The organism is Mesorhizobium tianshanense, assembly GCF_007830515.1.
Taxonomy (GTDB): Bacteria; Pseudomonadota; Alphaproteobacteria; order Rhizobiales; family Rhizobiaceae; genus Mesorhizobium; species Mesorhizobium tianshanense.
In genome coordinates this window covers 55,012-109,166 of record NZ_VLKT01000010.1, presented here as the reverse complement: position 1 = coordinate 109,166, position 54,155 = coordinate 55,012, and the positions used below count along the sequence as shown (strand labels likewise).

Genomic DNA, 54,155 nt, shown 5'->3' with positions numbered 1-54,155 from the left:
TGCAAGAGCGGCGCCCGCCGGTGCTCCGGCGGCCGCACCAAAGGCGATGTCGGACGAGCAGGTGCTGAAACTGTTTGCCGAAGACTCCTACGAGCTTGTCCCGCACGACAACATGCGCAAGACCATCGCGCGCCGGCTGGTCGAGGCCACGACCACCATTCCGCATTTCTACCTGACGCTCGACTGCGACCTCGACGCGCTTCTGGCGCTGCGCACGCAGATCAATGCGGCTGCACCCATGAAGAAGACCGAAAAGGGCGAGGCGCCCGCCTACAAGCTGTCGGTCAACGACATGGTGATCAAGGCGATGGCGATGGCACTGATGGCGGTACCCGATGCCAATGCGTCGTGGACCGAAAGCGCCATGGTCAAGCACAAGCATGCGGATGTCGGCGTCGCGGTATCGATCCCCGGCGGGCTGATCACGCCGATCATCCGGCGTGCCGACGAAAAGACGCTGTCGGTCATCTCCAACGAGATGAAGGATCTCGCCAGCCGTGCCCGCAGCCGCAAGCTGAAGCCGGAAGAGTATCAGGGCGGCACGACGGCCGTGTCCAATCTCGGCATGTTCGGCATCAAGGACTTTGCCGCCGTCATCAACCCGCCGCATGCGACGATACTGGCGGTCGGCGCCGGCGAGGAGCGCGCGGTGGTCAAGAACGGCGAGATCAAGATCGCCACCATCATGTCGGTGACGCTGTCGACCGATCACCGCGCCGTCGACGGTGCACTCGGCGCCGAACTGCTCGTTGCCTTCAAGCGCATGATCGAAAACCCGATGGGCATGCTGGTCTAGAAAGGAAGAAGGCGGTGCGGAAATTCGTCACCAGCCTTTTTTCCTTCATCCTTCCCGGCATCGTGGCGATTGTCATTCGATGGCTGTTCGTGCGCTGGCAGGTAAGACGTTCGCAGACAGGCTTTGGCGGGGGAGAGGCAAGCGCATGAAGACAATTCTTTGCTACGGCGACTCGCTGACCTGGGGCTACGATGCGGCAAGTCTGGATCGCCACCCGCTCAAGGACCGCTGGCCGAGTGTGCTGCAGGCAACGCTGGGCAATGGCGTGGAAGTTATTGCCGAAGGCCTGAACGGTCGCACCACGGCCTTCGACGACCACCTGGCCGGTGCCGACCGCAACGGCGCGAGAGTGCTGCCGACGGTTCTGATGACGCATGCGCCGATCGACCTGATCATCATCATGCTCGGCGCCAACGACATGAAGCCGTGGATCCACGGCAATCCGGTCGCCGCCAAGCAAGGCATCCAGCGCCTGATCGATATCGTGCGTGGTCACGACTATCCGTTCAATTGGCCGGCGCCGCAGATCCTGATCGTCGCACCGCCCGCTGTCAGCCGCACGGAGAATGCCGAATTCAAGGAAATGTTCGCCGGCGGCGATGACGCCTCGCTGCGATTGGCGGCGCAATATTCCGCCCTTGCCGACGAAGCCGGCTGCGGCTTCTTCGATGCCGGCACGGTGGCTGAGACCACGCCGCTCGACGGTGTCCATCTCGATGCGGAGAACACACGGAAAATCGGTCAGGCATTGGCGCCAATCGTGCGCGTCATGCTGGAACTCTAGGGAATCAGGGAGAAAATCCGTGGCTGAGAATTATGACGTCATCATCATCGGCTCTGGCCCCGGCGGCTACGTCGCGGCAGTGCGTTCGGCCCAGCTCGGCTTCAAGACGGCGATCGTCGAGCGCGAGCATCTCGGCGGCATCTGCCTCAACTGGGGCTGCATCCCGACCAAAGCGCTGCTGCGTTCGGCCGAGATCATGCATTATTCGGATCATCTAAAGGACTACGGGCTGAAAATCGACGGCAAGGTCAGCGTCGACACATCAGCCGTGGTCGACCGCTCGCGAAAGGTCTCGCTGCGGTTGAATGGCGGCGTTGCCTTCCTGATGAAGAAGAACAAGGTCGATGTGATCTGGGGCGAAGCCAAGCTCTCCAAGCCCGGTGAAGTTGTTGTTTCGAAATCCTCCAAGAAGCCGATGGAGCCGCAGCCGCCGGCGCCCAAGGGCGTCAAGGGCGAGGGTACCTACACCGCAAAACACATCATCCTGGCGACTGGCGCCAGGCCGCGGGCGTTGCCCGGCATCGAGCCCGACGGCAAACTGATCTGGACCTATTTCGAGGCGATGGTGCCGAAGGAGATGCCGAAATCGCTGCTGGTGATGGGCTCGGGCGCAATCGGCATCGAGTTCGCCTCATTCTACCGCACCATGGGCGCGGAGGTGACGGTCGTCGAGCTGTTGCCGGCCGTCATGCCGGTCGAGGATGCCGAGGTCTCGAAATTCGCGCAGAAGCAGTTTGAGAAGCAAGGCATGAGGATCATCCTCGAAGCCAAGGTGACCAAGGTCGAGAAGGGCGCGAACTCGGTTACCGCGCATGTCGAGATGAAGGATGGCAAGGTCGAGAAGATCACCGCCGACCGGATGATCTCGGCCGTCGGCGTGCAGGGCAACATCGAGAATCTCGGCCTCGAAGCGCTCGGCGTGAAGACCGATCGCGGCTGCGTCGTCGTCGACGGCTACGGCAAGACCAACGTGCCCGGCATCTATGCCATCGGCGATGTCGCCGGCCCGCCCATGCTTGCCCACAAGGCCGAGCATGAGGGCGTGGTGTGCGTGGAAAAGATCGCCAATTTCCCCGGCGTGCACGCCACCGACAAGCTGAAGATTCCGGGCTGCACCTATTGCAACCCGCAGGTCGCCTCCGTCGGGCTGACCGAAGCGAAAGCAAAAGCCGAGGGCAAGGACATCCGCGTCGGCCGCTTCCAGTTCGCCGCCAACGGCAAGGCCATCGCGCTCGGCGAAGACCAGGGCTTCATCAAGACCATCTTCGACAGGAAGACCGGCCAGCTGCTCGGCGCGCATATGGTCGGCGCCGAGGTGACCGAACTGATCCAGGGCTTTGTCGTCGCGATGAACCTGGAAACCACCGAGGAAGAGCTGATGCACACGATCTTCCCGCATCCGACGCTGTCGGAGATGATGAAGGAAAGCGTGCTCGACGCCTATGGCCGCGCGCTGAACGCATGATAGGCTTTCGCGCGAGACTCACACGCAAGACAAGAATCGCACGCAAGACCTTGGGGAACTCAACGGCAAGGTAACTCGTTTCCGGATGCATTCATCACACGAGGAGAGGGCATATGGACGTGAACGGCGTGGGCTGGATAGCAGCCATCATCGTCGGCGGTCTGGCGGGGTGGCTCGCCGAGATGGTCATGAAGAGCAACACCGGCATCTTGACGAACATCATCCTTGGCATCGTCGGCGCCATCGTGCTGAATGCCATCCTGCAGGCGCTCAACATCGGTGTCTTCGGCGTCGGCTGGGTCGCCTATCTGATCACCGGCTTCATCGGCGCCTGCCTGCTGATCTGGGTAGGACGCCTGGTGCGCCGTTAACCTTGTAGGCATTTGCTATGCGAAAAAGCCTGTGGCGGCATGCGCCGCCTCGGCCTTTTTCTTTGCGCCGAAAAGTCCTAGATGACTTGTGAAAAGCGAACGCCGCAAAGGCGATCGCAGATGAACCGGGTTTCAGATGGTCACCGTTCTCGACACGATCGCCAACGCGCCGCGCCTGCGGCATCCCGAAAAGGCGCACAAGCCTGACCAGGACGTGCTGCGCAAGCCGGACTGGATCCGCGTCAGGGCGCCGGTATCGAAGGGCTACGCAGAGACGCGCGAGATCGTGAAGTCGCACAAGCTCGTGACGGTGTGCGAAGAAGCCGGCTGTCCCAATATCGGCGAGTGCTGGGACAAGAAGCACGCCACCTTCATGATCATGGGCGAGATCTGCACGCGCGCCTGCGCCTTCTGCAACGTGGCTACCGGTATACCGACCGCGCTCGATCCCGATGAGCCGGCGCGCGTCGCGCACGCCGTCAAGCAGATGGGCCTGACCCACGTCGTCATCACCTCCGTCGACCGCGACGATCTCGCCGATGGTGGGGCTCAGCACTTTGCCGACGTCATTCGCGCCATAAGGGCGGCAACGCCTTTGACGACGATCGAAATCCTGACGCCCGACTTCCTGCGCAAGGAAGGCGCGCTGGAGATCGTGGTGGCGGCCAAGCCCGACGTTTTCAACCACAATCTCGAGACGGTGCCGTCGAACTATCTGACGGTCCGGCCGGGTGCCCGCTATTTCCATTCGATCAGGCTCTTGCAGCGGGTCAAGGAACTCGATCCGTCGATCTTCACCAAATCCGGCATCATGGTTGGCCTGGGCGAGGAGCGGAACGAAATCCTGCAGTTGATGGACGATTTGCGCTCGGCCAATGTCGACTTCATGACCATCGGCCAGTATCTGCAGCCGTCGAAGAAGCACCATCCGGTGATCCGCTTCGTAACGCCGGAGGAATTCAAGTCCTTCGAGACGATCGGCAAGACCAAGGGCTTCCTGCTGGTGGCGTCGAGCCCGCTGACGCGTTCGTCGCATCACGCCGGCGACGATTTCGCAAGGCTGCGCGCGGCGCGGGAAGCGTTCCTCAGGAAATCCGCCTAACAATCTGGTTTCATGCCACAATTCGAAGCCCATCGCCGCGTCGCGCATACGCCGGAACAGATGTTCGCTCTGGTCGCCGATGTCGAATCCTATCCGCAATTCCTTCCGCTTTGCGAGGCCCTGACGGTTCGTTCGCGCAAGGAACGTGACGGACGCACCCTGCTCATCGCCGACATGAGCATTGGCTACAAGGCGATCCGAGAGACTTTCACCACGCAGGTGTTTTTGAAGCCTGACGAGAACGCCATCGACGTCAAATATATCGACGGACCGTTTAAATATCTGAGCAATGTTTGGCGCTTCGAGCCGGCCGACGGCGGTTGCAACGTCTGCTTCTTCATCGATTACGAATTCAAGAGCCGCATTCTGGGCGCGGTGATGGGAACGATGTTCGATCGCGCCTTCCGCATGTTCTCCGAGGCGTTCGAGAAGCGCGCCGACGCCATCTACGGGGCGGCGCCGGCGGCCTGATCCGCAGCGAGTGCGCGCAGGCCCAGTTCGAGCGCATGCCTGACCGTCTCCCGGCGGATGAAATCGCGGCCCTTGTCGGCGAACAACTGGCATTCGCTGACCACCGGCCGGCCGGTCAGGGCGACACCGAACCAGACCAGGCCGACGGGTTTTTCCGTCGAGCCGCCGCTCGGGCCGGCAACGCCGGTGACTGCAAGGGTGAGTCCGGCACGCGAACGTTTCAAGGCGCCCTGCGCCATCTCGATCGCCGTTTCCCGCGAGACCGCGCCGTGCGCATCAAGCGCCGCAGCGGAAACGCCGAGCATCTCCATCTTTGCTTCGTTGGAATAGGTGACGAAACCCCGGTCAACCACGGCCGAGGAGCCGGCGATATCGGTCAGGGCGGCGATGATCATGCCGCCGGTGCAGCTCTCGGCCGTCGCCAGCATGATGTCGCGCTGCTGGCAGGCCTGAAGCAGGGCACCTGCGAGAGCGCTGTTGCTCATTCGGGAACATCCCCTGGAAACACGACACTGGCGGTCGCGATGGCCGCTATGCCTTCCTCTCGGCCGACAAAGCCGAGTTTTTCATTCGTTGTCGCCTTGATCGAGATGCGGTCCCGGGAAATTCCCAGCACCGCCGAAAGGGTTTCGGTCATTGCTTCGCGATGCGGGCCGACGCGTGGCGCCTCGCAGATCAGCGTGATGTCGGCATTGGCGATGCGCCCGCCGCGCGCGCGCACCAGCTTGGCCGCATGCTCGACGAAGATCCGCGAGGCCACGCCTTTCCACTGCGGATCCGACGGTGGGAAATGTGTGCCGATGTCGCCGGCGCCGCAGGTGGCGAGCAGCGCGTCGGTCAGGGCGTGCAGGCCGACATCCGCGTCCGAATGGCCGGACAGTTTTTTGTCGTGCGGGATGGAGACGCCGCACAAGGTCACATGATTACCGGGCTCGAAGGCGTGGACGTCATAGCCATTGCCGGTGCGGACGTCTGGAAAACGCGGCCGCTCGCCGGAAAGCCGCTGATCCGCCATCGAAATATCCCTTGCCCAGGTCAGCTTGACATTGTCCGGCGAGCCCGGGACGATCTTCACCGGAATATGCGCCCATTCGGCAATCGCGGCATCGTCGGTGAAGTCCGCCTTGCCCAGATGATGGGCCTTTTCATGGGCGGCCAGGATCGGCCAAAACGGAAAGCCTTGCGGCGTTTGGGCGGCATGAAGCCCGTTTCTGGAAACCGTCTCGCCGATTATGCCGGCCGCCGACTCGCGTTTCAGCGTGTCGGCGACGGGGAGCGCTGGCAGCGCTCCCTGGCGCTCGCTGATGGCGGCGATCGTACGGTCTATCAAGTCCGCGTCGACGAATGGACGAACGGCATCATGGATCAGAACCTGGCCCGGCGCATGGCTTCTTAGCGCAAGCAGCCCGAGCCGAACTGAGTCCTGCCTGGACGCGCCACCGGTCACCGCGACGACCCGATCAGCGTTGCCTCCGGCCGCGCTGCGAAAAAGTGCGCTGTCATCGGCATGGATGGCGACGACGACAGGACCGATTCTCGGATGCGCCAAAAACATGTCCAGTGTGCGCGCGATGACCGCACGGCCACCGATCCTTTGGTATTGCTTCGGCCCGTCGGCCTGCCCGGCGCGCGCGCCGCGTCCGGCGGCGACGATAACCACGGCAACCCTGTCCGCAGCCAAAGCTTGCTTTTCGCTTGCATCTGTCATGCCGAGACGCTTAGCGCATGATCCCGAAAAGTGGAATCGCTTTTCGGAAGAGATCATGCGCAGATGCAAGGTGCCAAAGCGTCCTTTGTGCGTCCCAAAAGGACGCACGGCGCTTTGGGCGTGGCATGGGCCGAACGCCGGCATTTTTCCCAAATGCGCCTTAATGTGACGTCATTGCGCGTTGCACATTGCTGCCAATCTGGCTAGAGAATGTGCAGCAATTAAGAATGCTTGGTTTTTGTGCATGCGCGATGTGACTAAATTGACTTCGACGTTGGACGTGGGTGGCGTGAGAATCCGCAATCGCGTCTTTCTCGCACCCATGTCGGGTATATCAGATGAGCCGTTCCGGCAGCGTGCCTATGCGCATGGCGCCGGATTGGTGGTCTCGGAAATGGTGGCGAGCGGCGAACTTGCCAGGGGCAGAACCGGTTGCGGCCTGCGCATCCGCCATTCCGGGCTGCCTGTTCACATGGTGCAGCTTGCCGGCCGCGAGGCGGCGCATATGGCTGAGGGCGCGCGGATAGTCGCGGGCGAGGGCGCCGACATCATCGACATCAACATGGGCTGCCCGGCCAAGAAGGTGACGGGGGGTTATGCCGGTTCGGCGCTGATGCGCGATCTCGATCACGCTTTGTCGTTGATCGAGGCGGTGGTCGGCGCCGTCGAGGTGCCGGTTACGGTCAAGATGCGACTCGGCTGGGACGAAAGCGCGCTCAACGCGCCGATGCTGGCGCGCCGCGCCGAGCAGGCGGGCGTCAAGATGGTGACAGTGCATGGTCGCACGCGCTGCCAGTTCTACCAGGGCAAGGCCGACTGGCGCGCCATCGCACGCATAAAGCAGGCTGTGTCGATCCCGGTTGTCGCCAATGGCGATGTCGGCTCGCCGGCGGAGGCAGCAATGATCCTCGACCAGTCGGGCGCCGACGCGGTCATGATCGGCCGCGCGCATTATGGCGCGCCGTGGACGGCAGGCAGCATCGCGGCAGCCGCGGCAAAAGAGGCAACGCCCGGCCTGCCCGAAAGCCCGCAAGCACTGGCCGACTACGTCATTGCCCACTACGAGGACATGCTGACGCTCTACGGCACCGAAAGCGGCGTGCGCCAGGCACGCAAGCATCTTGGCTGGTTTCTCGACCGCCACGCCGCTGATGTTATCGGCGAGCAGCGAAAGGCCATCCTCACCTCCTTCGAGCCCGTCCGCGTCATTGCCGCGTTGCGCGAGGTGTTTTCAAGCGCTGCCGAGGCGATGAACCTGCGGAGCGCAGCATGAATGCCACCGTTGCACAGAGCATGGACATGGCGGACGCCGCTCACATCGTACTCAACACGATCCGTCGCCCGGTAATCATGGTCGATGCGGAAGGGTTCATCACCTTCGCCAATGCGGATGCCGAGGATTTCTTCCGCTCGAGCGCGACCATGCTCGCCCGTAACACATTGCCCAAGCTCATTCCCTTCGGCAGCCCGCTGCTGACGCTTGTCGACCAGGTGCGCGAGCGCCGGGCTCCCGTCAACGAATACCGGGTCGATGTGTCGTCGCCACGCCTTGGCATCGAGAAAGTCGTCGATCTCTACGTCGCGCCGGTGCCGGAATTTCCGGGCTCCGTGGTCGTGATGTTCCAGGAACGATCGATGGCCGACAAGATCGACCGGCAGATGACGCATCGCGGCGCGGCGCGTTCGGTGACCGGCCTGGCTGCGATGCTCGCCCACGAGATCAAGAACCCGCTGTCCGGCATTCGGGGCGCTGCCCAGCTGCTTGAACTGTCGGCTTCCGACGAGGATCGCGCGCTGACCCGGCTGATCACCGACGAGACCGACCGTATCGTCTCGCTGGTTGATCGCATGGAGGTGTTTTCCGACGAGCGGCCCATCGACCGTTATCCGGTCAACATCCATGTCGTACTGGACCATGTGAAGGCGATTGCCAAGAACGGTTTTGCCAAGAGAATCAAGATATTGGAGGATTATGATCCATCATTGCCTCCGGTCTTCGCCAACCGCGACCAGCTCATCCAGGTGTTCCTCAACCTGGTCAAGAATGCGGCCGAGGCCATCGGTGGCGATCCGCAAGGCGAGATCAGCCTGACGACCGCGTTCCGGCCCGGCATTCGTGTCTCCGTTCCGGGAACGCAGGGCCGGGTGTCGCTGCCGCTGGAATTCTGCGTGCGCGACAACGGCTCCGGCGTTTCCGAAGATATCCTGCCGATCCTGTTCGATCCCTTCATCACCACCAAGCCGAATGGGTCGGGGCTTGGCCTGGCGCTGGTCGCGAAAATCGTCGGCGAGCATGGCGGCATCATCGAATGCGAATCGACGCCGCGCGGAACCACCTTCCGCATCCTGATGCCAGCCTGGAAAGAAACGCCGTTCGGCACAGACGATGATGGCGAAGGAGACCGCAAATGACGGTTCGCGGTAATATTCTCGTCGCCGATGACGATGCGGCCATCCGCACGGTCCTCAACCAGGCGCTTTCGCGCGTCGGCCATGAGGTGCGCGTGACGTCCAACGCTTCGACGCTGTGGCGCTGGGTGGCGGCGGGCGAGGGCGATCTCGTCATCACCGACGTGGTCATGCCGGACGAGAATGCCTTCGACATGCTGCCGCGCATCAAGAAGGCGCGGCCGGAACTGCCCGTCATCGTCATGAGCGCCCAGAACACGTTCATGACCGCAATTCGCGCTTCCGAAACCGGCGCCTACGAATATCTGCCGAAACCGTTCGACCTGACCGAGCTTCTCAACATCGTCAACCGGGCGCTTTCCGAGCCGCGACGGCCGAAGACCGATGCGCGGGCCGACGAGCCACCGGAAACGATGCCGCTGGTCGGCCGCTCGGCCGCCATGCAGGATATCTACCGCATGCTGGCGCGCATGATGCAGACCGATCTGACGGTGATGATTTCAGGCGAATCGGGCACCGGCAAGGAACTGGTGGCACGGGCGCTGCACGAATACGGCCGTCGTCGTGGCGGCCCCTTTGTCGCGATCAACATGGCGGCGATCCCGCGCGACCTGATCGAATCGGAGCTGTTCGGGCACGAGAAGGGCGCCTTCACCGGCGCGCAGAACCGCTCCACCGGCCGTTTCGAACAGGCCGAGGGCGGCACGCTGTTCCTCGACGAGATCGGCGACATGCCGATGGAAGCGCAGACGCGGCTGCTGCGTGTCCTGCAGCAGGGCGAATACACCACTGTCGGCGGCCGCACGCCGATCAAGACCGACGTGCGCATCGTCGCCGCCACCAACAAGGATCTGCGCACGCTGATCAATCAGGGGCTTTTCCGCGAGGATCTGTTCTATCGCCTGAATGTCGTGCCGCTCAGGCTGCCGGCGCTGCGCGAGCGGTCCGAGGATGTTCCGGATCTCGTCCGGCACTTCTTCAAGCTCGGCGCCAGCGAAGGCCTGCAGACCAAGCGCATTTCCACCGGCGGCATCGAGCTGATGAAGCGCTACCCGTGGCCTGGCAACGTGCGCGAGCTCGAAAATCTTATCCGCAGGCTGGCCGCGCTCTATTCGCAGGATGAGATTTCCGCCGAGGTCATCGAGGCGGAACTGAAGACCGGCGACAGGCCGGTCGTTCCCGGTGGCGGCAACCTTATTCCCGACGATCTGTCCATCGGCCAGGCGGTGGAACATTTCCTGCAACGCTATTTTGCGTCGTTCGCCGGCGAATTGCCGCCCGCCGGGCTCTATCAACGCATTCTCTCCGAGGTCGAATATCCGCTGGTCCTTGCCTCGATGACGGCAACCCGCGGCAACCAGATCAAGGCTGCGGAATTGCTTGGGCTCAACCGCAACACGCTGCGCAAGAAGATCCGCGAACTCGGCGTCAACGTCTACAAATCGTCGAGGCAGGCATAAGCTAAGCCCTTTTCCGGGGATCGATCGCCGAAAGAGTTCCGTCCAGGCCACACTTGTTGCATAATCGCCACAATGCGTTGCATAGATCCGACGCAATCACTGGCTCTAGACGGCGACATGGCTTCACAGGCACCGACACTGAGCGACCCGCTTTTCAGCGAACCCCGTACAAGGGACGGGCGTCGGCTGCTTGCGCTGCCCGGCGTCGTGGCAGTTGTCGGTGCGCTGGTTACGGCGGCGATCTCCTTCGCCATTCTCGTCGGCGCCACGCCGATCACGCCGGACGAAAGGACGACGCTGGCGCTTATCGCCCTCAACGCGGCGTTCATCCTTTTCCTGATCGCGCTGGTCGGCCGCGAAGTGCATCGTATCGTGATGGCGCGCCGGCGCGGCAAGGCGGCGTCGCGGCTGCATGTGCGGATCGTCGCGATGTTCGCGCTGGTCGCCGCGATTCCCGCCATCATGGTGGCGATCATCGCCTCGATCACGCTCGACATCGGCCTCGATCGTTGGTTCGAGATCCGCACCAAGACGATCGTCAATTCGTCGCTGTCGATTGCCGATGCCTATGTGCAGGAGAACGCGCGCAATCTCCAGGGAACGACCCTGTCGATGGCCTACGATCTCGACGCCTCCCGCACGCTTTACGGCCTTGATAGAACCGGCTTCCTCGATCTGATGAACAAGGAGGCGGTGGGGCGCTCGCTGGCCCATGCCGCACTGGTCAAGCCTGACGGTTCGTTCGTCATGAGCGCCAAGACCGATGCCGATTTTGCCATGCCGGAGCCGCCGGAAGGCGCCATGAGCAGCGCCGCCGACGGCAGGCCTGTGCTGATCGAGCCGAAGACGCGCAACATCATGGGGGCCATCGTCAAGCTGCGCGAGATCGAAGGGCTCTATCTCTACACCATCCGCCTCGTCGATCCCGAGGTGATCAAGGCGCGGCAGATTGTCAGAGCCAACACCGACGAGTATCGCGGCCTGGAAAGCAATCGCCGCACCTCGCAGGTGGCCTTTGCACTTCCTTATCTGTCGCTGACGCTGATCATCATTCTGTCCGCCATCTGGACCGGCATTGCCGTCGCCGACCGCCTGGTGCGGCCTATCCGCCAGCTGATCGGCGCGGCCGACGAGGTCGCGACCGGCAATCTCGACGTTGCCGTGCCCGTTCGGCCTTCCGACGGCGACGTCGCCTCGCTCGGCAACACCTTCAACAAGATGCTGCTGGAACTGAAGTCTCAGCGTAACGAGATCCTGTCCGCCAAGGATTTGATCGACGAACGGCGGCGCTTTTCTGAAGCCGTGCTTGCCGGCGTCACCGCTGGCGTCATTGGCGTCGATCCCTATGGTATCGTCACCATCGTCAACCGGTCGGCCGAAACGATGCTGGCCATCTCGGCCACGGCCGCACTCGGGCAGAATCTCTCCGCCCTGCTGCCGCATGTCGGTCGTGTCTTCGAGATCGGTCGCAAGTCGGGCAAGCCTGTCTATCGCGAGCAGGTGACCTTCTATCGCGCTGGCACGGAGCGGACCTTCAACGTGCAGATCACGGTCGAAGCCGGCGACGACGGTTCGGAGGAGAAATCCTATGTCGTGACGGTCGACGACATTACCGATCTGGTCCAGGCGCAGCGCTCCTCGGCCTGGGCGGATGTGGCGCGGCGTATCGCCCACGAGATCAAGAACCCGCTGACGCCGATCCAGCTTTCCGCCGAGCGCATCAAGCGCCGCTACGGCAAGGTCATCACCGAAGACCGCGAGGTTTTCGATCAATGCACCGACACGATCATCAGGCAAGTGGAGGACATCGGCCGCATGGTCGACGAGTTCTCCGCTTTCGCACGCATGCCCAAGCCCGAAATGAAGGCCCTCGATTTGCGCGAATCGTTACGTGAAGCCTCGTTCCTCGTCGAAGTGAGTCGCGCTGATATCACCTTCGAGCGCGTATTCGGCAACGAGCCGCTCAAAGGCACGTTCGACAGCCGCCTGATGGCGCAGGCTTTCGGCAACGTTATCAAGAACGCAGCCGAGGCGATCGACGGACTTGATCAAAAGGATCGCTCGCACGGCATAATCCGGATTCAAGCCGGACGGCAGAATGGCGCGATTCGCATCGACGTCATCGACAATGGCAAGGGCTTGCCGCGCGAGAATCGTCAGCGACTGCTCGAGCCTTATATGACGACACGCGAGAAGGGCACGGGGCTTGGCCTCGCTATCGTCAAGAAGATAGTGGAGGACCATGGCGGCCGGCTCGAACTGCATGATGCGCCGGCGGATTTCCACGGCGGGCGAGGCGCGATGATCAGCATCATCCTGCCGCTTGCCGCCACTGTGCCGCCGCGCGCCGAAGACAGGACGGAACACGAAAGAGAAACTGAAAAGGTCGGTAATGGCGTCTGACATTCTCATCGTCGATGACGAGGAAGACATCCGCGAACTAGTCGCCGGTATTCTGAGCGACGAAGGTCACGAAACCCGCACGGCATTCGATGCCGACAGCGCCCTGGCGGCGATCGCCGACCGGGCGCCGAGGCTGATTTTCCTCGATATCTGGCTGCAAGGCTCACGTCTGGACGGACTGGCGCTGCTGGACGAGATCAAGACGATGCACCCGAACCTGCCCGTGGTGATGATCTCGGGGCATGGCAACATCGAAACGGCGGTCTCGGCCATCCGCCGGGGTGCCTACGACTTCATCGAGAAGCCGTTCAAGGCCGACAGGCTGATCCTCATCGCCGAGCGCGCGATTGAAACCTCGAAACTGAAACGCGAGGTTTCGGACCTCAAGCTGCGCAGTGGCGAAACCTTCGACCTGATCGGCATGTCGTCGGCGATGAGCCAGTTGCGCCAGACCATCGAGCGTGTCGCGCCGACTAACAGCCGCGTCATGATCATCGGCCCGTCCGGGTCGGGCAAGGAGCTCGCGGCACGCGCCATCCACACGCTGTCGGCGCGCAAGAACGCGCCGTTCGTCACGCTGAGTGCTGCCAACATCACGCCCGAACGTATGGAGGTCGAGCTGTTCGGCACCGAATCAAACGGTGTCGAACGCAAGGTCGGTGCGCTTGAGGAAGCCCATCGCGGCATTCTCTACATTGACGAAGTGGCCGACATGCCGCGCGAAACGCAAAACAAGATCCTGCGCGTGCTGGTCGAACAGCAGTTCGACCGGGTAGGGGGCACCAAGCGGGTCAAGGTCGATGTTCGCATCATATCGTCGACCTCGCAGAACCTGGAGGCCATGATCGCCGACGGCCGATTCCGGGAGGATCTCTATCACCGCCTGGCAGTGGTTCCGGTCATGGTGCCGGGACTGGCGGAGCGGCGGGAGGATATTCCCTATCTGGTCGACAATTTCATGAAGCAGATCTCCCGCCAGGCCGGCATCCGGCCGCGGCGCATCGGCGACGACGCGCTGGCGGTGCTGCAGGCGCACAACTGGCCGGGCAATGTCCGCCAGTTGCGCAACAATGTCGAGCGACTGATGATCCTGGCGCGCGGCGACGATGCCGATGCGCCGATCACCGCCGACCTCTTGCCTGCCGAGATCGGCGATGTCATGCCGCGCACGCCAAACCAATCCGACCAGCACATCATGGCGCTGCCGTTGCGTGAGGCGCGCGAACAGTTCGAGAAGGACTATCTGATCGCCCAGATCAACCGTTTTGGCGGCAACATCTCGAAGACAGCCGAGTTCATCGGCATGGAGCGCTCGGCGCTTCACCGCAAGCTGAAGTCGCTGGGCGTCTGACAGCCGAACCAATCGTGGCCCACGCAATTTTCGGTTACGGCGGCGGCGGAATCGCATAAGAAAGCGCTACAGCGTCGCGTGTCTTTTGGGACGCGCAAAGGACGCTGTAGCATTGTTATTTTTGCGCATGGTCCTTTCCGAAAATCGATTCCGACTTTTGGGGTCATACGCTGACTTCTCCAGGGGTGACCATGCCGCGCATTGCCTATGTGAACGGGCGCTATGTCGCTCACGCCGACGCTTTCGTGCATATCGAGGACCGTGGCTATCAGTTCGCCGATGGCGTCTACGAGGTCTGCGAGGTGGCGCGCGGCTTCATCGTCGATATGCCTCGCCATCTCGGGCGGCTGAACCGATCGCTGACCGAATTGTCGATCGACTGGCCGGTCACTCGTGGCGTGTTGCCGATCATCCTGCGCGAGGTGGTCCGCCGCAACCATGTCACCGATGGCCTGGTCTACCTTCAGGTGACGCGCGGCGTCGCCAGCCGCGACTTTGTTTTTCCGGCGGGCACGAAGCCGTCGCTGGTGGTGACCGCCAGGAAAGCCGACCCCGCTGCTGCCGCGAAGAGGGCCGAAGGCGGGATCAAGGTTCTCACCGTGCCGGAGAATCGTTGGGACCGGGTCGATATCAAGTCCGTCGGGCTGCTGCCGAATGTCCTCGCCAAGCAGAAGGCCAAGGAGGCCGGCGCCCAGGAAGCCTGGTTCATCGATGCCGACGGCACCGTCAAGGAAGGTGGATCGTCGAACGCCTGGATCATCACCAGGGATGGCGTGCTGGTGACGCGTCCGGCCGAGCACGGCATACTGCGCGGCATCACCCGCACCACGCTGTTCGAAGTGGCCGCCAAGCTCGGCCTGAAGATCGAGGAGCGAGGCTTTTCGGTCGCCGAGGCCAAGGCCGCGCGCGAGGTTTTCATCAGCTCCGCGACCACGATCGCCATGCCGGTCGTGGCGATCGACGGTGCTCCCGTCGCCAACGGCCATCCGGGATCGATAACACTTTCCTTGCGGCAAGCCTTTTTTGACGTTGCGGAAAAAAGTCCAGCCTGATAACCGCACAGGTGGAATGAACATCAATATATCTCGTTCTGCTTGTCGTTATTGACGGCAAGATGGTGTTTGCGCGCTTGACACGTGCCGGGTAATTTGGCGCATTGGCCTGCAAACCGAAGGGGATCGGCGAAAGACAAGAACAATGGCGGAACGATCGCAAAATCTTCAGGACCTGTTCCTGAATTCAGTTCGCAAAAGCAAAAACCCACTCACCATCTTTCTCATCAATGGCGTGAAGCTGACCGGCGTGGTCACTTCGTTCGACAATTTCTGTGTTCTGCTGCGTCGCGACGGCCATTCCCAGCTCGTCTACAAGCACGCCATTTCCACGATCATGCCGAGCCAGCCGGTTCAGATGTTCGATGGTGAGGAAAGCCAGGGCGCCTGATTGGCACGTAACAAAGACGCGGACCGTAGCGTTCGCGGAAAACCAGCATATCAGCCGGGGGTGGAAGCCGAAGGCCCGACCCGGGCCGTGGTCATCATACCCGTGCTTACCCGCCAGCCGCGCGGCGACGAAGATACGAATCGTCCGCGCCTGACGCGTTCCGCCGAGGCCCGCCACGACGAGGCGGTTGGCCTTGCACAAGCCATTGACCTCGACCCGATCCATACCGCGGTGGTGACGGTCAATGATCCGCGCCCTGCGACCTTGCTCGGCAGCGGCAAGGTTGCGGAGTTCGCCGAGATCGTCAAAGAGGGCCATGCCGAACTGGTCATCGTCGATCATCCCCTGACGCCGGTGCAGCAGCGCAATCTCGAGAAGGAGTTGAACGCCAAGGTACTGGATCGCACCGGGCTGATCCTCGAGATTTTCGGCGAGCGCGCACGCACCAAGGAAGGCACGCTGCAGGTCGATCTTGCGCACCTCAACTATCAGAAGGGCCGGCTCGTGCGAAGCTGGACCCACCTCGAGCGCCAGCGCGGCGGTGCCGGTTTCCTCGGCGGCCCTGGCGAAACGCAGATCGAATCGGACCGCCGTGTCCTGCAGGACAAGATCAACAAGCTGAAGCACGAGCTGGAAACCGTGCGGCGCACCCGCGATCTGCACCGCGCCAAGCGCAAGAAGGTGCCTTTTCCGGTGGTGGCGATCGTCGGCTATACCAACGCTGGCAAGTCGACGCTGTTCAACAGGCTGACCGGAGCAGGGGTGCTGGCCGAGGACATGCTGTTTGCCACGCTCGATCCGACACTGCGTCGGGTGCGACTGCCGCACGGCACGCCGGTCATCCTTTCGGACACGGTCGGCTTCATTTCGGACCTGCCGACGCATCTGATCGCGGCCTTCCGGGCCACGCTGGAAGAAGTGGTCGAGGCCGATCTCGTCATCCATCTGCGCGATATTTCGGACCCTGACACGGCAGCCCAGGCCGAGGATGTCGAGCGCATCCTCGCCGATCTCGGCGTCGATGCCGGCGACACCAAGCGCGTCATCGAAGTGTGGAACAAGATCGACCGGCTCGATGAAGGCAACCGGGCGCGGTTGCTCGCCGACGGCATCGACGGCAAGAAGGCACCGCCGATTGCCATATCGGCCGCCACCGGCGAGGGCATCGATGTGCTGAAGGCGATCATTGAGGCAAGAGTTTCAGGCGAACTGCAAACGCTGACCGTCACGCTCAAGCCTGACCAGCTCGGGCTCGTCGACTGGCTCTACCGCAATGGCGACATCGTCTCGCGCACCGACAACGAGGACGGCAGCTTGACCGTCTCGCTCAAGGCGACGCAAAGCGCGCGCGACGAGGTCGAAAGTCGATTGAACCGTAAAAACAACGGGTAATCGCGGTTATTTCGCGCTCTTGGCTTGCTGCCAGAGCATCTCCATCTCGTCCAGCGTCGCCTTTTCCAGCGTGTTTCCGGACGCTTCCAGCGCTTGCTCGACATGGTGGAACCGCGACCGGAATTTCTCGTTGGTGCCGCTGAGCGCCGCTTCGGAATCGACCTTGAGATGACGTCCGAGATTGACGATGGCAAACAGCATGTCGCCGAACTCGTCCTTGATCGAAGCCGTATCGCCCTTTGAAAGGGCCTCGCGCAACTCGCCGATCTCTTCCTCGATCTTGTCGAGGATCGACGTGGCCTCGCTCCAGTCGAAGCCGACGCGAGCCGCTTTTTCCTGCAGCTTGAGCGCCCGGGTCAAAGCGGGCAGGGCGACCGGGATGCCGTCCAGAAAACCCTTGCCATGATCCTCCGGATCGTGCCCGCGGGCGAGGCGGGCGTTTCGCTTTTCCGCCTTTTCCTCGGCCTTGATCTTCTCCCACATGCCCTTGGCCATGCCGGCACTGCGCGCCTTCTCGTCGCCGAAGACATGCGGATGGCGGCGGATCATTTTTGTGGTGATGGCCTGGACCACGTCGCCAAAGGCGAATTCACCGGCTTCCTCGGCCATCTGCGCATGGTAGACGACCTGCAGCAGCAGATCGCCGAGCTCGTCGCGCAGATCATCCAGGTCGCCGCGCGCGATGGTGTCCGCCACCTCGTAGGCTTCCTCGATCGTGTAAGGCGCGATGGTCGAAAAATCCTGCTCGATGTCCCACGGACAGCCGGTTTCCGGCGCCCGCAGCGCCGCCATGATCTCGATCAGCCGGGAAATATCTTTCGAGGGTTTCATCGGCCGGATGCTAGCCTGCGTCCGGCCGCGTAGCCAACGCCGTCGGACGGGGAGAGGCGATTGTCCACAGCGTTGCGCAGCGCCTCAATCGAGTACGGAGACGATTGCCTTGGCAAGCGCGTCCATCCCGTCTTCCGGCAGGCCGGCGACGTTGATGCGGCTGTCGCCGACCATATAGACGCCGTGCTCGGCGCGCAGCCGCTCGACCTGCGCCTCGGACAGCCCAAGCCGGGAAAACATGCCGCGATGACTGGCGACGAAATCGAAGCGGTCGGAATTGGACTGCCGCCGCAGCGCCTCGGCGAACTGCACCCGAAGCCGCAGCATGCGCAGGCGCATCTCCTCGAGCTCTGCTTCCCAGTCGGCGCGCAGCGTGGTGTCTTCAAGCACGATGCGCACCGCGGCCGCGCCGTGGTCTGGCGGCATCGAGTACATGGCGCGCGCCGCCGACAGCATCTGGCCCATCGCCACCTCCGCTTGCGCGCTGTCTTTTGCCAGGATCATCGCCGCGCCGACGCGGTCGCGATAGACGGCAAAGTTTTTCGAGCAGCTCGAGGCGACGACCATTTCCGGAACTTTTTCGGCCAGGAGGCGCAACCCGGCGGCATCGGCGTCGAGGCCTTCGCCAAAACCCTGATAGGCAATGTCGACAAAAGGCAGCAGGCCGCGCTCGACGACAAGGTCGGCTATTTCAGCCCACTGCGCTTCGTCCAGATTGGCGCCTGTCGGATTGTGGCAACAGCCATGCAGCAGCACCACGTCGCCGCTCTTGGCGGTCGCCAGCGCGCTCATCATGTCCGCGAAGCGAACCGTACCCCAGGCGGCGTCGAAATAGGGATATTCGCGTATCTGCAGGCCGGCGGCGCGCATCACCGGCATGTGGTTCGGCCATGTCGGGTCCGACAGCCAGATCGTCGCGTCGGATCGCGTCCTCTTGAGCAGTTCGGCCGCCAGCCGCAGCGCGCCTGAGCCGCCCGGCGCCTGCGCCGCACGGATGCGCGTCAGGTCGGCCGCGGGGCCAAAGACCAGCCTCGCCATCGCGGTGTTGAAGCCGGCATCGCCGGCAAGGCCGAGATAGGTCTTGGTATCCTGGCTCTGCAGCAATCGCTTTTCGGCTTCGCGCACGGCACGCATCACCGGCGTCTTGCCATCGCGATCCTTATAGACGCCGACGCCGAGGTCGACCTTGTCGGGGCGGGGATCGGCGCGATAGAGGCCGATCAAGGCAAGGATCTTGTCGGCTGGGGCAGGCTGGAGGTCTTCGAACATCGGCGCGGTTCCGTTTGCGGCGGAGTGATACGCAAATCGGTCGTGCTGCGCCAGCGGTTTCATTTGCGCCAGGCTGAAAGTCGCCAACCCTAGCAAATGCGGCTTTCCGCCTGTCAGCTATTCTGCCGTTCTATGACGCCGGCCTGAGGGCCGCAGCGGACGGCAAGGCAGCGACAGGTTGCAGCTTCTTGCCGCTCCAACCGATCCGCGGCAACCATTCGAGATAATAGGCGAAGCCGAACTGCAGCGCGATGCCCGTAGAGATCAGGATCGTGTCGTAGGGGAGCCCGCCCGGACTGACGACCTTCATGACCTGCGCGATCATGGCGAGGATCGTTCCGGCGATGAAGACCGGCAGCGAATGCTTGCCGAGAACCGCGAACGGATGGCCGGGGCCAGTCCTCGCCAGGTTGGAAAGCGTCGGGATCGCCACAATCAGATAGGCGATCGCCAGAATGTGCATGAGCCGCGACGCCGACAGGAATGTCTTGTCGAAGCCGGTCAGCACGGTAGGCAGGCCGGAGGCGGTCTCGATGCCCCACAGCGGCAGCCGCACCCAAATCAGCGCGCCGACCAGATACCCGACGGCCGCGCTCGCCATCATACAGTTGAAGCGGATTTCGCCGCCGCGCTTGACGTGCAGCATGCCGGCGATCCCGATGACGAACAGAAACTGCCAGGAGAGCGGGTTCAGGAACCAGAAGCCGTCGCCGGGAAAGTTCGAAGGGGCGATCTGGAAAATGCCGGCGATGAGCCAGAGAAGCGCGGACGCAGCAAGCATCAGGCGCAGGCTGAAGGTGCCGATCCACAGGAAAAGCGGCATCATCAGAAGTACGACGGCGTACATGGAAAGAATGTTGTTGTAGCCGATCTGATGGCCGAGCGTGGCAATGCCGAGCAGCGCTTCCGGCGTGTCCTCGATGATCATCTGGATGTTGATCAGCTTCAAAAGATCGGGCCGCGAGAAATGCAATGCAGCCGCCGAGAAGACCGCCAGCGTCACCACCGTGGTCATGATGTGGGTGACATAGAGAACGCCGGCGCGCCGCCAGGCTTTCAGGGTGATGAGCAACCGGTTCCCCGGCTGGAACTTCAGTCCATAGGCGAGCCCAACGGCAATCCCTGAAATCAGCACGAAGGCTTCGGCCGAATCGGAAAAGCCGAAATTCTTGTGCGTAAAATACTCGAAGATCGTCCCCGGCACATGATTGACGAATATCGTCAGCAGCGCCAGCGCGCGGAAGACATCGATGCGGGTATCCCGCTGGGTTGGCGCATTGCTTGTCATGTTGGGGCTATGATTGGTTGAACGAGGCGGGCTCAAAAAGAACCGTCGGCGAAGGAACGTGGCGAATGTTTCCTGCCTATAACGCCCAAGTGCCCGAGAAAGATGACATCTTCGGGGTTCTCCGCGTCACAAATTAATTCAGGTGCAAACATCGAAATCCCGGACGATCTCCTCGCCCTGACATTGTGAACGATGCCGTCGACCCCCTCAGCTGGTTGGCGCGATGCGATGGTGACCGCCGCTCGGATGAGGCCTGTCCTTGGGGGTAAGCCCGAGCGGCGATGACCTTCCCGGATCGAAAAAAACTCGAGGAGCGGGATTAAAACCTGCCATGCTCCGTAAACAGGACATGAGAGGGTCGATGCCACGCTTCGATATCATAGGGCAGCTTGGTTCCCTGCGGCGCTACGCGCGTTCGCTGACGCGCGATAGCGCCGAAGCAGAGGATCTGGTGCATGACGCGCTGGTGCGTGCCTATGAGCGGCGCGGCACCTTCAGATCCGGCGGAAACCTGCGCGCATGGCTGCTGTCGATCGTCCACAACGCTTTCATCGACCGTTTGCGGTCCCGCAAGTCTGAAGCGGTGCGTGTCGAGCAGGCCGAGTACCTTGCCGACGCCAGTATGCAGGCCCCTCAGGAACATTCCGTCCGCCTGGCACAGGTGCGCGAAGCCTTTTTCAAATTGCCGGAAGAGCAGCGTTCGGCGCTGCATCTCGTCGCCATCGAGGGACTTACCTACAGCCAGGCGGCCGAGGCCAGCGGCGTGCCGTTGGGAACGCTGATGTCGCGCATCGGCCGGGCGCGTGCGGCGCTCCGCGAGATGGAGGACAAATTGCCGGTACGTGCGAAAAGCCACCTCAGGATCGTGGGAGGTCCGTGATGAACGAATTGCGCGACCCGGTGACCGATGCCGACCTCGACGCCTATGTCGACGACCAGCTGGACGTTGCCCGCCGCATCGAGGTCGAGGCGTTTCTTTCCGCCCGTCCGGAGGCGGCCGCGCGCGTGATGTCCGACCTCAGGACGCGCGACGAACTGCGCATGGCGCTTGCCGGGTCCAAGGGCATGGCGCGACCGGCGACGGCCGATGCGGCGCGGCGGCTGGAACGGGGGCTGGCCCGGGGCCGCGTTTTAGGCACGTTGCAGCGGGCAGCGACGGTCGCAGTGTTGGTGGCTGCGGGCTGGTTGGCGAATGGGATCGTCGGGCCGATTTCGGTGACGAAAGTCGTCGCCTCGACCCAGCCGCCCGTCTATCTGGAGGAGGCGGTCCGGGCACACAGGACGACGATCATGCGCGAGGCCATGTCTTCCCAACTCGAAGCGCCGGACTACGATGCGGACGAAATCCGCGCCGCCACGGCGATCGTCATGCCATCGCTGCCGAAGGACTGGAAGGTCCGTGACGTGCAGATCTATCCGTCGCAGTTCGGCCCGAGCGTCGAGATGGCTGTCGAAACACGGGACCTGGGACTGGTGTCGCTCTTCGCGATCAGGCCCGGAACGTTCGACGTGGTCCAGCCGACCATCGCCCCCTCGGATGAAATTTCCTCGGCTTATTTCCAGGTCGGGGAGGTCGCCTACGCGGTCGTCGCTCGAAGCGATGTCCGCGACCTCGATCGCGCCGCGGAAACGCTCGCCAAAACGCTTTACTGACCCTCACCAAGGAGAATTCGCATGAACACCCCCAACCTAGGATACCGCACGGGCGTCGGAGCCCAAGCCGGGGCCGTCTATGACGAAGGCCTGCGCCAGCATATGCTGCGCGTCTACAACTATATGGGCATCGGCCTCGTCGTTACGGGCGTGATCGCCTTTGTGGTGGCTTCCACGCCAGCCCTCTACGTGCCGATCTTTTCCAGCCCGTTGAAATGGGTGGTGATGCTGGCACCGCTCGCTTTCGTGCTGCTGTTCTCGTTCAAGATACAGACGATGTCCGCAGCCGGCGCTCAGGCGATGTTCTGGGCGTTCTGTGCGGTCATGGGCCTGTCGCTGGCCTCAGTGTTCCTGGTCTTCACCGGCACCAGCATCGCGCGCACCTTCTTCATCGCCGCCACCATGTTCGGCGCGACCAGCCTCTACGGCTACACGACCAAGCGTGATTTGACCCAGTTCTCGTCCTTCCTGATCATGGGCCTGATCGGTGTGGTGATTGCCAGCCTCGTCAACATCTTCCTCGGCTCGACCGCGCTTCAGTTCGCCATTTCGGTGATCGGCATCGCCGTCTTCATCGGGCTCACTGCCTGGGACACGCAGACGATCAAGGAGCAGTATGCAGAAAACTTCGGTGCGGAATCGCAGCAGAAGCTCGCCGTCTTCGGCGCATTCTCGCTCTATCTGAACTTCATCAACATCTTCCAGCTGCTGCTGAACTTCACCGGCGAGCGCGAATAGCCGCGTCAGATCAATGCATGTCGCGGGAGCGGTTTTGCAGCGACATGCAATAAAGCAGACTTAAAGCGCGTCGCGAAAATCGCCTAGGCGCGACGCACCTGGATAACGGAGTAGCGTCTCATGGACAGGAACGACCAGCAGGCGATCGCGGATCTGTTCGAGAAGCTGGCGAGTGTCGAGCGGCAGACGCCGTCGCGCGATGCCGAAGCGGAACGCTTCATCAATGACCTGATTGCCAGGCAACCCGGCGCGCCATACTACATGGCGCAGACGATCGTCGTGCAAGCGCGGGCCCTGAACGCGGCACAATCCCGCATCGAGGAACTGGAACAGCAGACACAGCAGTCCGCCGGTGGCGGACTACTTGGCGGCCTCGTCGGCGGCAGCGGCGCCATGCACTCGGGTTCGGCGCCGCCGCGCCGGAGGAGCCGTTTTCTGGCAATCATCCGCAGAAGGCGGGCGGCGGGTTTCTCGCCGGCGCCGCGCAGACTGCGATGGGCGTGGCCGGCGGCGTGCTTCTCGGCAACGCGATCGCGGGCATGTTCGGCGGAAGCGAAGCGCAGGCAACCGAGCCGCCGGCACAACAGGCGGAGGAGGGCGGTTCCGACGGGGCCGACGATTCCGGTTTCAACGATGGCGGTGATTTCGGCGATGTTGAATTCTGACAGTGCGCGGTGCGGGTGGGGCTCTTGGACCTCCGCCACCCGACTGCTTCGTTCGTCAAGCTCACGCTGGCGGTCTCACGGACGACTCTGTGGGTAAATATGACGCTGCTCGGCTTGGTCGATCGCGCTTGATGCTCTCTTCGAACTGCAAGAAGAGCTGCTGGCGACACAGCACGAAATATTGATCGAACTGAAAAAGCGGTAGAGTGCGCTCGTAGAGCCGGCTGATGAGGTGGAACAGCGGCTGTCCGCCCGCCTGCGCGAAGAGGAGGAAGCCGGGTTTCAAACCTGCCGGACGATGGTGCCGATCACATTGACGAGAAGGCGCGCGGCGGTCAGGGCCGACAGGCCGTCAATGTCGGCGGGAGGATAGAGCTCGACAAGGTCAAATCCTGCAATCCTCGCCCGTCTGCCGAGGCCCGCGATCAGGTCGATCACCTGCGTGTAGGTGAGGCCTCCGGGCGTACGCGCCGCCACGCCCGGCATGATGCCGGGATCGAGGCCGTCGCAGTCGAGGGTGACGACGACCAGCGCTCCTTCCGGAATATGCCGGAGTGCGGCTTCGACGCCCTGGGCGTGAACCTCGCGCGCGGTCACGAGGCGGCTGCCATAGCGCCGCGCCGCTTCAATCTCGGCAAGGCGTGCGCTGCCGACGCTACGGAGCCCGACCTGCACCATGCCGGCGACATGCGGCATCTCGCTTGCCCGGCGCATCGGGCTCGAATAGCCGTAGTGTTCGCCATGTACCTCGTCGCGCCAGTCGATATGGGCGTCGATCTGCAGGATCCAGACGGGCCCGTGATCCGCAAAGCCGGCAAGAAAAGGTATGACCACGGAATCGTCGCCGCCGAGCAGGATCGGTACGGCCGGCAATGCCAGGACCTCGCGCGTCTTCGCCTCGATCCGGGCCCGGTTGCCGGCATTGTCATGCATGGTCGTCGGGATGTCGCCGGCATCGATGCAGCAGGCCGGCTTGCCGTAGAACAGCGGGCCGCCGAGATCGAAATCCCAGTGCTCGACGAGCGCGGCATCTTCCTGGCTCGCAGCGCGGATGGCGTCGGCGGCCAAGGCATAGTCACTGCTGTCCTTGCCAAGATAAGTGCTGCCGTGACCGGCTCCGAAGATCGCCGCACGGGGCATGCGGGCATCGGCGAGACGATCGGGAAAGCCGAGAAAGGAAGGTGAGGCGGTCATTTCTTGATGGTCTTGATGATGGGATAGCTGAAACTTCGGTGTTGAAGGTGCAGGATAGGGGTCATTTGCGGAAGGGCGGCAAAATCCTAGCATGTAAGGTCGCAAGACTAATACAAAGTGCGCCAATCAACGCAAAAATAAGAGGGTCTTTCATCCGTTGCAGATCGTGCTCGCTCATCTTGGAGCGAGGCCATCGAGCAGGAAGGCGAGGCCTTTCCGGAAGGCGCCGTCCCAATCGTTATCCAACAGCAGACGAGAGCGTTCGATTGTCGAGTAGCGTTCGCTGAGACGTGTAAGGCGCTGCTGCGCGGCGGCCCTGTCGTCGTCCGAGACGTCGAAGCTCGCCCGGGTGATGGTGGCGCCCATCACATAGTTCCAGAGCGACCATATCGCGACGTTCAGATCTGCGTCCGCTACACCGGCTCTGGACAAGGTCATGCTCAGCAGTTCCAGGCGACTGAGGATGTTCGGGCCGAGCGCCCGGCGCGGCAACAGCGATGCCGACCAAGGATGGCGCAGCATGCTGGCGCGCCAGTCTTCGAGCAGATGGACGACTTCCTCGCGCCAGTCTTGAGACTCAACTATTTGCGGCGGTCCGCGATATTCGAGCACCGAGTCGAGCGCCAGATCAAAGACATCCTCTTTGTTGTCGACGTGCCAATATAGGCTCATCACGCCCGAGCCGAGGCGATCGGCCAGCCCACGCATCGTCAATCCGTCGACTCCTCGATCATCCAGCAGTTCTACCGCGGTCGCCACGATACGCTCCCGAGAGAGGGGCGGTTCACTGCGCGGCTCCTGCACGGGCTGGAGCCGTTCACTTACCCGTTGAGATCGTTTGCTCCGGGCGCCGCTACGTTTGGCTGCCATCCGTCTTCCTCGCTGTTCAGAACGTCGATATTGACCGGCAACGCGAAGGATGTCGATCTTGAACGCTTGACTCGTACTGCGTACCATACGATGACTCGTACATCGCACGAGTCATCTCCGCCTTGGCCAGCGATATCGGGCGATATGGGTTAAAGTTCAGTCATACCGGCCGCGAGGGCACGCTGCTCGCAGTCCGCAGAGCCAAGAGAAAATCATGTCACGCGCAATCACGCATCTGCTTATCGGAGGGCTAATCATCATGACCATGGGAGTTCCCACTGCGACGACAGCGAATGAGAATGATCTCAAGCTGACCATCGTCAATCCGCAAGGCCTCTACGATCCCGCCCCGAACGGCTACAGCCACGCCGTGATCGCTTCCGGCGGAGGTCGGATTGCCTACATCGCTGGCCAAGGCGGAGAAGACAGCACCGGTTCGCTGTCGCCCGATTTCTCGGTCCAGGTGGGGCAGGCATATGCGAACCTGCGCACGGCGCTTGAGGGGGTCGGCGCGAAACCGAATCAGGTCATCAAGCTCACGGTCTTCGTGGTCGATCATGACCAATCCAAGCTCGGGGTGCTGACCAGGCACGTCAAGGAAACGTTCGGCGAGACGCTACCGGCGCAGACATTGGTGCCCGTGCCGAGACTGGCGCTCGACGGCATGCTGTTCGAGGTGGAGGCCGTGGCCGTGCTTGATTAGCGAGGGCGGTGCGTCGGAATCATCGGCATCGCCAGCAGCTTACCTTAGCTGCCACATCACTCAGTCGCATAAGATAGATTATGGAACTGGCGCGCGGTTTAATCCGTGTTGCTTTTTGGCTCGAAACCGCAATTCTCGTACTAGTTTAGTGGTAAACTGCGTATCCGAACCTGTTCGCCAACTGGCAGGGCGTGATGGTTGGCGATGGAGAGGTTTGGTTCTCTGGCATCGGAGACAACAATGCGTCATGACAGCAGTGACGAACGAAAGGGGGATTCATTGCCTCGCGGACTTGCCAACCGACAAGCCTAGCTTTGCATCCCCCACGATAGCGGCCAGCCGCAACCTGTCATGTTGCAGCTTCTGGAACCGATCGAGGATGGGACTGCAGATCGGCTCCCAACCGCAGTTCCTTGTTCCTAGGAACTCAGTGGAGCGGATTGCGTCGGCTCTCGTCCTAGGCCGCTTGCGGCACGCAGGCCTCGCAGATCGCCGCGATGTGCCGGTGGTCGGTGCCGCAGCAGCCGCCCAGTATGCGCATGGTCGGAAATGAAGCTCTCAGCCCGCTGTAGTGCCGCCCGAGGTCGTCTGGGTCGCCCGCGTCGAGCGTCTCCGATTCGTCCAGTTCGGCATGGCTTTTGGCAGAGGCGTTCGCCTTCACGCCATAGACGCGATCGAGCCAACGCTCGCCCTTTTTCAGCGCCTGCATGAAATGTGTTGGATGTGCGCAGTTGATCATATAGTAGGCTGGCGCGCCGTCCGTCGCGTCGTCGACCCTGTCGATCGCCTCGCCGAGCGTCATGCCGGTCACCAGCTTCCCGTCCGTCTCCACGGTGAACGAGATCATGCAGGGCATGGCATGCGCCTTGGCCGCCCGCGCCACTCCGATTGCCTCGTTGAAATTAGTGAGCGTATAGGCCGCCACCATGTCGGCCTCCGTCCGCGCGAAACTCTCGATTTGCACCCCGTGATAGGCTTCCGCCTCGTTGGCGTCCATCTTGCCAGCTTTATAGCCGTCGCCGCGCGGCCCGATCGCGCCGCTGATGACGCAGGGCGTTTCGCCGGTCTCGAACTCCTTGCGCAAGCCAAGAAGAAGATCGATCGAGGCCTCGTTGACGGCCCGTAGCGCGTCTGGCCCGTAGCCGAGCAAGGTTCCCCAATCTGGGTTAGCGCGCCACGTCGGCGTGTCGAGGATAAACCCGGTCCCGCCTCTGCGCGCAATGGTCAGATAACGGACGTAATATTCCTTGAGCTTCTGCCGGCCTTCAGGCGTTGCCATCAGCGTGAATGAAGCAAAATGCGGAAGGTCGAGGCCCTCGTGAAAGATGAGGGTCGTTTCCATGCCGCCGTCGCTCAGGAATGTTCTGTTGGCGAGTTGCGGCAGATTCTGGCGGTACTTGGCCATGCTTGTCTCCAGTGGTAAGATGACACCGTGCCGCCTTGGTTGCGGCCGGTTCGGAATGGCCGGGTTTTAGCAGCACGTGCCGCTTGTGCACTACAGAGCTTCTGGTCCGGTAGCTCCGTCGAAGCGGGAACCGTTGCAATTACAGATGGATAACCACGCAGGAGCAGCAGTGCCGCTATCGGCATCGATGTTGGCGGGTGTGAAAACCATACCGCCGGTACAGTAAATTCGTGGGGTTCGGTCATGCGCAAGGGTGCGGAAACGCGCGAACGTATTCTGGAGATCGCCGAGGCCTCGGTGCTTGCCAAGGGGTTCGGTGCGACCTCCATCGAGGAAGTGATCGCCGAAGCCGGCATCACCAAGAGCGGCTTCTTCTATCATTTCAGGGACAAGAACGAACTCGCCCGCGCCTTGATGCTGCGCTACGTTGAAGAGAACGACCGCATCTTCGACGATGTGTTTCACCGCGGCCGGCAATTGTCCGATGATCCGTTGCAGTCGTTCCTGATCACGCTCAAGCTGCTCGCCGAGCTGATGGGTGACCTGCCGAACGGCCACCCCGGCTGCCTGATCGCGACGTTCACCTACCAAGAGCGCCTCTTCGACCGCAACGTTCGCGACATCGCCGCCGGCGCTGTACGCTCCTGGAACGGGCGGTTTCGCGATGCGCTGAACGAGATCGCGAGCGTTTATCCCGCCCGCGAAGGCATGGACATAGACGACGTGGCGAACATGTTCTCCTGCGTGGTCGACGGCGGCATCATCATGTCGCGGGGGCTCGGCGATCCCCATGTTCTCGAGCGCCAGATCCTCGCCTTCCGCAGCTTCGTAAAGTTGCTGTTCGCGCCGGTTGCGCGCGACATCATGCTGCCGCCCGCGCCAATCGTCATCGCTGCCGAATAGGGGTCCGGCGTGTTCGTTCAGACTGCCAGCTTCGCCACGACAGCTTGCGCTGCCTTGACCATTGCGTGTGGTTCGGTGGCGAACACCGCGTCATGCGCGCCGGCCGCCGCCCATACGCGGTCAAAGCCGAGCAGTGTTTCGTCGGCGAACGCCGCGATCGCGACCAGATGGCCGATTGGGGCTACGCCGCCGATGGCAAAGCCGGTCTCGTCGCGGATCTGCCGCGGGTCGGCGCGCTTCAGCGGCTCACCAGTTAGCGCGGCAGCCTGGGCGAGATCGAGCTGATTGGAACCGGAAATCAGGAACAGAAACAGCTTTCCACTGGTTTCTCCTTGGAAAATCAGTGATTTGACGATCTGTGCAACCGTGCAGCCGCATTGCGCGGCGGCTTCTTCGGCCGTGCGCGTCGAGGCGCCCATGCGCCTGATCTCGATGTCGAGGCAGGCATCGGCCGCTGCCTTGGTCACGCGATCTATGCTGCCAGCCATGAAAAACCGTGCCTATCATTCTGATTCATAAGGAATTTCGATCGTCATCCCGTCATAGGCCGGCTCGACGTTGACTGGCGTCTCGGCCATCACCGTGGCGTAATCGAGCGGCACATGCATATGCGTCAGCACGGCCTTTCCCGGCGCCAGTTTTCCGATCCAGCCGAGTGTCTGACTGAGCGACAGATGGCTCGGATGCGTCCTGTATTGCAGCGCGTCGATGACCAGCACGTCCAGCCCACTCAGCCGCTCGGCCGTGGCGTCGGGGAAATCGCTGACATCGGGGCAATAGGCAAGCGCGCCGATGCGAAAACCAAGCGATACGATGTCGCCATGGATCTGCGGCAGCGGCTCAAGGGTGAGGGTGCCCCCCTCGCCTTCGATCACCACGGGCTTGGTGTGGTCAATGATATGAGGCGCGACGATGGGTGGATAGGAACTGCCTTGCGGTGTTTCGAAACAATAGCCGAACGCATCCCGTAACCGCAGCATGGTGGCTTGGTCGGCGTGAATATCGATGCGATGACGCTGCTCGAGCACGAAGCCGCGCAAATCGTCGATGCCGTGGATATGGTCGGCATGCGGATGCGTATAGACGACCGCATCGATACGCCTGACCGATGCCAGCAGCATCTGCTCGCGGAAATCCGGTCCGGTATCGATGACGACAGTGGTCCTGTCGCCGTTTGCCGCAATCCGCTCGACGAGTGCGGCGGTGCGCATGCGCCGGTTCCTCGGATTGGCCGGGTTGCAATTGCCCCAGTCGCCGGTGATGCGCGGCGTGCCCGGCGATGAACCGCAGCCGAGAATGGTGAGGCGCAGCCGGTCGCTCATGCGTCAGGCGCTCAGTGCGCTTGGGCGCGGCATCTTCCTGAACAGCCGGAAGAAATTGTTCGTGGTGACGGCCGCGATCTCGGCCTCGCTGACGCCGATCGTTTCGGCCAGCACCTTGGCTGTGTGCGCGACATAGGCCGGCTCGTTGCGCTTGCCGCGAAACGGTATAGGTGCGAGGTATGGTGCGTCGGTTTCGACCAGCAGGCGGTCGTGTGGCACATCGGCTGCGATGGCGCGCAGCTCGACCGAATTCTTGAAGGTCAGGATGCCGGAAAAGGAAACGAAGCCGCCGAGCGCCACGCCGACTTCGGCCAGCCTGCGCCCGGACGAAAAACAGTGCAGGATGAAGGGGAAGGCGCCCTTCCCTGTTTCGTCCTCGAGGATATCAGCCATATCGCTGTCGGCGTCGCGCGAATGGATGACCAGCGGCAGGCCGGTCTCGCGCGCGGCGGCGATGTGGGTGCGAAAACCCTGCGCCTGCGCATCGCGCGGCGCATGATCGTAGAAATAGTCGAGCCCGGCCTCGCCGATTGCCACCACTTTTGGATGAGCGGACAGCCGGACAAGCTCCTCGACAGTCACGTCCAGCTCTTCGGCGGCGTTGTGTGGATGGGTGCCGACCGAGCAATAGACTTTGCCGAAAGACTCAGCGATATCAAGTACTTGTTGGAACCGCTTCACACGTGTCGAAATCGTCACCATGCGACCAATTCCAGCGGCTAGAGCGCGGGCGACGATGGCCGCCCGCTCCTCTGCGAAATCCGGAAAGTCGAGATGGCAGTGACTGTCGACCAACATCAGGCGCTTGCATCCGTTTGCTCGACGTAACGCGGAAACACGCCCTCCGGCGCGGGCAAAGCAACCCCCGATACCAGCGCATAGTCCGCGTGGACATGCACGAAATCGCGGCTGTCCGCCGGCACAGCCAGCAGGTCGAGCAGCTTGGCGGCCGATCCCGGAATGAAGGGCTGGCACAGCAGCGCCACGCGTCGGATGACTTCCGCGGTCGTCCACAGCACCGTTTCCATGCGCGCCGGATCGGTCTTTCTGAGCGCCCAGGGTTCCTGCGAGGCGAAGTAGCGATCGGCCTCCGCCACCACGCCGAAGATCGCCGCCAGCGCCAGGTGGATGCCCTGCTCCGCCATCGCCTTGCGTGCAGCAGCAAGCGCCTCCACCGCCTGGTCGAGGATCGCCCTGTCGGCCTCCGCCAGCTCGCTGCGTTTCGGCACCACGCCGCCGCAGTTCTTTGCGATCATCGACAGCGAGCGCTGCGCCAGATTGCCAAGGCCATTGGCGAGGTCGGCATTGGTGCGGTTGACGATGGCCTCGTGGCTATAGCTGCCGTCCTGGCCGAACGGCACCTCGCGCAGGAAGAAATAGCGCACCTGGTCGAGGCCGTAATGCTCGACCATCGCGAACGGGTCGATGACGTTACCAACCGATTTCGACATCTTCTCGCCGCGGTTGAACAGGAAGCCGTGACCGAAGACGCGCTTCGGCAAGGGGATTCCAGCCGACATCAGGAAGGCCGGCCAATAGACTGCGTGGAAGCGCACGATGTCCTTGCCGATGATGTGTGCATCGGCAGGCCAGAAACGCCAATTGTCAGCATTTTCATCTGGATAACCGACGCCGGTGATGTAATTTGTCAGAGCGTCGACCCAGACGTACATCACATGCTTGTCGTCACCGGGCACCGGCACGCCCCAGTCGAAGGTGGTGCGCGAGATCGACAGATCCTTCAATCCTGACTTGACGAAGCTCATCACTTCGTTGCGACGCTCGGCCGGGCCGATGAAATCGGGCTGGCTTTCGTAGAGCGTGATGAGCTTGTCCTGATAGGCCGACAGACGGAAGAAATAGCTCTCTTCCTCGACCCATTCGACTGCGGTTCCCTGTGGCCCGTAGCGGATATTGTCGGCGCGGACTTCGGTCTCCTCCTCGCCGTAGTAGGCTTCGTCGCGCACCGAATACCAGCCGGCATAGCCGCCCTTGTAGATGTCGCCATTGGCAGCCATCGCCTTCCAGATCGCCTGCGAGGCAGCATAGTGACGTTCTTCGGTAGTTCGGATGAAATCGTCGTTGGAGGCATTGAGCGCGACCGCCATGCGCTTGAAATCGGCTGAGTTGCGGTCGGCCAGTTCACGCGCGGGAATGCCTTCCCGCTTCGCCGTCTGCAGCATCTTGATGCCGTGTTCATCAGTGCCGGTGAGGAAGAAGACTTGCTTGCCGTCAAGCCGCTGAAAGCGGGCGAGTGCGTCGGTGGCGATCAGCTCGTAGGCATGGCCGATATGCGGCCTACCATTGGGGTAGGAAATCGCCGTGGTAATGTAGAATGTGTCGCGTGCCATGAATTAACCGTCATGAATGTCTGAATGAAGATGTCGCGGTGAGATATCGTATCGAAACGGCGATTGCCATCCCGATGGGCCGTCACATTCGCATTGCAGAATTCAGGCGGTCTATCATGGTCAAGGCGTGCTGCTTCTTGTCGAGATTGTAGGTGTCGGTTTCAGATATAGCGTTCAAAGCCTCGTGCCAAGTATCCGAGAGCGTTTTGGCCCGCGCCAGATCGCCCGCCAGCGCGGCCTGGCTTGCGCCGGTCGAGAGCAGGTCGAGCGCCCGGCGATTGAAGATATCGAACTGGATCGCCTGGTCGCGGCCAGCGACCGCCTCCGCGAGGCGGTAGGCGCCGGCGGCATCGCTCTTTCTCGCTGTCACCAGGGTGTCGAGCGTTTCGGCGATCTCCAGCCCGCCATACTGCGTCAACAGGATTGCGGCGCGCGCGCTGCCCCCTGCCCGCTCGGCCAGTGCCGCGCGCGCCGCTGGATCGTCCGGTGGTGGTGGCTCGACGTTCTCCAGAACCGTCATCAGGCTCTCGGCATCGAGCGGCGTCAGCCGCACCATCTGGCAGCGCGAGCGGATCGTCGGTAGCAGGCTGCCCGGCGCATGGACGATGAGGATGAACAGTGTTCGTGCCGGTGGTTCCTCAAGATTCTTCAACAAGGCATTGGCCGCATTGGCATTCATGTCGTCGGCCGGATCGACGATCACCACCCGGTAACTGCCGTCATGCGAGGTCAGCGACAGGAAGCGGCTGACCTTGCGGATCTCATCGACGGTGACGACCGTCTTGAAGCTCTTGGTCTTGTCGTTCGGCGGGCGGGTCAGATGCAGCACCGAAGGATGTGCGCCAGTGGCGATCTGGCGAAACAGCGATGACGCCGGATCAGGAACGGCAAGAACATCCGGCGCCTGCGCGAACGCCGGATGCTTCAACAGATGATGCGCAAGATGAAAGGCGAGTGTCGCCTTGCCGATGCCGACCGGTCCGACAAAGATCAGTGCGTGCGGCAGCTTCCCGGAGCGATAGGCGGCGGCCAGCATGTTCGCCGCCTGGCCGTGCCCGACCAGACGCGGGGTCTCGGACGGCTCGGGGACGCCGTCCAGCGTGTCGTGCTGTTCTGGTGCGATCCGTTCGAAAATCATCCCGGTGCCGCCTGCTTCCTGTGCGCCGGCACCATCGTCTCCAGGGCCGAGAACACGGCGGCGGTGACGACATTTTCCACCGTGTCGGGGTCGGCGGACGCGTCGACGACGATGCAGCGCCCTGGCTCCGCCGCGGCGATCGCGAGAAAGGCTTCGCGGCGGCGCTGATGGATATCCAGCGTTTCCTTTTCGAAGCGGTCGGCGCCGGCATCGGGACCCCGCCGTGCCGCTGCGCGCCGCAGTCCCTCGGCCGGATCGATATCGAAGATCAGCGTCATATCGGGCACCATGCCGTTAATGGCGACCCTTTCCAGCGCGCCCATGAACGCCGGATCGAGGCCACCGGTGACGCCCTGGTAGACGCGCGAGGAATCGATGAAGCGATCACATAGCACGATCGAGCCGCGCTCGACCGCAGGCCGGATGACCTGCTCGACGTGATCGGAACGCGCGGCGGCGAAGAGCAGCGCCTCCATCCTGGGGCCGAATGGTTCGGCAGCGCCGGAAAGCAGGACATGCCTGACCGCCTCGGCGCCCGGCGAGCCGCCCGGCTCGCGCGTGACAAGGACATCGTACTTCTTGGCGCGCATCTTGCTGGCCAGCCGCTCGATCTGCGTCGACTTGCCTGCTCCTTCGCCGCCTTCGAAGGTGATGAAAAATCCGTGCACCAAAGCCTTTGTCCATGCTGCGGGACCGTAATAGTCCCGACTTGAGAAAAGGTCCACGCCGTGGTGCTAACGCAACCAGCCGACGGCCAGTTCCTTGACGGCATCGAGCGCGCGCTGCGGCAGCGAGCCCGGGCCAACGGACTCGGCCGCGAAAAGCGGCGTCTCCTGGCTCAGCGTGTCGCCGATCCAGACCCGCAGTACGCCCACCGCTTGCCCCTCCTCCACGGGTGCTGCGACCGGTCCGTCATAGACGATCCTGGCGGTCAGCTTGTCGCGATTGGCGACGGGCAGGAAGATATTCACCGGCCCTTTTGCCTTCAGCGCCACACCGGATTTCGCACCGCCGAAAACCTGCGCTTCGCCGACCACTTCATCCTTGGCGAAAATCTCGGTCTTCTGGAAGGAACGAATGCCCCAGTCGAGCAGCTTTCGCGCTTCCTCGGCGCGCTCGCGGTCGTTTGCCAGTCCGCTCATCGCCGCGATTATGCGTGCGCCATTGTGGCTGACCGAGCCGACGATGCCGAAGCCGGATGCCTCGCTCATGCCGACAGCCAGGCCGTCGGCGCCGATATCCATTGCCAGCAGCGGATTGCGGTTTCTCTGGGTGATCTTGTTCCAGGTGAAATCCGTCTGGCTATAGTAGCGATAGAGATCCGGGTACTCGCGCCAGATATGCAAGGCCAGAAGCGCAAGCTCGCGAACGGTCGTCTGCTGACCGTCGGCTGGCAGACCGGTTGAATTGACGAATGTCGATTTCTCCAGGCCGATCTGCCTTGCGCGCTCGGTCATCTGCGTCGCGAAATTCGCCTCGGATCCGGCGAAGCCTTCGGCGATAATGATGCAGCCGTCATTGGCTGCCTGGACCGTCACGCCCTGGATCAGGTCTTCGAGCCGGATCGTCGATTTAAGCTTGGCAAACATCGTCGACGTTCTGGATGGCGCGCCGCCGGTGCGCCATGCGTTTTCACTCACCACGAACGTATCGTCGAGCGTCATGCGCCGCGATTTGATGGCGTTGAAAGCCACCTCCATCGTCATCAGCTTGGCCAGCGACGCCGGCGGTATCGGCCTGTCTGCGTCTTTGGAAAACAGCACCGTTCCGGTTTCGGCATCAATCATGAAGGCCTGCGCGGCCTTGGTCTCGAAAAGCTGCGCCGCGGCCGGAACCAGCGAAAACAGCAGGAGGCCAAAACCCAGGAGCCCGGCGAAGCGAAATTTCATGAAAGGTTAGACCTGTCGGCCGGCATTTCTGGGCAAGCTCTACAAGCTATCAGGCTTTGTCCCGGCGGATCAACCGCGCCTACGGATAACCGGGCAAAACTTCAGGTTTTGCCGGTCAGTTCCGAACCACGAGCGCGTCGGGTGCACCGTGCGACCACGCTGCCTGCAGCATTTCGTCCAGGCTGCCATGGCCGTCCGGATAGAGATTGACCGAATACCAGTCCTTGCCATCAAGCTCGGATCGCTGGATTTCGGCCTTGCCGAAGCCGGAAAGCTGGGCCGCCACACGCTGCGCCTCGGCGGCATCCTCGAACGAGCCCGCAGCGACATAGTCCGTGGGCGAACCGGCCGAAGGCGCTTGCCGCTTCCACGATTGAAGGATTTCGGCGGGCGACATGCCGGCGCCGTCCAACGTGGCAAAGGCATTGGCGGCACCCTGTACGCGTTCGTCCGCATAAGACAGCGACGCCACGGAGAATGGCGATTGCGCCGGCAGATTAATTTCCGGACGCTCCGGCGCGATCGGCCCGAAATCAGGCAGCGTCACACTGCCGGCGGCCGATATGACAGGCTGTGCCGACGCGGAATTCGTCAACTGACCGGGAAATGGGGCGGCTACAGGGCCCAACGCCGAGTTCGGAGATGGGCCATTCATGGCGATCATGACGCCGGTCGGCAGGCCGTCCGACGGATCCGGCGCCCTATTGCCTGGATTGTAGGAGGCCATCAGGTACTGATCGTCGTTACCGTCAAGCGGCGCCCGGCCGACATATTCGACCTTCACCTTGGCCGTGCCGATATTGGCATAGTCGAGCATTTCGGCGGCGCGCTTCGACACATCGATGATGCGCCCGTCATGGTAAGGGCCGCGATCGTTGACGCGCACGATGACCGAACTGCCGGTCTTCAGATTGGTGACGCGCGCATAGCTCGGCAGCGGCATGGTTGGATGCGCGCCGGTCAGATGGGTCATGTCGTAGATTTCGCCGTTGGCGGTCAGCCTGCCGTGGAAGGCCTCGCCATACCAGGACGCTGATCCGACCTTGGCGTAGCGCTTGTCTTCCTTCGGATAATACCACTTGCCGCGCACCTGATAGGGCTTGCCGAGCTGGTCGCGTCCACCGCCGCGCTGCAGGCCCGACATCTTGAAGGTGACGCGCGGGCTGGCCTTCACGCCGTATTCGGATTCGGAAAAATATTCCTTGGAACGGGGCTTCTTGTTGACCATCGCCTTCGGCTGCGGCGCGGCGCAAGCCGCCAGCAAGGCGGCCGACAGGGCGCACAACATGAAAGCGGAAGCGCGACGTAGGTGCGGGCGCGCCATGCTCTGCATTTTTCGACTGTCCCCCCCTCAGCAAAGGCACCGCAACCTGACCGTCAGCGGGCCACGGTACCCACCCAACAAATGCCGGCGCCACTTGATTCGCAATCCCTTGTGCGCAGGAATTGTTTATCACCGTATTAACGGATTATGGTCGGAACCGGGCGAGATTGTGGCACGACCCGTCTCGCCGATCGCTGCGAAAAATCGCGGCTTTTCGACCCCTCGGCGCAGCGCTGGTCGTCTTGCCGCAGCTCCGCCGTCAGGCGCCCCACCAGCCCGGATGCCTGCAAGAGCCAGCAGGCTTGTCCGGCTGCCCTGGATGCTGGCACCGTCCATTGGCGATCAATCCATGCTTTGCGGTTGGCAGGAAGCGTCACGGCCAGTTGACAGGGCTTTGCCGGGCACACTAGAGCAATGAAGCGCCAACGATCTCTAGCGCAGCGGTGCCACTGGCACGATTTGAGATCAGGACGAACATCCAGGTGGTTGAAAAATCACGATGGAGGGATGGCCGAGCGGTTTAAGGCACCGGTCTTGAAAACCGGCGTGGGTGCAAGCCCACCGTGGGTTCGAATCCCACTCCCTCCGCCAGATGTCATTGATTTATTTACATAATCTTCCGTTTTACTGGCCTTGCGTACAAAATTGCGCACGGTTGATTTGGCTTCGTTTCCTGTCACATTTTGCCCAGACGGTTCATTGAGGAGAAAATTGGTGGCAACCATGTTGGAAAATCATATCGCGTGGATGAAGAAGGAGGTCGCCAGTCTTGCTGACCGAATTCGGATCATCGAAGACGAGGAAGCCCGATTTTATTCGAGGCATGATGGTGAGCCTGAGGTCGATATGACTCAGACATTCCTTGCCGAAAACAAGCTTAAAAAGGCAGAGCTTGAGAATCTGCTGAAGCAGTACGGCATCGGCTGAAAAAGGCGCCCGCCACCGTAAGGCAGCGGGCCATGTCGTTTCGCCTGCGGAATGATTTTCAGTGCAGCGTCGACTGTTGGGCCTCCTGATCGACAGGAGGCTCCACGAGCCTTATCGGTTCTTCCCGGATCGACTTCATCAGCTCGCGCCAGTGATCATCCAAGATCGAATTGCACTGGCGCACCGCCCGCCTGTCTCCGGCCATGAATCCGACAACGAAGACAGCGGCGATGAAAACGGCTGTTGTCACCATGGCGACACCAGCACTTCCTGCGACTTGAGGTTTTCAGGCCAAGTGACAATCTCGCCATAGTCCGTTCCATCGCCCTCCAGGTCGGAGGCGGAACCTGCCAGATTGCCCTCCAGATCCTCGCCTAGACCGTAGGCGCCGGTGCGGGTCCAGCCGAGCGACCATTCATCGTCGCTGCTGTCGCCCTCCAGGTCATCGGTGCCGACGACTTCGGCGCCGCCAGCCAGCCAGGGCTCTAGATCCGGGTCGCCGTCGATCTCGTCGAGCAACGCAAGAAGGTTCTCGATCGTCGTTTCGATCCGCAGGCGTAGGGTCGGCGTCATGCCGATGAATACGGTCTGGCGCCTCATGACGCCACCTCGCTGGCCATTCGAATAACCGATGCCGCGAGTTGCGAACCCCAATCGAAGCCATCGGCATTAAGCACCCGATAGACACGGTCAGCTTTTTTCCATGTGGCCAGCGCCTGCGCCTTGATCATGACGCCCTGCATGGAAGTTTCCGGCTGCGCCATGATGGCTACGATCAAGCTCGTTAAGGCCTTGGTTGCCGCGCTATGCCGCTCCGAGACCTGCTCATAACCTGAAGCCTCACGGATGCGTGCGGTTTCAGCAGCATACCTCTCGGCAATAGAGATTTTACGCTGCGTTTTCTTGATATCCTTGCGGAGTTGGGTGCGGCGCGCTTCCGACTTGATCCGCTTCGAAGCCAGCTGACGTTCAATCGACGCTTTCCACCAGCGGAAGTCATTGGCGGTACCGACACGCAAGCAATCTTTTAGCCCGTCTCGATATAATCCTGCGCCGGTAAGAGTACGCTCGATCTCGCACCCGTGTTCTATTATTTCGTCCGGAGCGAGCGGCCAACGTGGCGACCATTCCGCGAACACTGCGCGTTTGGCGGCTTTGGCTGCGAGCATTTCCGCTTCCGCCGCCGGCAACTCATTTCCGAGCCGGATCAGTTCGGAGTTTTCATTCACCGCGGCAGAATGCGCGGCCGGCGCCACAGTAACAGCGGCGGCGGCAGTGGATGCAGCCGCGAGCCCCATCAGAAGGCGGCGGCGGTTGATTGCGGGCATGCCTTCGGCGGCTGCCCGAACAGTGGTGTTCGACATTGACTTTCTCCAATGCAATGTTAATCCAGAGTACGCATGTTATTTGCAACTTGGCACATTTCATGTCAACACGTTTTTTGCAACTTGGGACAGTTCATGCTCACTTCAGCACAATGTCGAGCGGCGCGCGCCTTGGTAGATTGGTCGCGCGAAAAGCTCTCCGAGCAGTCGAAAGTGAGCCATCGAAGCATCGTTGATTTCGAACGTGGTGCCCGCGAACCACGCTTGCTGACTAAGGAAGCGCTGGTCCGCGCCCTCGACGCCGCCGGCGTCGAGTTCATCCCCGAGAATGGCGGCGGTGCTGGTGTGAGGCTGCGGAAATCGCGGCCGACCGCCCCTCACCTGCCAGACGGCGAAGCTGGCATCATCGAAAACAACGAGATGTAGGCGACACTCCGCTATTTGCTGAAAATTCGGTAGTCTCAGTTTGAAATACAGCGCGCTTGACGCCGGGTGTCGCGTCCCGCCATCGGTTCCTATATGTTCATGGCAGGAGGATAGAGACGATGGCATACGACGATCAGATCACGAAACGCCTCGCGGCGATTCATCGTCGACTGGATCAAATAGCAAGAGAGGAGGCGCAGCCCAACTTGGTAGGCGGAGAAGCGGCGCGCCATGTGTATGATGTACAGAGAGACCTCCTAATCGCTGAGACTGAAGCATTGTTGGATCGATGGGAGAATCTTCGGAATGCCCACCGGTCCTAAAGGCCGAAAGCGCATTCAGCCGAAGTCTCGATGAGAGCCTATCAATCCCTATTGGGCCGCACTTAAATTCCAGATGTCCCGATGCAGGCGCCATGTCCCGTCGTCGCCCTTTTTCCAGACGACGATGTACTTGCCCGCAACGGTGGAGAGGGCGCCGTCTTTGCTCGGCACATCGAGCGTAAATGCGCCAACTTCGTAGGCGAGGTTTCGCGGCCTCTTCCGCGGCGGCGGGGCGACCATCCTGTTGAGCGGCTGGTAGGCGAAGGGATCGGTGAGCGGGCGTTATAGAAAATACGAACCGGCCAGCGCGTACCCTGCCCAGGTCAAGATTGAGAGCACACACAGGACCAGGAGCCACGGAATATCTGCACGGATCACCGGATCCTCGGGCAGGCGGCTCGCAAACCATTCAGGAAGATTGTCGCCATCGTTCTTATCCATGGCCAGCAATGTTTTCTGCCGCCTTTTGTTCCAAGTTTCTAGGGCCTCCCTTCTAGCGCCCCGTCCTTTGCCTCGCGATAGGCGCTCGGGCTGGTGTCGGGCGTGTAGATCAGCCCGACCTTGTTGCCGCCGCACCTTGAGCATTTCAGCTTGGGTTTCAGATCCCATTCCATTGCCGGTGCGTCTGGTCCGAACCGATCGCGGAGCCCAGCCAGGTCGAGATCATGACGGTGATGGCAGTCATAGCAATTGGCCGTGACGACCATGCGCGCGCCGATCAGTTCCTGGAAAGTCCAGCCCGAGCCCATTTGGCTAAATTAGCGCACCACAGGGGAGCCCGCCAGCGCGCGTTTCGGTTGGCCGCGCTGATGCGTCTCGCGCATCTCTCATCGCCGGCCCGTGGCCCTGTGGTTAGGCTTTCGGTCTGGTGTCTAGCGTTTTCTGGTCAGAAAGCGTGCTTCTCGTATAAGCGACGCCCAGCTATACCCCAACACGGCGATAAGGTCGCGAGCCTGCTCTTCGGTGATACCCGCCTCTTTAACCAAGCGCTGAACGATAGAGTTGTCGGGGGGCTCGCTGGGTGTTCTGTCCTGCTCGTCTTCCATCGGCAGAATTCCCTTATCGGGCGCAACGCAAACATCTAGGTCAGGTTCCGTCGCAGGAATGATTCGCTAACCGATTGTCGAAAGTGTACAGTTCTCAGGTCGTCCGCCTCTTACGGCACACGGACGCTTGGTAGCCAACTCAGGTGCTCCCGCCTCTAAAGAGGGAGACTGACATGGCAGAAGACCATTCAGCTTGTTCGATATCGGCCTTTGATGGCGATGTGCTTCGCAGTGTCTTCAAGAAATCGGTCATCGAAGAGAGAATTCCCGAAGACCGCTGGCCGTCCCTCGCCACGCATTTGGTGCGCGAATTGACCGGCTACGAGCACGTTGCTCCGGAAGTGCTTGCTTGGATGATGCGAAAGTAGATGGCTCGACGTGCGGGCACATTTGGCCTCTACGAGCCCCGCCAGCGCGCGTTTAGGCTCGCCGCTGTCCTACAGCCGGGAAGCACCTCGCGCGTCCTGGCGGTGCCTTGTGCCTGCCCTGCGATGGTGATTTGATGCTGTGATGGGAACTTCGGAGAAGCGTACCCCATGGCGAAACGAGACGAATCCGCCTCCGCGGAACACAGCGAAGCCCAGCCCACCACAGAGCACAACAAGACCGCGCTGGCGGCGGCCTGGTGTGCGCTCTCCGCGCGTGCTGACGGCCGCAAAGGCGATTACGATTTCTGGTATCGGGTCTTTGACCTGACGCGGCACTAGGGCACTCCGAGCAGCACTGCGCTACCCCCGAAGGGCGCCGCGTGCGGCTGGAGGCGCGCTTAATCACTCGGTAAGCCGCGTGTGGAAGGGCTATTGGCAGCGCGCTGCTGGCTCGCCTTACGAATTACGAATTAGCTTCTTGACCTGTTGACGGTCTTCGTCCGACCATTGCGCCGGGTCTTCCCCATGAGCGAGCGCGCCGTGCAGTTCGACGTGCTTCATTACTTCCGCCTCGGTCGCGGCGGTGAACGATGCCGGGCAAGCTTCATTGCCGGGATAGTCCTTACACCGATACGTATAGGCCATGACTTTTTCCTCCCATCGGGAGAATAGCACGAATTGGCCTCAACTTAGAACGACCCGCCTCTATCCGCTGTCTTTTGCCTTCCGCCTTCGCCTGACCTTCGCGGTATAGGAAATTTCGGATGCGTCATGAGGAATAACGGCGGAGGGCAGAAGCGCGCACTGCCGCCAACTCAGCGTTGGTGTTGTCAGATGCATCGGTCATTGAATTGTCTCCGTCAGGCGCCCCTAATACTTCGGAAACGATTGCAGAAGCATGGCAACCAACGCTGCGCCGGTGCTTGTGAAGCTGACAGACCGATCGGCTTGAAGAACCGTTGGGTGATCCCATCCCCAGCTTCTCCTCTGGCTGCCCTGCGGCGTGTCCTCCTGCCTGCTCGTGGTCTGCCTTGGCGCCCTCGCCTTGCTGCTTCCGGTGACGCATTAAAGCGCTTCGGCGGCCCTGTAGAACTCGTCGACTTGATCGGTGGTGAAACCGAGCGCCATCTCTAGCCCGCCTCGCGAATGCGGGTCGAAGGCGCTCTAGATGTGCAGGTGCCTTCGAAGCTTTTTGACCCGGCGCGCGAATTTGCTCTGGACAGGGGCGGCTATCCGGGCGTTAAGCCGCGCCAGCCAAGGTTCTTTCACTCCGTGCTTCACGCAGTATCTAGATAGGCTCTCAAGTTCGAGACGCGCGGCGGAGTGCGGTATGCCGATCGCGTCTATCTGATCGAGTTCGAATTTACCCGGCATGCATTCCGGATCGACGCCGTGCGCCAAGAAGTTCATGCGGGTGCGGACACATTTTCCGCACACACCGCAGTTCGAGTCGTGCTTTCTGCCGCAGACATGCACAACGCTGCGAGCGTGTTTGTCCTTCGCGATGCGCCCGGCCTTTTCGGTCCTAGTATACGACGCCCCGTCAAGAACGATCTTCATCGCCGGCGTCGAAAGCAGATGATCGGTCGAAGGACTCGATCCGAACGGGATCACCTGCTCCAGATAGCTTTCACCGCTGGCGAGATAGGCGAAGCTGCTCAAATGCTCGAAATTGTGCAGACACGAAACGTAGCGCGCCGCATAGCTATCCTCGATATCCTGCCTGAATACCTGTTTGAGGTTGCAAGTCATGACATTGAGGTGGACGCCGCGTTCCCGCAAGAGCGGCCTAAGCCGGTTGGTGTAGGCGGTAATTTCCTCATCGGATCTAGCGCCCGCGAGCGACACGAACATCGCCTCCTTGACTGGACGCAGCGTGTCCGGCTCGGTGCGGCAGAGCATTGAGAACATCGAGTCGACGCCGCTGGAGAACGCCATGATGGCAGGGCCAGTCGAAATCGGCCGGGGGCCAACAACCTCGTCAGCGTTGATGTCGATCCTCTTGTAGCGTTCTGGCCTCAGGCAGGCCCAAGCGTCCGCATATTCCCGTATGTTGATCAGCGTGTCCCGTTCGACCGCGCCGCGAATGAACATGCGGTCGCCGATCTCCATCGCCTTGAATAGAACGCAGGAGATAAAGCCGTCGATCGAGGTGTCTGGAGCCTCGTGATCGAGCAGATCGAAGTGGACGTGATGCTTTTCTCCGGCGATATCCGCAGTGAGAATTCGCCGCGTCATCGCCCTTGTGCGGACAGTGGAAAGTGAGACTTCCATATCAATCTGGGTAGCGGCGGCGGGTGCGCCGGTCAAGCGCTAGCCCCAATAAACGCCGCTGATGGTATAGTCTTCCGACCCCAACCACGACGCGACTGCCGAATAACTGCTCGCAGACGCCGCTTCAACCTCCGCAGCCGAGCCACGCAGGGACGAGCCGGGAGTGATGTCGCCCAATTCCGTCGCGATGCTCCATGTAATGTCGCCAACGGCAGAGGTGGAAACTGCCCTGGCGCGGCACTAGGGCAACCCGAGTACAGGGCCACGGCGGGCTGCCATGGATAGGCCCGCGCCCCGGTGCCGAGCGCGGGCCTCACCGGTATCTGCAGCGGGACGGAACTGCGTACAAGCCCGCTGCTCCTAATCAAACTGTTAGAAACGGCTAATGTTCCGCTTGACGACCGCCAAAGCCACCCAAGTATCATGGAATGGCGCGGGATATTCTGATCGGCGACGAAATCACGCTGACGGCATCACGCTGGCCCCGTTGGCGCCGGTACTCACCCGTTTTAGGCATGAGTCGCCACCAGGCTCATCCGATTTGACGGCCAGGGGGAACGGAACATGACAATTTTACTAAATTAGCAACAACGCATGGGGAGCCTATAACTGCGCAGCCGGCGACCCCCAAACCGCCAGCCGGCCAGGCCCGGCGGCCGGCTGTTGGTCACACACAATAAGGCTGCCGGGCCGCTCAATCCTCTTCCCGGAAATCCTGCAGCGACGCGTGCCGCAAGTCGTCCTCGCCGCGCAGATGCTTGACGGGGCCGATCAGCCCCGGCCTGACCCACTGCGTTGCCGGCCACTTCATGCCCTTTGGCGAGGCTCCTGGATGTACGGCTCGGATTTGAAATCTCACCGCCGCAGCGATTAGATTCGTAACCCTAGCTCGTAAGTGCTAGGACTGCTGTTGTCGTCCGATCTGCATGGCTACGGGCGCTTGAAAGAGTCGATCACGCTTTCGCCCAACAGGGAGACGCGCGATGATCCTCCAAGGCATAGCAGACGCCGAGCAGTTGGCGACGCTCACCAGAATTCTAGACGATTATTGTGAACAGGCTGGCATTGAGGGGTCGCATCCGGCGCGAGAGCATCTCGCCCGTCGCCTGATCGCTCTTTTCAGTGGTGGCATCGATAGTCCCGACGACATCAAGATGGCTCTGGATAGCATCTCAAAGGAGTTTCACACCGACCTCAGAGCCATGTAGTTGGGCTATAGGTTCTTCACCATGCCGATGAAGAGCATGACCCGTTGGAGCCTGTGAATTGACGCAAAAAGCCCGCCGCACCTTTCGACACGGCGGGGCTTTCAGCCTGAAGAGTTCGTGTCAGTCGTAGACCTTCACAATCTTGCGGGTAGATGGGTCGACCAAGACGGTTCGGCCATCGACGACTACGTAGCGGTACTGAACGTCCGGCACCTCGTAAAGCTCGACTGTATCGGGCAGAGCTGTGCCGATGTTGAGCTCCACGCCGAGAAGGCTGACGGATGCCATCGGTTTCTTTTTCACGTATTCCCGGATCACAGTATCCTGCTCGGGTTGAATGACGACGACGTCCTGGGCGGCGGCGGCGCTGACGCCGGCGAGCAGAAGGATTCCTGCCGCGGCCGAGGAAAGGTGATTTCTCATATTACCTCCAAGCAAACTCCACTGCGGCGCTTCATTGCTGCCGCGACGGGTTTGCTTAGCTTGAACGGTGCGGAGCAATTCTTGTTCCACTGGCAGTGCGCGAATCCGCTGGATCTGATTAATACTTCGGAAACGATTGCAGCAGCCGTAGTGCGATTGTTCCATCATCCTCGTGGTCCTCTCGTTAGGTTGGGGGAGGATCAACTGAATCGCAGGTAGCCGCTGGCCAATATGTTCGTACCTTGGTCACCCGTGTCGATCGTGTGATCTGCTGGCGACGTGTTGTAGATCTTGTAGCCACCGATTCCGATGCCGCTGTCGCCGAACTGTTGCGTCGCATCGAAGGCGGGGGAGGCAATAGAGAACATGGCCCCGCCAGATGATCCTATTGCGCCGCCAAGCACTATAAGCGGCCCTGGTTGACCGGAAGCGCTCACGACTTGCGCGGCCGGGTTGTCGGACGTGGCTTGGGAATTCCACCAAACCATTGGCAACACGGCAGTCACTGGCGCGTTAGGACGGAAGATATAGAGCAGTTTCCCTTGAAGTATGTTTCCATCAATGCCGACGATCGTCCCCGCTTCGCCACCGTCCAATATCCTGTAGCTCTTCATCATGCGCGCGGAAGCAGTTCTTGAAATCGCGGCATTCATGAAGTTGGTAAACCCGGCAGGGGTTACAGACAGGGGAGGCGTCGAGCTGAGAGAAATACCTATGTCAATGAGAACGGCAACGTCTCCCGCCTGGATGTTACCCGGCCAATTGATGGATGCTGTGGCGGTCGTTGTGGTCGAGAGCAGCGTAACGGAGGTCAGGCCGGACGGGGCGTATGTGCCCATCATCGCCATTTGAGCAAGTGCTGCCATAAGATCAATCCTTCCGATTGGTGGCGTCGGGCAGGCCCAGGGCGTCGCCCGTGGCGGCTTCGACCCTGTCAAAGAGCGTCCTGGCGTAAAACAGATTCTGGATTGGGAGCAGCCGGCGGGCCGTGCGCAAATCGCTTTGCTTGAAGTCGCCGGCTGCAACAGCACCGGAGACCTGGAACATGTCGGCGGTTAATCCCACAGTCGGGCCAAGGAAGGCCCCAGCGACGTTGCGCGTCTGATACCTGGACACAGGCTGACCAGTGAAATACGAAAGCCCGACTTTTCCCCTGGTGGCTTTTTCGAGGACCCCGTTGGCATCCATTGCCCAGCCGACAAGCCCGGACCAGTCCAGCGCCTCGACTGCCCAGACGGCCGGATCTTCCGATGTCTCGCGGTTGGCGATGGTTTCCTTCGCCCAGTACGTCACGGCGCCCAGGCCAAGCGCCAAAATCATTCCGTTCACGGTTGCGGCATCGCGCTGCTGAAGCCCGGCGAGCATCGTCTTTTGCATCGAGGACATCGCAAAACTTTTGAACTGGCTCACCAGCTTGCCCACTTCGGTGCTCATCCACAGCGGCTTGTCCTGGCCGGGTGTGACGATGGTCCTGTCGACTTCGCGGACGACAGCTACCCGGAATGCCTCGCGCGCGCCGGCATCGTCCCAGTCGCCGGCCTTGGCCAAAAGAATGCCGTCCTGGCTGTCGCCATAAATGGAGAACTCCATGCTGATCCTTCTCGCAAGATCAGCGTCGATGCCGGATGAGGCCAGGTTGCGAATGTCCTTCGCCGTGCCTTTCCCCGCCGCCACACGCTGCGAAGCCCGCAGCATGTTGGTCATGGTGAGAAGGCCTGAGAACTGTTTCAGCGTGGCATTCCACGGCGCCATCAGCGAGACGAGATTAAACTTGGATGAAAAGGCCGTGAGCCCTCTTTCCAGCATGGTGTGCCTGCCGAAATCGTCGGTGATATCGGCCATCGCCATGGCACGAGTATCGAGGATCATATCCAGTGCCGTGCCGGCGTCTTTCACCTCCTGAGCTGCGAGACGGAAGGCGCGGACATTGCGGACCAGTGGAACGAACCCGTCACGAAATGTGCTCGTAAGCCCATGGGCAAAGACCACCTTGGCCATGTCAGGGATTGCCGAAAGCGTCATGCCGCCGACGAGCTGGAGCGGATGCACGGTCATTGCTGGTATCCCTTTGGCTGCCATGCTGGATTGATTGGGGACAGAGCGTCGGCACCGGTCACGAAGGGCATCAGCAGCTCCATTGCCGCGACATCCTCTTCGGTGAGCCCGCCCGCGGCTGCGAGGACGCCGGTTTCCGCGCATCGGTGCATGGCCTTGATCGCGCTTGCCGGAATCGGTGAAATCACCGGCGGGTTCAATTGCGCGACGAGATGGACCGTCTCACCATGGCGGGACTGATGCGAGCCGAGATAGATTTTGCATACGCCCAGAAAGCCGCCGGCGCCCATTCCGTTTATGAACCCGGCAAAGGCCCCGCCTGCTTCGGGATCGAGCAGGACCGCCACGACATCCAGCGGCCGAATCTCCAACGTGGGATCGACCTCAACATTGCTGCCGTTCGGAATGATGGCACCCAGGCAGTTGCCGCAGAACTGGAATCCGTAAGCCTGCATGATCAGGCGCCCCGATCGGTCGGATGGTGAAAGTCGGAATTCGACGAAACGCCCGCAACCGGGGCGCCGACGCCGGCGCGGGTTTCGAGCGGCCCGCCAGGGCTCAGGAATGACAGAAGCAGCTTGTCGGCCTGCACCGCCGGCCGGCTCAGTCGGTCGGGAATTGATGCACGGGGGCCGGCCATCGCTTCACGGCGAACGGACATCAGGTTGATGCGCAGATCAGGCCGCCTGGCCTTCTCAAACTCGCCGTCCGTCGCGATCAGGGACCGCTTCAGCGCATCGCAGGCGAACAGTTCGGCGCGAATCTGCTCGATATGCCCGTAAACCTTGCGCCAACGCTCCGAGATGTCGGCCGCCTTGGCCTTGGCGTCCTTGCCAAGCGCCTCGATATCGATTGCGGCCTCGTCTTGTGCAGCCTTCGCACGCCTGAGATCGGCGCCCTCAATCGCTTTTTCGATGAGCTCGATCTGGGAATTGCAGTCGGCGATCGACGCACGAACTTCCGCAAGATCGCCATCGCCGAAAATCGCCTTGTCTTCGGCTTTCGCGAGATCGGCTTTCCGAGCCATTGCCGCATTCAAATCGGTATCGAGCGCGGAAATCACCGCGGCGTAATCGGCAGACGTGCGGGCGGCGTGAAGCGCCTCATAGTGCGCGGACAGAAGCAGGGTTGCCATGGGTCTTTTCCTCATTTCGGGTTGTTCGGGAACCATTTGTTCAAATCCTCGCCGGCCGCCTTGCAGAGCTGGACGGCACGAAGCGGGTTTTCCCGGCAGAGCGCGGAAATCGCCGTGATGCTCGGGATCTTCCCGTCGTCGCCGCGAACAAACGGGTTCTGTGACGGAGCCGACGAGGGCCACTTTTCGCCAATCGTGGTCATTTCCGAGATCCTTTCGCGGTTCGTGCCTTGGCCTTGGCTACGGCTCGCTTCTGGGCGGCGCGCAACTTTCTCGCGATGGCAGGGGCGGAATTCGTGCTTGCGGACATGGTGCGGTCTCCTATCGAAAGGCGGCGAGTGGGTCGGAAAAGGTCGGTTGAGGGCGCGCGCCGTAGAAGCGCTCGGGAAGACGGCCGTCACCGCCATCCCAAGCCTTGTCGAGAGCGCCACAGGCGGCATTGCAGAGGTCGTCGTGCGCTCCCGGCGCGTGATCAATCAGATCCTTGCCACCGACGCGGGTGCGTCGCTCCAGCCCGATCAGTTGGTTGATCAGCTTCTTGTCATCGAGCAGCGCGATCGACTGCGAATTGATGTGAGGCAGCGTGTCCCGATAGATGTCCGTCCGCGACTTGTTGGAAAGCTCGTAGTTCACGCCCTTGTTGCGGAAAAGCTCACGGGGGTACTCGCCGGCATAGCGGTCGCCGAAAACGCGGGTGATCCGATAGGACTTTAGCAGCAGGGCAAACTCTTCAGTGACGGCCTCGGGCGAGAAGGGCGGCACAACCTCGCGCACTACGTCGAGAATGGCGGTCTTGTTCTCACGATGAGCGATGGCCACGCTGAAGGCATCCGCACCGGCGCCGGACGTGTCGACGAAGCCGACATACTCCCATTGCCGCTCGAAAGGCCGCTCCCGCACGCCGTGGTCGACGCAGGCTATGACGGCCTCGCGGTCGACGAACGCCTGCAAGTCAGACCGGAACTCGGCGCCGTACTCGGCAGCGGCAACGGCTGGATCTTCCTCGTACTTCTTGTCGATCTCCTTCTGCGGCACGGAGGGGTTCATGGTGCGCGTCGAGGCCTGCCAGACGAGCGGCGCAGCATCGTGGCCGTAGTGGCGCTGGCGGGCATCCCAGAGCACGCCACGGCGGCTGTAGGGGGACGAGGCGCAGAGCATCATCGCATCCGGGATGGTCAGCATGGCAGGCCTGAGAGCGTCCAGGACCTCTTTGTCAGGGCTGGCGCTGTCATCCGACCTCCAAAACGCAACCTCGTCTGCAAGGGCAGCGGCCAAGGTGTAACCGCGCACGGTGCGGAAGTTGGCGGTAGCAACCTCGATCGTGGTCGAGTTGGTGAGGTCGAAGCTCTCCTGCGCTTCACGCTCGATCATCTTCTTGAGGGCCGGAACACCGGTCAGCAAGCCGCGCACATAGCGCATGATCACCCGGGCCTGCTTGCGGTCGGCAGCAATGACCAGAATGGTTGCGCGCTCACCTGGGGTGAGGAATGCGCGATAGTCGCGGAAACACGCGAGGAACACCGCACAAAGCGCCATGATGAACGACTTGCCGCCGCGTCGGCCGATAATCAGCCAAGCCTCTTTCGCGGCGGCCGTCGGGGCGTTCGGCCGTGCCGTGCACGCGGTGAAGATGGCCAACTCGGCTTCCGACATCGGGAGGCCGAACAGAGCCGCCAGGAAGGCACGCCACGCTGTCCACGTCGCCTTGTTCTTGAACCAGGGTGCGAACAGCTTGGGATCGTCCAGCGCGTCCAGCAGCGTCTTCATGCCGAGCGCCTGTAGGCTTCGAGATGGTCGGTGATATCGTGAGCGACACGCTTCAGGCCAAGATCGGCAATGATCTGGCGTTGTGACTTGCAGATGCCGGCGAACTCGGTCGCGTCGATCGGCTCGCCTGAGAGCCACGAAGCAGCGGCATCTTCACGCAAGGCGCCAAGGAAGGCCGCAGAGTCCACAAGCTCGCGCTGCATGGCGCTCAAACCGTCACTGCCGCCAAGGTCCGCCGCAAAGGCGTCACGGCGATCAAGAACGGCCCGAGCGGCGCGCGTCCGGCTATCGAGGTCAGCCAAGGTCCGAAGTCGCAGCTTGCCGCCGCCCTTCGTAGGGGCTTCGCCCTCTATCTCGCCTGCATCTGCCTGCATTTTTTCGCTCCGATTTGAGCCGCCAATGTGCGCTGATTTGTACGTAAATGCAATGATAGCGGCGAAACACCTTGCAAATAAAGGGGTGTCAGGCGGAAATACTCTCCGCCAACGCCCGAAACCGGGCCGATTTGTCGCTTGTCGATCGAGGAGAGAAAAACCCGCGTTCTGAGCGCGTTCGTTGAGAAGATTTCCCTCAAATGATTGCGTAAAGGGCTTCAGATGATGGTCGTTCTCTTCCCGCCCCTTTTTTCGATGCGAGGTCTCAAAGTCTTCTCTCGGTTTAAGTTTCGGTTTCGGTCTCTCTCTCCTCTCGGTCTTTGGTCTAGTCTCGGTCTCTGTCTCTCTGTATCGATAGGCTATCGAAAGGCTTTGCATAGGCTATCGGACCCTTTGGAGCATTGGAGTGTTGGCGAGCCGCGAGTGATTGCTGATTTCGCTGTTCACAACCTGCTCGCTCTGCCCTCCCCAATCGGTTTCGCAGAATTCGGCCTCGGCCAGGAGCCGCAGTTCGTCGCTGTCGATCTTGTTGATCATGCGCCTTGCGCCCTTGGCGTGCTTCGCATTGGTCGGCGGGTTGTGTTTGAACCAACGGTTTACAAACACCTCCTCCGTTGCTCGATCGAAGCTTATGAGTTCGGCAGCAACGAGCAGATCCCGCGCCGTCCGGTATTGTTCGAGCGTCCAACCAAGATCGGCGATCGCGTAGCCATCGGGCAGCCTGTAGCAGCCCGACGAGTTCATGTGGTCGCCGGTCATGAAGTAGACCAGCAACAGCCGTTCATCGCTTCCCTGGAGCCCAAGGAAGCGCGGCGAGCGCCACAGGGCTGGCGAGACCTTGGACCACTCGCGCCCGCTCATCCGGTCCTCGCCTTCATGTGCACATGCCTGTGATGCAGCCGACATAGCCAGTCGACACACAACGGCTTGTCATAATCGGGATGGTGAGCCTCGGCATCGAGGGCGCCGCATTCCTTGCACGGCTCCTGGATGATCAGGCCGCGCTTGAGAGCGGACCTGAGCGCTTGCTGAGCCCAGATCGCTTTCGGGTTCGCCAGTTTCCATTTTGTTGCCGGCGAGGTCATGGGCGGCCTCCCAGGCAAGCGAGTTCGACCACGACGCGAGCCGTTGGCGCCGGCAGATGCCAGCGAGCAGCGATAATGGCGACGGCGAACTCCGTTGCGGAACGGCCGAAGCTGGGATAGATTGCTCCCACCTGGTTGCCTTCGGAAGCGCCGGTTCTATCAACGCCGTTCCCGACTGCCATCGGGGCGGCGTTTCGCTTTTCAGGGCTTCGCATGAGCCGCCTCCCTTGCCTTGGAGGCAACGCGGCACGCTTCAACCGCTTCGGGCACAGACAAGCCGAAGCGGTGGCGCAACAGCGGTATAACAGGCTGCGAGAGCCGATCGCGGGGGTTTTGGGCAAGCCAGTTGCCGGCGAGGTCGATGGCGGCGGAGTGTGAATGATCAAGGGTCATGCCGCCACCTCACGGCTTGCGGCGATCACCTTCTGCTGCCACTTAGCGACGTCTTGCTCAAGCCATCCGCTTGAGCGTGGGCCGAGCTTGACCGGTTTTGGAAATTCGCCCCTGGCAATTTTTGCGTAGAGCGTTGAGCGAGGATAGCCCGTGAGCTTCTTCAGCTCAGGGAAGCGGATGATGTTCTGGACTTCCATTGTTGGTTGCTCCTAGGCGTTGTTGGACGCCTTAAGAGCATGACCGAGCACGTCGGCCGCTTCATCGTTGGAAGGGTTTGCGCGAATGGGTCAAAGGGTTCAACCCACCCGCTTGTTGCCGCCCTTCATCGCATCTGGCGACCGCACAAACGTCGCCATACTTTCGGCCTGGTTCGGCGAAATCGCTTGTCCATTCGGCAATCGCCGCCCGACAAAATACTCCTTGATTTCTTCCTTCCGCAGTCGCGGGTTCGGCGTATCAGAGATTTTGAAATGCCGAACAGCGTCGAGCATCATCTGCATGAAGGGCGAGAGATAAATGTCCTCCAGTGAAGTGTCCGCCACAGGCACACTTTGCGCCTCAAGCCATTTGATCAAAGCGCGCCTGCTGACCTCTCGATCTTCGTTGCCGTTGTGGGATGGCACGAAGTCCGTCACCAAATGTCGCAGGTTGCGCACCTCGATCTCGCCTATGGCAATAGCCGCCCGCAAATGGTTGCCGGCGTCCACATGGGAGAGATTGCGACGAACAGATACGAGCGCTACTGCATCCTCGAAAGAGAGCCAGTCAGACATTTGCGCCTCCCCGAATCGCAACAACGTTTCCGGTCTTTGCTGGCGCCGCGCAATAGGTTGCCCAATCGCTCATGAGCCGGCGGCGCTTTTCCATCAGGTCGCCGCGACGGTAGGCGGCTTCGGTTTTATCGCTGACAGTGTGCGCTAGCGCCATTTCGAGCATTTCGTTTGGATATGCGGTCTGCTCTGCTGCCCAATCCCGGAACGTGCTGCGGAAGCCGTGTGTGGTCAGGTCGGCCCGTTCCATACGGCGCAGCGTCATCAGCAGCGCCATGTTTGAAAGCGGCTTGCCGGCCTTGTCGCCGATGAAAACGGAGTCGTTGTCTTTCTCGCGAGGCAAGCTCTTGAGAATTTCCAGCGCGCGATCGGACAGCGGAACGCGGTGTTCCTTGCCGGCCTTCATACGATCGGCGGGGATGGTCCACAGAGCGTTTTCGATGTCGATCTCTGGCCAGCGAGCGCCGACGACTTCACCGGTCCTGGTGGCCGTCAGAATGGCGAACTCCAGCGCTTTCGGGCTGACGCCTTCCATCTTGCGCACGTCGCCGACAAAGGCGCCGATCTCAGCATAGGGAAGCGCCGCATGGTGCTTGACCTTGGCGACCTTGCTGCGCGCCGGCAGCAGCTTGTCCAGATGGCCGCGCCACCGGGCCGGGTTGTCGCCGTGCCGGTAGCCGCGGGCGGTTGCCCAGTCCAGAATGCTTTCGATGCGTCCCCTCACCCGCGTTGCTGTTTCCGGCTTGCTCGTCCATATGGCCTCCAGCGCCTTGAGGACGAGCGCCACATCGACACGCGACACGGCGAGGTCACCGAACACAGGGTAGACATAGGTTTCCAGCGTGGCCTTCCACTGCCCGGCATGCTTGACGTTCTTCCATCCCGATCGATGCGCCTTGATGTACTGGCCTGCCGCTTCCTTGAATGACAGGACGGTCGACGACGCTGCCAGCTTCTCCAACCGCTCAGCCTTGCGCTTCTCTATTGGGTCGTCGGCATCGAGGAGCTTGAGCCGCGCCTCCCCTGCCCGCTCACGTGCCAGCTTGAGCGATACGGTGTTGACCGAGCCCAGGCCCATCTTGCGAGGCCGGCCGGCGAGCATGTAGCGGAAGATCCAGCTTTTGGCGCCGCCCTTGGCGACCTGGAGATAGAGGCCGAGCCCATCGGCATAGAGGCCGGGCTTGGTCTTGGCGTTGACAGCGGCGACGGACAGGCGGTTGATTTGCATTCGAACTCTCCCTGCGAACAAGTCTACGTACAACTTGTTGCGGGACTTTGCAAGACACCCTTAGACGTTATTGGACCTCAATTCCTTGTGATACAAGGGTTGTGATGGATAAGCGAGACGCCCTTAGACACCCTTGGATTAGGCGGAGACGGACACTCCCTCCGCCAGATGGCACCGATTGCCGCAGAAATTGACGATCTATATCGTTATTTATCAATAAGATAGATCACTAGGAGGCGACTGTGCTACGAGGCATGGTTCTCGCACTCCCGACCGGGTGGGATAGTCCTATCGGTATAACCGCCGATCACACGCCATAGTCCGCTTCGC

The 54,155-nt window shown here is 61.5% G+C and carries 61 protein-coding genes, 1 tRNA gene and 1 pseudogene (1 of these 63 running past the window's edge); 26 read left to right on the top strand and 37 right to left on the bottom strand.

The features are described from left to right. The 6 genes from IQ26_RS10205 to IQ26_RS10180 all read left to right on the top strand — a co-directional run. Positions 1-796, top strand: partial view of a pyruvate dehydrogenase complex dihydrolipoamide acetyltransferase gene (locus tag IQ26_RS10205; protein ID WP_145716463.1) — the 3' portion only. 575 nt of this gene lie to the left of the window's left edge; only the last 796 of its 1,371 coding nucleotides appear in the window; its start codon lies off the left edge, out of view; its stop codon occupies positions 794-796. Positions 797-941: 145 nt separating this feature from the next. Next, positions 942-1,580 carry an SGNH/GDSL hydrolase family protein gene (locus IQ26_RS10200; protein ID WP_145716458.1) on the top strand — a complete coding sequence of 213 codons (639 nt, stop codon included), beginning with the start codon at positions 942-944 and terminating at the stop codon, positions 1,578-1,580. Positions 1,581-1,599: 19 nt separating this feature from the next. Beyond that, the gene (lpdA, locus tag IQ26_RS10195; RefSeq protein WP_145716455.1) at positions 1,600-3,045 is read left to right on the top strand and encodes a dihydrolipoyl dehydrogenase; all 1,446 of its coding nucleotides are present in this window, start codon (positions 1,600-1,602) and stop codon (positions 3,043-3,045) included. A gap of 113 nt (positions 3,046-3,158) precedes the next feature. After that, positions 3,159-3,416 (top strand): GlsB/YeaQ/YmgE family stress response membrane protein, encoded by a 258-nt coding sequence (locus tag IQ26_RS10190; RefSeq protein WP_145716453.1) that lies wholly within the window; start codon positions 3,159-3,161, stop codon positions 3,414-3,416. A 136-nt stretch (positions 3,417-3,552) separates the two neighbouring features. Further along, positions 3,553-4,518: a lipoyl synthase gene (gene lipA / locus IQ26_RS10185; RefSeq protein WP_145716451.1), complete on the top strand. Its 966-nt coding sequence runs from the start codon at positions 3,553-3,555 to the stop codon at positions 4,516-4,518. Positions 4,519-4,530: 12 nt separating this feature from the next. Then, complete coding sequence (locus IQ26_RS10180) at positions 4,531-4,989, top strand: type II toxin-antitoxin system RatA family toxin (protein WP_145716450.1); 459 nt, start codon at positions 4,531-4,533, stop codon at positions 4,987-4,989. On the opposite strand, the gene IQ26_RS10175 is transcribed toward IQ26_RS10180, so the two are convergent. Both IQ26_RS10175 and IQ26_RS10170 read right to left on the bottom strand, forming a co-directional pair. Continuing rightward, positions 4,965-5,474 carry a CinA family protein gene (locus tag IQ26_RS10175; protein ID WP_145716448.1) on the bottom strand — a complete coding sequence of 170 codons (510 nt, stop codon included), beginning with the start codon at positions 5,472-5,474 and terminating at the stop codon, positions 4,965-4,967. The two genes, IQ26_RS10180 and IQ26_RS10175, sit on opposite strands and share 25 nt — an antisense overlap. Continuing rightward, positions 5,471-6,697, bottom strand: a complete 1,227-nt coding sequence (locus tag IQ26_RS10170) for a bifunctional 2-C-methyl-D-erythritol 4-phosphate cytidylyltransferase/2-C-methyl-D-erythritol 2,4-cyclodiphosphate synthase (protein WP_145716446.1) — start codon at positions 6,695-6,697, stop codon at positions 5,471-5,473. The genes IQ26_RS10175 and IQ26_RS10170 overlap by 4 nt, the downstream gene beginning before the upstream one ends. Positions 6,698-6,941: 244 nt before the next feature. Here IQ26_RS10170 and dusB point away from each other — a divergent pair, with 244 nt between their 5' ends. From dusB to hflX, 8 genes are all read left to right on the top strand, one after another. Beyond that, entirely contained in the window at positions 6,942-7,970 is a 1,029-nt protein-coding gene (gene dusB, locus IQ26_RS10165) for a tRNA dihydrouridine synthase DusB (RefSeq protein WP_145716444.1), read from the top strand. Further along, positions 7,967-9,109: a two-component system sensor histidine kinase NtrB gene (locus IQ26_RS10160; RefSeq protein WP_145716442.1), complete on the top strand. Its 1,143-nt coding sequence runs from the start codon at positions 7,967-7,969 to the stop codon at positions 9,107-9,109. The genes dusB and IQ26_RS10160 overlap by 4 nt, the downstream gene beginning before the upstream one ends. Beyond that, a complete protein-coding gene (gene ntrC / locus IQ26_RS10155) occupies positions 9,106-10,566 on the top strand; it encodes a nitrogen regulation protein NR(I) (protein WP_145716440.1) in 1,461 nt (486 codons plus the stop codon). The genes IQ26_RS10160 and ntrC overlap by 4 nt, the downstream gene beginning before the upstream one ends. A 117-nt stretch (positions 10,567-10,683) precedes the next feature. Beyond that, the gene (locus IQ26_RS10150) at positions 10,684-12,969 is read left to right on the top strand and encodes a sensor histidine kinase NtrY-like (RefSeq protein WP_162457914.1); all 2,286 of its coding nucleotides are present in this window, start codon (positions 10,684-10,686) and stop codon (positions 12,967-12,969) included. Continuing rightward, positions 12,959-14,320, top strand: a complete 1,362-nt coding sequence (gene ntrX / locus IQ26_RS10145; protein WP_145716438.1) for a nitrogen assimilation response regulator NtrX — start codon at positions 12,959-12,961, stop codon at positions 14,318-14,320. Before IQ26_RS10150 ends, ntrX begins: the two co-directional genes overlap by 11 nt. A gap of 191 nt (positions 14,321-14,511) precedes the next feature. Further along, a complete protein-coding gene (locus IQ26_RS10140; RefSeq protein WP_145716436.1) occupies positions 14,512-15,372 on the top strand; it encodes a D-amino-acid transaminase in 861 nt (286 codons plus the stop codon). Between the two features lie 145 nt (positions 15,373-15,517). Next, on the top strand, positions 15,518-15,763 hold the full coding sequence (gene hfq, locus IQ26_RS10135) for an RNA chaperone Hfq (RefSeq protein WP_006202172.1): 246 nt from the start codon (positions 15,518-15,520) through the stop codon (positions 15,761-15,763). Continuing rightward, the gene (gene hflX / locus IQ26_RS10130; RefSeq protein WP_145716434.1) at positions 15,764-17,155 is read left to right on the top strand and encodes a GTPase HflX; all 1,392 of its coding nucleotides are present in this window, start codon (positions 15,764-15,766) and stop codon (positions 17,153-17,155) included. 6 nt (positions 17,156-17,161) lie between these two features. Here hflX and mazG read toward each other — a convergent pair whose 3' ends face one another. The 3 genes from mazG to IQ26_RS10115 form a co-directional block, all read right to left on the bottom strand. Then, on the bottom strand, positions 17,162-17,986 hold the full coding sequence (gene mazG / locus IQ26_RS10125) for a nucleoside triphosphate pyrophosphohydrolase (RefSeq protein WP_145716432.1): 825 nt from the start codon (positions 17,984-17,986) through the stop codon (positions 17,162-17,164). Positions 17,987-18,070: 84 nt separating this feature from the next. Then, positions 18,071-19,255 carry an amino acid aminotransferase gene (locus IQ26_RS10120; protein ID WP_145716430.1) on the bottom strand — a complete coding sequence of 395 codons (1,185 nt, stop codon included), beginning with the start codon at positions 19,253-19,255 and terminating at the stop codon, positions 18,071-18,073. 130 nt (positions 19,256-19,385) lie between these two features. Next, complete coding sequence (locus tag IQ26_RS10115) at positions 19,386-20,543, bottom strand: OpgC family protein (protein WP_145716428.1); 1,158 nt, start codon at positions 20,541-20,543, stop codon at positions 19,386-19,388. A gap of 361 nt (positions 20,544-20,904) precedes the next feature. On the opposite strand from IQ26_RS10115, the gene IQ26_RS10110 reads away from it, so the two are divergent. The 4 genes and pseudogenes from IQ26_RS10110 (at position 20,905) to IQ26_RS10095 (ending at position 23,599) form a co-directional block, all read left to right on the top strand. Continuing rightward, positions 20,905-21,423 carry a sigma-70 family RNA polymerase sigma factor gene (locus IQ26_RS10110; RefSeq protein ID WP_240547050.1) on the top strand — a complete coding sequence of 173 codons (519 nt, stop codon included), beginning with the start codon at positions 20,905-20,907 and terminating at the stop codon, positions 21,421-21,423. Next, positions 21,423-22,196: an anti-sigma factor family protein gene (locus IQ26_RS10105; RefSeq protein ID WP_145716426.1), complete on the top strand. Its 774-nt coding sequence runs from the start codon at positions 21,423-21,425 to the stop codon at positions 22,194-22,196. Before IQ26_RS10110 ends, IQ26_RS10105 begins: the two co-directional genes overlap by 1 nt. 21 nt (positions 22,197-22,217) lie before the next feature. Continuing rightward, positions 22,218-22,934, top strand: coding sequence for a Bax inhibitor-1/YccA family protein (locus IQ26_RS10100; RefSeq protein WP_145716424.1), 717 nt, complete (start codon positions 22,218-22,220; stop codon positions 22,932-22,934). A 120-nt stretch (positions 22,935-23,054) separates the two neighbouring features. Further along, a pseudogene (locus tag IQ26_RS10095) lies at positions 23,055-23,599 on the top strand (DUF2076 domain-containing protein). A gap of 282 nt (positions 23,600-23,881) precedes the next feature. Here the strand turns inward: IQ26_RS10095 and IQ26_RS10085 are convergent. Together IQ26_RS10085 and IQ26_RS10080 are read right to left on the bottom strand one after the other, a co-directional pair. Then, complete coding sequence (locus tag IQ26_RS10085; RefSeq protein WP_145716420.1) at positions 23,882-24,793, bottom strand: agmatinase; 912 nt, start codon at positions 24,791-24,793, stop codon at positions 23,882-23,884. A 174-nt stretch (positions 24,794-24,967) separates the two neighbouring features. After that, entirely contained in the window at positions 24,968-25,663 is a 696-nt protein-coding gene (locus IQ26_RS10080) for a TetR/AcrR family transcriptional regulator (RefSeq protein ID WP_145716418.1), read from the bottom strand. A gap of 214 nt (positions 25,664-25,877) precedes the next feature. Between IQ26_RS10080 and IQ26_RS10075 the strand changes: the two genes are divergently transcribed. Further along, a complete protein-coding gene (locus IQ26_RS10075; RefSeq protein WP_145716416.1) occupies positions 25,878-26,366 on the top strand; it encodes a RidA family protein in 489 nt (162 codons plus the stop codon). Between the two features lie 457 nt (positions 26,367-26,823). Here the strand turns inward: IQ26_RS10075 and IQ26_RS10070 are convergent, their stop codons facing one another. After that, entirely contained in the window at positions 26,824-27,771 is a 948-nt protein-coding gene (locus IQ26_RS10070) for a homocysteine S-methyltransferase family protein (protein WP_145716414.1), read from the bottom strand. 243 nt (positions 27,772-28,014) lie between these two features. On the opposite strand from IQ26_RS10070, the gene IQ26_RS10065 reads away from it, so the two are divergent. Beyond that, on the top strand, positions 28,015-28,674 hold the full coding sequence (locus IQ26_RS10065) for a TetR/AcrR family transcriptional regulator (protein WP_145716412.1): 660 nt from the start codon (positions 28,015-28,017) through the stop codon (positions 28,672-28,674). A 17-nt stretch (positions 28,675-28,691) separates the two neighbouring features. Here IQ26_RS10065 and IQ26_RS10060 read toward each other — a convergent pair whose 3' ends face one another. The 8 genes from IQ26_RS10060 to IQ26_RS10025 all read right to left on the bottom strand — a co-directional run bounded on the left by IQ26_RS10060 (position 28,692) and on the right by IQ26_RS10025 (position 36,707). Beyond that, a complete protein-coding gene (locus IQ26_RS10060; RefSeq protein WP_145716410.1) occupies positions 28,692-29,162 on the bottom strand; it encodes a YbaK/EbsC family protein in 471 nt (156 codons plus the stop codon). 15 nt (positions 29,163-29,177) lie between these two features. After that, positions 29,178-29,996, bottom strand: a complete 819-nt coding sequence (locus IQ26_RS10055) for an MBL fold metallo-hydrolase (protein WP_145716408.1) — start codon at positions 29,994-29,996, stop codon at positions 29,178-29,180. A 3-nt stretch (positions 29,997-29,999) separates the two neighbouring features. Further along, entirely contained in the window at positions 30,000-30,794 is a 795-nt protein-coding gene (locus tag IQ26_RS10050) for a TatD family hydrolase (RefSeq protein WP_145716406.1), read from the bottom strand. Beyond that, positions 30,794-32,347 carry a methionine--tRNA ligase gene (metG, locus tag IQ26_RS10045; RefSeq protein WP_145716404.1) on the bottom strand — a complete coding sequence of 518 codons (1,554 nt, stop codon included), beginning with the start codon at positions 32,345-32,347 and terminating at the stop codon, positions 30,794-30,796. The genes IQ26_RS10050 and metG overlap by 1 nt, the downstream gene beginning before the upstream one ends. A gap of 82 nt (positions 32,348-32,429) precedes the next feature. Continuing rightward, positions 32,430-33,485 carry a DNA polymerase III subunit delta' gene (locus IQ26_RS10040; RefSeq protein ID WP_145716402.1) on the bottom strand — a complete coding sequence of 352 codons (1,056 nt, stop codon included), beginning with the start codon at positions 33,483-33,485 and terminating at the stop codon, positions 32,430-32,432. Then, the gene (gene tmk, locus IQ26_RS10035) at positions 33,482-34,156 is read right to left on the bottom strand and encodes a dTMP kinase (RefSeq protein WP_145716400.1); all 675 of its coding nucleotides are present in this window, start codon (positions 34,154-34,156) and stop codon (positions 33,482-33,484) included. The genes IQ26_RS10040 and tmk overlap by 4 nt, the downstream gene beginning before the upstream one ends. Before the next feature lie 63 nt (positions 34,157-34,219). Next, complete coding sequence (locus IQ26_RS10030) at positions 34,220-35,374, bottom strand: D-alanyl-D-alanine carboxypeptidase family protein (RefSeq protein ID WP_145716398.1); 1,155 nt, start codon at positions 35,372-35,374, stop codon at positions 34,220-34,222. 115 nt (positions 35,375-35,489) lie between these two features. Continuing rightward, a complete protein-coding gene (locus IQ26_RS10025) occupies positions 35,490-36,707 on the bottom strand; it encodes a septal ring lytic transglycosylase RlpA family protein (RefSeq protein WP_145716397.1) in 1,218 nt (405 codons plus the stop codon). A 492-nt stretch (positions 36,708-37,199) separates the two neighbouring features. Here IQ26_RS10025 and IQ26_RS10020 point away from each other — a divergent pair. Together IQ26_RS10020 and IQ26_RS10015 are read left to right on the top strand one after the other, a co-directional pair. Further along, positions 37,200-37,289: transfer RNA gene (locus IQ26_RS10020), tRNA-Ser, on the top strand. 123 nt (positions 37,290-37,412) lie between these two features. Then, positions 37,413-37,625, top strand: coding sequence for a hypothetical protein (locus IQ26_RS10015; protein ID WP_145716395.1), 213 nt, complete (start codon positions 37,413-37,415; stop codon positions 37,623-37,625). 58 nt (positions 37,626-37,683) lie between these two features. On the opposite strand, the gene IQ26_RS10010 is transcribed toward IQ26_RS10015, so the two are convergent. From IQ26_RS10010 to IQ26_RS10000, 3 genes are read right to left on the bottom strand one after another with little or no spacing between them, the layout of a single operon-like run. Further along, entirely contained in the window at positions 37,684-37,878 is a 195-nt protein-coding gene (locus IQ26_RS10010) for a hypothetical protein (protein WP_145716393.1), read from the bottom strand. Continuing rightward, the gene (locus tag IQ26_RS10005; protein ID WP_145716391.1) at positions 37,872-38,225 is read right to left on the bottom strand and encodes a hypothetical protein; all 354 of its coding nucleotides are present in this window, start codon (positions 38,223-38,225) and stop codon (positions 37,872-37,874) included. The genes IQ26_RS10010 and IQ26_RS10005 overlap by 7 nt, the downstream gene beginning before the upstream one ends. Continuing rightward, positions 38,222-38,989, bottom strand: coding sequence for a hypothetical protein (locus tag IQ26_RS10000; protein ID WP_145716389.1), 768 nt, complete (start codon positions 38,987-38,989; stop codon positions 38,222-38,224). The genes IQ26_RS10005 and IQ26_RS10000 overlap by 4 nt, the downstream gene beginning before the upstream one ends. Positions 38,990-39,073: 84 nt before the next feature. Here IQ26_RS10000 and IQ26_RS09995 point away from each other — a divergent pair, with 84 nt between their 5' ends. Beyond that, a complete protein-coding gene (locus tag IQ26_RS09995; protein WP_240547049.1) occupies positions 39,074-39,376 on the top strand; it encodes a helix-turn-helix domain-containing protein in 303 nt (100 codons plus the stop codon). A gap of 605 nt (positions 39,377-39,981) precedes the next feature. On the opposite strand, the gene IQ26_RS39110 is transcribed toward IQ26_RS09995, so the two are convergent. From IQ26_RS39110 to IQ26_RS39680, 3 genes are all read right to left on the bottom strand, one after another. Further along, entirely contained in the window at positions 39,982-40,140 is a 159-nt protein-coding gene (locus tag IQ26_RS39110) for a hypothetical protein (protein WP_156090929.1), read from the bottom strand. Positions 40,141-40,178: 38 nt separating this feature from the next. Continuing rightward, positions 40,179-40,448 carry a hypothetical protein gene (locus IQ26_RS09990; protein WP_145716385.1) on the bottom strand — a complete coding sequence of 90 codons (270 nt, stop codon included), beginning with the start codon at positions 40,446-40,448 and terminating at the stop codon, positions 40,179-40,181. Between the two features lie 123 nt (positions 40,449-40,571). After that, a complete protein-coding gene (locus IQ26_RS39680; protein WP_167522677.1) occupies positions 40,572-40,745 on the bottom strand; it encodes a hypothetical protein in 174 nt (57 codons plus the stop codon). Between the two features lie 173 nt (positions 40,746-40,918). On the opposite strand from IQ26_RS39680, the gene IQ26_RS09985 reads away from it, so the two are divergent. After that, positions 40,919-41,113 carry a hypothetical protein gene (locus IQ26_RS09985; protein WP_145716383.1) on the top strand — a complete coding sequence of 65 codons (195 nt, stop codon included), beginning with the start codon at positions 40,919-40,921 and terminating at the stop codon, positions 41,111-41,113. Between the two features lie 168 nt (positions 41,114-41,281). Next, entirely contained in the window at positions 41,282-41,452 is a 171-nt protein-coding gene (locus tag IQ26_RS39105) for a hypothetical protein (RefSeq protein WP_156090928.1), read from the top strand. A gap of 117 nt (positions 41,453-41,569) precedes the next feature. Here the strand turns inward: IQ26_RS39105 and IQ26_RS09980 are convergent, their stop codons facing one another. Beyond that, entirely contained in the window at positions 41,570-41,758 is a 189-nt protein-coding gene (locus tag IQ26_RS09980; protein ID WP_145716381.1) for a DUF1059 domain-containing protein, read from the bottom strand. A gap of 519 nt (positions 41,759-42,277) precedes the next feature. Then, positions 42,278-43,423, bottom strand: coding sequence for a hypothetical protein (locus tag IQ26_RS09975; protein WP_145716379.1), 1,146 nt, complete (start codon positions 43,421-43,423; stop codon positions 42,278-42,280). A 947-nt stretch (positions 43,424-44,370) separates the two neighbouring features. On the opposite strand from IQ26_RS09975, the gene IQ26_RS09965 reads away from it, so the two are divergent. Next, the gene (locus IQ26_RS09965; protein ID WP_145716378.1) at positions 44,371-44,595 is read left to right on the top strand and encodes a hypothetical protein; all 225 of its coding nucleotides are present in this window, start codon (positions 44,371-44,373) and stop codon (positions 44,593-44,595) included. 120 nt (positions 44,596-44,715) lie between these two features. On the opposite strand, the gene IQ26_RS09960 is transcribed toward IQ26_RS09965, so the two are convergent. The 13 genes from IQ26_RS09960 to IQ26_RS09895 form a co-directional block, all read right to left on the bottom strand. Further along, complete coding sequence (locus IQ26_RS09960) at positions 44,716-45,018, bottom strand: DUF1236 domain-containing protein (RefSeq protein ID WP_145716583.1); 303 nt, start codon at positions 45,016-45,018, stop codon at positions 44,716-44,718. 200 nt (positions 45,019-45,218) lie between these two features. Continuing rightward, on the bottom strand, positions 45,219-45,884 hold the full coding sequence (locus tag IQ26_RS09955) for a hypothetical protein (protein WP_145716376.1): 666 nt from the start codon (positions 45,882-45,884) through the stop codon (positions 45,219-45,221). Between the two features lie 4 nt (positions 45,885-45,888). After that, positions 45,889-47,073 (bottom strand): hypothetical protein, encoded by a 1,185-nt coding sequence (locus IQ26_RS09950; RefSeq protein WP_145716374.1) that lies wholly within the window; start codon positions 47,071-47,073, stop codon positions 45,889-45,891. Beyond that, on the bottom strand, positions 47,070-47,528 hold the full coding sequence (locus IQ26_RS09945) for a hypothetical protein (protein WP_145716372.1): 459 nt from the start codon (positions 47,526-47,528) through the stop codon (positions 47,070-47,072). The genes IQ26_RS09950 and IQ26_RS09945 overlap by 4 nt, the downstream gene beginning before the upstream one ends. Positions 47,529-47,530: 2 nt before the next feature. Then, complete coding sequence (locus IQ26_RS09940; RefSeq protein ID WP_145716370.1) at positions 47,531-48,208, bottom strand: hypothetical protein; 678 nt, start codon at positions 48,206-48,208, stop codon at positions 47,531-47,533. Positions 48,209-48,219: 11 nt separating this feature from the next. Continuing rightward, positions 48,220-48,411, bottom strand: a complete 192-nt coding sequence (locus IQ26_RS09935; protein WP_145716368.1) for a hypothetical protein — start codon at positions 48,409-48,411, stop codon at positions 48,220-48,222. 118 nt (positions 48,412-48,529) lie between these two features. Further along, positions 48,530-49,975: a hypothetical protein gene (locus IQ26_RS09930; RefSeq protein ID WP_145716366.1), complete on the bottom strand. Its 1,446-nt coding sequence runs from the start codon at positions 49,973-49,975 to the stop codon at positions 48,530-48,532. Further along, positions 49,972-50,349: a hypothetical protein gene (locus IQ26_RS09925; protein WP_145716364.1), complete on the bottom strand. Its 378-nt coding sequence runs from the start codon at positions 50,347-50,349 to the stop codon at positions 49,972-49,974. The genes IQ26_RS09930 and IQ26_RS09925 overlap by 4 nt, the downstream gene beginning before the upstream one ends. Before the next feature lie 381 nt (positions 50,350-50,730). Further along, entirely contained in the window at positions 50,731-51,210 is a 480-nt protein-coding gene (locus tag IQ26_RS09920; protein WP_145716362.1) for a hypothetical protein, read from the bottom strand. Further along, on the bottom strand, positions 51,207-51,434 hold the full coding sequence (locus IQ26_RS09915) for a hypothetical protein (protein ID WP_145716360.1): 228 nt from the start codon (positions 51,432-51,434) through the stop codon (positions 51,207-51,209). Before IQ26_RS09915 ends, IQ26_RS09920 begins: the two co-directional genes overlap by 4 nt. A gap of 389 nt (positions 51,435-51,823) precedes the next feature. Then, positions 51,824-52,024, bottom strand: a complete 201-nt coding sequence (locus tag IQ26_RS09905) for a helix-turn-helix transcriptional regulator (protein ID WP_145716356.1) — start codon at positions 52,022-52,024, stop codon at positions 51,824-51,826. 99 nt (positions 52,025-52,123) lie between these two features. Next, on the bottom strand, positions 52,124-52,600 hold the full coding sequence (locus IQ26_RS09900; protein ID WP_145716354.1) for a hypothetical protein: 477 nt from the start codon (positions 52,598-52,600) through the stop codon (positions 52,124-52,126). Beyond that, on the bottom strand, positions 52,593-53,825 hold the full coding sequence (locus tag IQ26_RS09895) for a tyrosine-type recombinase/integrase (RefSeq protein ID WP_145716352.1): 1,233 nt from the start codon (positions 53,823-53,825) through the stop codon (positions 52,593-52,595). Before IQ26_RS09895 ends, IQ26_RS09900 begins: the two co-directional genes overlap by 8 nt. Positions 53,826-54,155 lie beyond the last annotated feature (330 nt).

Excerpts from the sequence above, each read along its gene's own strand:
- lipA (WP_145716451.1), top strand. The coding sequence starts at position 3,553 with ATGGTCACCGTTCTCGACACGATCGCCAACGCGCCGCGCCTGCGGCAT.
- mazG (WP_145716432.1), bottom strand. The coding sequence starts at position 17,986 with ATGAAACCCTCGAAAGATATTTCCCGGCTGATCGAGATCATGGCGGCG.
- IQ26_RS10200 (WP_145716458.1), top strand. The coding sequence starts at position 942 with ATGAAGACAATTCTTTGCTACGGCGACTCGCTGACCTGGGGCTACGAT.
- IQ26_RS10170 (WP_145716446.1), bottom strand. The coding sequence starts at position 6,697 with ATGACAGATGCAAGCGAAAAGCAAGCTTTGGCTGCGGACAGGGTTGCC.
- IQ26_RS10175 (WP_145716448.1), bottom strand. The coding sequence starts at position 5,474 with ATGAGCAACAGCGCTCTCGCAGGTGCCCTGCTTCAGGCCTGCCAGCAG.
- ntrC (WP_145716440.1), top strand. The coding sequence starts at position 9,106 with ATGACGGTTCGCGGTAATATTCTCGTCGCCGATGACGATGCGGCCATC.
- IQ26_RS10005 (WP_145716391.1), bottom strand. The coding sequence starts at position 38,225 with ATGAGGCGCCAGACCGTATTCATCGGCATGACGCCGACCCTACGCCTG.
- IQ26_RS10120 (WP_145716430.1), bottom strand. The coding sequence starts at position 19,255 with ATGTTCGAAGACCTCCAGCCTGCCCCAGCCGACAAGATCCTTGCCTTG.
- IQ26_RS10190 (WP_145716453.1), top strand. The coding sequence starts at position 3,159 with ATGGACGTGAACGGCGTGGGCTGGATAGCAGCCATCATCGTCGGCGGT.
- IQ26_RS09985 (WP_145716383.1), top strand. The coding sequence starts at position 40,919 with ATGGCAGAAGACCATTCAGCTTGTTCGATATCGGCCTTTGATGGCGAT.
- IQ26_RS09925 (WP_145716364.1), bottom strand. The coding sequence starts at position 50,349 with ATGCAGGCAGATGCAGGCGAGATAGAGGGCGAAGCCCCTACGAAGGGC.
- IQ26_RS10080 (WP_145716418.1), bottom strand. The coding sequence starts at position 25,663 with ATGGCAGCCAAACGTAGCGGCGCCCGGAGCAAACGATCTCAACGGGTA.
- IQ26_RS10140 (WP_145716436.1), top strand. The coding sequence starts at position 14,512 with ATGCCGCGCATTGCCTATGTGAACGGGCGCTATGTCGCTCACGCCGAC.
- IQ26_RS10065 (WP_145716412.1), top strand. The coding sequence starts at position 28,015 with ATGCGCAAGGGTGCGGAAACGCGCGAACGTATTCTGGAGATCGCCGAG.
- IQ26_RS09915 (WP_145716360.1), bottom strand. The coding sequence starts at position 51,434 with ATGACCTCGCCGGCAACAAAATGGAAACTGGCGAACCCGAAAGCGATC.
- IQ26_RS10055 (WP_145716408.1), bottom strand. The coding sequence starts at position 29,996 with ATGAGCGACCGGCTGCGCCTCACCATTCTCGGCTGCGGTTCATCGCCG.
- dusB (WP_145716444.1), top strand. The coding sequence starts at position 6,942 with ATGCGCGATGTGACTAAATTGACTTCGACGTTGGACGTGGGTGGCGTG.
- IQ26_RS10060 (WP_145716410.1), bottom strand. The coding sequence starts at position 29,162 with ATGGCTGGCAGCATAGATCGCGTGACCAAGGCAGCGGCCGATGCCTGC.
- IQ26_RS09960 (WP_145716583.1), bottom strand. The coding sequence starts at position 45,018 with ATGAGAAATCACCTTTCCTCGGCCGCGGCAGGAATCCTTCTGCTCGCC.
- IQ26_RS09905 (WP_145716356.1), bottom strand. The coding sequence starts at position 52,024 with ATGGAAGTCCAGAACATCATCCGCTTCCCTGAGCTGAAGAAGCTCACG.
- IQ26_RS09965 (WP_145716378.1), top strand. The coding sequence starts at position 44,371 with ATGATCCTCCAAGGCATAGCAGACGCCGAGCAGTTGGCGACGCTCACC.
- IQ26_RS10150 (WP_162457914.1), top strand. The coding sequence starts at position 10,684 with ATGGCTTCACAGGCACCGACACTGAGCGACCCGCTTTTCAGCGAACCC.
- IQ26_RS39110 (WP_156090929.1), bottom strand. The coding sequence starts at position 40,140 with ATGGATAAGAACGATGGCGACAATCTTCCTGAATGGTTTGCGAGCCGC.
- IQ26_RS10085 (WP_145716420.1), bottom strand. The coding sequence starts at position 24,793 with ATGACCGCCTCACCTTCCTTTCTCGGCTTTCCCGATCGTCTCGCCGAT.
- IQ26_RS10100 (WP_145716424.1), top strand. The coding sequence starts at position 22,218 with ATGAACACCCCCAACCTAGGATACCGCACGGGCGTCGGAGCCCAAGCC.
- IQ26_RS09945 (WP_145716372.1), bottom strand. The coding sequence starts at position 47,528 with ATGCAGGCTTACGGATTCCAGTTCTGCGGCAACTGCCTGGGTGCCATC.
- IQ26_RS09920 (WP_145716362.1), bottom strand. The coding sequence starts at position 51,210 with ATGAGCGGGCGCGAGTGGTCCAAGGTCTCGCCAGCCCTGTGGCGCTCG.
- IQ26_RS09955 (WP_145716376.1), bottom strand. The coding sequence starts at position 45,884 with ATGGCAGCACTTGCTCAAATGGCGATGATGGGCACATACGCCCCGTCC.
- metG (WP_145716404.1), bottom strand. The coding sequence starts at position 32,347 with ATGGCACGCGACACATTCTACATTACCACGGCGATTTCCTACCCCAAT.
- IQ26_RS10030 (WP_145716398.1), bottom strand. The coding sequence starts at position 35,374 with ATGAAATTTCGCTTCGCCGGGCTCCTGGGTTTTGGCCTCCTGCTGTTT.
- IQ26_RS09940 (WP_145716370.1), bottom strand. The coding sequence starts at position 48,208 with ATGGCAACCCTGCTTCTGTCCGCGCACTATGAGGCGCTTCACGCCGCC.
- IQ26_RS09900 (WP_145716354.1), bottom strand. The coding sequence starts at position 52,600 with ATGTCTGACTGGCTCTCTTTCGAGGATGCAGTAGCGCTCGTATCTGTT.
- IQ26_RS10075 (WP_145716416.1), top strand. The coding sequence starts at position 25,878 with ATGTCACGCGCAATCACGCATCTGCTTATCGGAGGGCTAATCATCATG.
- hfq (WP_006202172.1), top strand. The coding sequence starts at position 15,518 with ATGGCGGAACGATCGCAAAATCTTCAGGACCTGTTCCTGAATTCAGTT.
- IQ26_RS10180 (WP_145716450.1), top strand. The coding sequence starts at position 4,531 with ATGCCACAATTCGAAGCCCATCGCCGCGTCGCGCATACGCCGGAACAG.
- IQ26_RS39105 (WP_156090928.1), top strand. The coding sequence starts at position 41,282 with ATGGCGAAACGAGACGAATCCGCCTCCGCGGAACACAGCGAAGCCCAG.
- IQ26_RS10105 (WP_145716426.1), top strand. The coding sequence starts at position 21,423 with ATGAACGAATTGCGCGACCCGGTGACCGATGCCGACCTCGACGCCTAT.
- ntrX (WP_145716438.1), top strand. The coding sequence starts at position 12,959 with ATGGCGTCTGACATTCTCATCGTCGATGACGAGGAAGACATCCGCGAA.
- IQ26_RS39680 (WP_167522677.1), bottom strand. The coding sequence starts at position 40,745 with ATGGAAGACGAGCAGGACAGAACACCCAGCGAGCCCCCCGACAACTCT.
- IQ26_RS10040 (WP_145716402.1), bottom strand. The coding sequence starts at position 33,485 with ATGATTTTCGAACGGATCGCACCAGAACAGCACGACACGCTGGACGGC.
- IQ26_RS09950 (WP_145716374.1), bottom strand. The coding sequence starts at position 47,073 with ATGACCGTGCATCCGCTCCAGCTCGTCGGCGGCATGACGCTTTCGGCA.
- IQ26_RS10115 (WP_145716428.1), bottom strand. The coding sequence starts at position 20,543 with ATGACAAGCAATGCGCCAACCCAGCGGGATACCCGCATCGATGTCTTC.
- IQ26_RS10025 (WP_145716397.1), bottom strand. The coding sequence starts at position 36,707 with ATGCAGAGCATGGCGCGCCCGCACCTACGTCGCGCTTCCGCTTTCATG.
- IQ26_RS09935 (WP_145716368.1), bottom strand. The coding sequence starts at position 48,411 with ATGACCACGATTGGCGAAAAGTGGCCCTCGTCGGCTCCGTCACAGAAC.
- IQ26_RS10000 (WP_145716389.1), bottom strand. The coding sequence starts at position 38,989 with ATGTCGAACACCACTGTTCGGGCAGCCGCCGAAGGCATGCCCGCAATC.
- IQ26_RS09930 (WP_145716366.1), bottom strand. The coding sequence starts at position 49,975 with ATGAAGACGCTGCTGGACGCGCTGGACGATCCCAAGCTGTTCGCACCC.
- IQ26_RS10070 (WP_145716414.1), bottom strand. The coding sequence starts at position 27,771 with ATGGCCAAGTACCGCCAGAATCTGCCGCAACTCGCCAACAGAACATTC.
- IQ26_RS09980 (WP_145716381.1), bottom strand. The coding sequence starts at position 41,758 with ATGGCCTATACGTATCGGTGTAAGGACTATCCCGGCAATGAAGCTTGC.
- IQ26_RS10010 (WP_145716393.1), bottom strand. The coding sequence starts at position 37,878 with ATGGTGACAACAGCCGTTTTCATCGCCGCTGTCTTCGTTGTCGGATTC.
- IQ26_RS10050 (WP_145716406.1), bottom strand. The coding sequence starts at position 30,794 with ATGTTGGTCGACAGTCACTGCCATCTCGACTTTCCGGATTTCGCAGAG.
- IQ26_RS09895 (WP_145716352.1), bottom strand. The coding sequence starts at position 53,825 with ATGCAAATCAACCGCCTGTCCGTCGCCGCTGTCAACGCCAAGACCAAG.
- IQ26_RS09990 (WP_145716385.1), bottom strand. The coding sequence starts at position 40,448 with ATGGGCTCGGGCTGGACTTTCCAGGAACTGATCGGCGCGCGCATGGTC.
- IQ26_RS10160 (WP_145716442.1), top strand. The coding sequence starts at position 7,967 with ATGAATGCCACCGTTGCACAGAGCATGGACATGGCGGACGCCGCTCAC.
- IQ26_RS10110 (WP_240547050.1), top strand. The coding sequence starts at position 20,905 with ATGCCACGCTTCGATATCATAGGGCAGCTTGGTTCCCTGCGGCGCTAC.